Raw genomic sequence first — 54540 nt, 5'->3', positions numbered from 1 at the left:
ATAGGGAGTTGATTGAGTTAATGATTGATAGAGCCACGTATAAGCACTCCCTGGCTAAGGTGGGTCACGCCACGAAGGCCCTCTCATCAATCTATAAGGATGCCGTAATGGCGATTAGATCAGCCACGATGAATAACGACATAATTAAGGCCCGAAGGAGCTTCCTAGCCAGGGTTAGGGATTTGCTCATGGATTTAAAGCCTGAGCTCGATTTCCTGAAGAACGCAGCGGCGAAGCTTGATAAGCTACCTAACATTGACCCGAACCTATTCACAATAGTCGTTGCCGGAATGCCTAATGTTGGGAAGAGTAGCTTCGTTAGGTGCGTGAGTAGTGGTAAGCCAAAGGTGGCTGAGTACCCATTCACGACGAAGGAGCTTCACGTTGGTCACTTCACGGTGCTAAACGACGTGAAGGTCCAGGTAATAGACACGCCAGGTCTCCTAGATAGACCGTTAAGCGAGCGTAACAAGATTGAACTTCAGGCGATACTGGCGCTTAAGTACCTGGCGAGGGTCATAGTCTTTATACTAGACCCAACAAACCATAGCGGCTACTCATTAACGGAGCAGTTAAACCTGCTGAGGGAGGTACGAAGTAACTTCAGCAATACACCACTGCTCCTGCTCGTGAATAAGATCGACATCGCCACAGAGGATGAGGTAAATACGGCGCTGAGCAGTGTGGCGGCTATCGATAAGTCAATACCCACGTTCAGGATATCCACTATTAATTGCAACGGTTGTAAGGAAGTGATTAATTACGTAATTGATAACCACATAATACCAATGCTCAGGGAATCATTAAATAGCCAATGAGGATTAAGCATTATAAGTACTTAATTCAGGGTGATAACGATGCAGATAGCCATAGCGGCTCATTCAAGCCCTGTGGACCCCAGGACCGAGGCCATGGCAAGGGAATTCCTAAGGGAGCTGCATTCACAGTGTCCGACGGCCACATTACTGCTTGGTGGTTATTGGGGATTCATGAAGACAATAGTTGATGAGGCGCTCAACCTTGGTTTTAGAATTGCCGTAATACTCCCCATTGAGAGGTATGACGTTGAGCTACCAAGTGGTGTTACTAGGATTGACAGTGGTTGTGAGTTTAGGTGTAGGTCCGTCATAATGGTTAGGTCAAGCGACGCACTTGTGGCCTTGGGAGGTGGTGCTGGGACGATTATTGAGGTACTCCTTGCCTACGCCATGGGTAAGCCCGCCTACGTACTCGTTGGAACTAACCTAAGTAGCGATTCACTACCTAAGGCATTCCCTGAGTATGTTGATGATAGGAGAGTCATTAGGATTAGGTATTTTGACGACCCAGTTAAGCTTGCTAGGGAGGTTTGCCGTGAGAAGATCATGCCCATGAAAACAATGTTTGGCTAGCCACAAGTAAGGATTTAAAAACCCATTAATTACTCATGAAACGATGTCGTCATTACTAGATAAGATTAAGCCCATGAGTATTGGGCAGGAAAGATTCCTGAATGCACTTAAGGACTCGAGAAACGAGATAGTGGGTGTCTTCGGACCAACGGGAACTGGCAAGAGCCTAATATCATGCGTTTACGGCATATCCTCCGTACTATCCGGGACGTATAAACGATTCATAATCGCCAGGCCCGTGGTCGACGTAAGCACGGGCAAATCACTAACGCCTGAGGAACTTGGCGACTTGTACTACAAGATTGCCTCTGCATACCTTGAGGACATCCTCGAGGGGTTTATGGATAGGGAGGAAATAACGAAGCTTCTCCAGGAGGGTAAGGTAATGGTCACCGACGTATCATATCTAAGAGGCAGAACCTTCGACGACTCGTTAATATTTCTCGATGATGCCCAAAGCACGCAGCCCGAGAATGCCGCTGAAATACTCATGAGGATTGGCAGGAACTCAAGGCTAATAATCGCTGGCGATCCAGTGCTCCAGAGACCGCTTGGTGTTGAGAAGGATGGTGCAACACTCCTTAGGGAGGTCCTGCTGAATGAGGAGAATGCCGTTGTCGTGGACCTGGGCCTTAAGGATATTGTTAGGCCTGGTGCTAAGAGGGGTGTTAAGGTGTCTTTCGAGTTAAGGATGAGGAAGAGGGAGTTGAGCAATACGGAGAGGCAGATCCTCGACTTGATAAGGGTCCATGCACCAGATGCCGACGTAGTTACGGTGATTGAGTTCAAGCAGGAGAAGGAGAACCTGGGCGTCAAGAGTGAGAACGTGCCTGACGCATTAATAATCGCCAAGGAGGGGCACCTGGGCAGGGTTGTTGGTAAGGGTGGTGAGAGGATTAAGGCGATTGAGGGCGAGAGCAACCTGAGGGTTAGGACAGTGGAGATGAACCTAAACTTCAAGGAGTGGATTAGGGCGCTCCACCCAGTTGGTTGGATTGGTAAGCACATCGTTGATGTGGACTTCGCAGGGCCTGAACTCATGGTGACGGTAAAGAAGAACGCCTTCGGCGCATTCGTAGGTCAAAAGGGCATCTACGTGAGGCTGATTGATAGGGTGTTTAGGCGCCTCATAAATGTTGGTATTAGGGCTATGGAGAGTGAGGAGTGAGTCTAGGGCACCTCAATATTCGCATGCCTACTCCTAATCTCATCCTCCGTCTTCCTAAGCCTATGCATTAACTCCGCAATTACCGCATCAAGGAGTACCATCGCCGTATCCTCAAACAAAGTCCCCAACGGCGCCAATGGCTCATGAAGACCAAGTATCTGCCTAGCGAAGTAATCATCCATCTTAGCCACCTTAGTCCTACCAGGTACCTGAACCACTAAGTCGGCGTAATTAGCCAACGGCGAGTCCTTATAACTCGTTATCGCAACCACCCTAGCCCTCATCTTCTTAGCCGCCTCGGCAGCCGCCACGACCATGGTCGTAGTGCCACTACCCGAGATAGCAACCACGAGGTCACCCTCACCGACACTGGGCGTTATTGTCTCACCAAGCACATAGGACCTAAAGCCAAGGTGCATAAGCCTCATTGCAAACGCTCTACCCACAAGCCCCGACCTACCCGCACCAACGACTAGGACCTTCTTATCACTCCTATAAACATCTATTAAGGCATCCACGAATAGCTCAATCTCCTTCATATTAATGACATTAAGGGCATTTAAAATAAAATTTCCAATCTCAACATACGCACTCTTAAAATAATCAAGACCCTCCATTCAACAAAGAATTAAACTTGAAGTATTTAATACTTATCCCCCAACAATCAGGCCATGCATTTTATCACCTAAGATAATACCGCAGTTTTAAGGGGATATGTTTATATAGGGGTTGGGTACGCATTACTCAAAAAAAACGTTCAATATTGGGGAAGATGACGACCCAAACCCTAATAGAAATGGGGGGCAGGGAAAGGAACGCATTAGTGTATGGAGTACACGTGTATGGAAATCTATATGGATGCAACAAAGAATTACTTAAGGATGAGATGTACTTATTAAAAATCGTTAAAGAAGCAGCCGAAATAGCAGGTGCATTAGTGGTATCAACCTTCTACTACAAGTTTGGGGTCAATGGCGGAATATCCGTAGTCGCCATAGTTGCTGAAAGCCACATATCAATACACACCTGGCCCGAGCATGAGTACGCAACAGTCGATGTATACACCTGCGGTAGCCACACAAACCCAATGGCGGCCTTCCAACACATAGCCAAGAGTTTAAATGCAAAGAAGGTCGAGGTATTCGTGTCAGATCGATCATACTACGTAGATAATAATGCAAACATTGTTAAAGGCGACGGTGAGAATGTGAGTTGAATACTACCTTGTCGGTCTCTATCTTCAAAATTATCCATTATATTTCTCCGTCAATAGTTCCTTAGGAATAAGGAGCTGCGATAGTTTAATGGGCTTAGGTTCGCCCTGTCGTATTACTAATGCCCTAAACCGCCCACTTAATAGCCATGCCGCATCATTATCATCAATATTACCCACACTGGACATCACATGAGAGACATATTGGGAATTCCCTGACAGGATAATTGAAGTACCGATATTCCCAAGAACACCTTCATTAAGCACATCAAGTGGTGGTTGCATCAAGGCAAACAACGCCACACCGAACTTCCTCAACTCCCTAAACATCTTCTCTAATGGATCATCAAAACCGAGAACTTTATACTCGCTTGGCAGTTTAAGTACGTTATGCGCCTCATCGATAATGACCAGGTACCTCAATGGGCATGGAGGAACGCGGCATTCGGAAACAGCCTTCTTAGTTATAGAGAGTAGTATGAGCATTGTTAGATACCTCAGCAGCTCATTGCTAATTATTGACTTCATTATGAATATCGTATCGCCATCGAGTAGTTCATACACGTCGTATGACGTATCATTTGAACCACCGTAATAATTAATGATTGGCGCAAATACATTGTATAAATTATAATATGCCTCCCTTAGTATTAAATCATTAGACAATTCCCTAAGTCTTCTCATTAATTCATCAATACCTGAAATAGTGCCATTGTTAATGCTAGCCATACGTAATAACGCGCCCTCCGTACCAATTAAAAGGAGGGGGTTTGAGAATCGTATTGACTCGATCAATACTGAGACCTCTCTCGTCATTAACCTACTCTTACTTAAATCAACAACCCTAACATTATTAATTAACCTGTTAAGCATCGCCGTATGCCCATGTGGATCTATTATCACCAACTTAACCCTGTCCTTTAACCTGTGCTTAACCTGGTACGCAATGCTCATTGCCAATGTAGTCTTACCGGCGCCTGTCGGCCCTATTATTAGTACGTGAGGGCTTGACCCATTAAATGACCAATAAATCTCCCTATTGTTAACGTCCCTGCCTATCACGGCTATGCCACGTCTCTCACTAATTAATTGAAATGAGTAGGGTGTGAATGCAATGAGGTTTAATTCCATGGACCATGCACGGCCATAACCCGCATTGAGTATTTTTGATATTGGTATTGATGGTGTCCATCTCCATTTAAATGATGAGTCGAAACGAGTCGTACTCGCCAGGTATAGTGAGTATACATCCTCACCCTGCTGAATCCTCCTCAGCGTGATCTCAAAATCCTTGTAATTAAGGAAATACTTGATATGCCTGAGCATTAGGAATTTACCATACACCTACTTGCAGTGCCTTTAATCCAATCCCTCAACTCATCATTACTTGAAACCATTAAAAGGATACTCGCACCTGCATTAATAATTCGGCTCCTAAGGCTCATAACCTCAGCCCTAGTCATTGTATTATCCACAGTCATGAAAGCCCCTAGATCACGCACAACCTCGTTATTAAATCCCGCATTAATTACAAACCTTCGTTTAGAGAAGTCGCTGGTGGAGTAAACTATGTATAACGTAGGGAATACGAGCAGTACATACGCTGAAGCAGCAATGAACATGGGAATTAACAATAATAGCAATGGAATTTTGCTTAATGACCTACGTCTTACACGCACTCTCAAGGCATTGGCTAGTTCAAAGCCGTTAATTCTAACGATATTTATGTTCAATTGCTCAAGCTCAGCAGTTAACTCCCTATAAGCACTCCTATTAACGGCGATGACATAACCATTATTAGGCGAGATTAGCACAATGGCCTTATACTTCGAGAGCAATCGAATAAGTGCACGGGCCTAGCCAGTGCCTCCTCAAACGCAGAGTCAAATGCGTAGGCGGTACTTAATACCTTAAGACCAACAATTTCCTCATCATCTATAGTAATTCCACTCAAGCCTATCCTAACCGACCTGACAGGGTCACCATCATTAATGAATAACCTAACCTGATCCCTCAAATCAATTAAATCCTTAGCCAGAATCAGGGGAACTAACGTGTTAATTACGATTAGGTAAATCCTATGATCAACGAAGTACGTAATCACAGCTAAGACAAAGGCAATTACCAACCTACTCCTCACCAATAATCACCCTCGAGAGGAGCCTAAGGTATTCAGGGTCCTTCCTAGCCGCCAATTGAATTATTGACCTAACGTCATAACCCAGCCTACCACCCAACTCAATAACCTGGGGAACCAGGACAGGATTTAATGCACGCCCAAACCTCTTAATCACCGCATTTACGTAATCCCTATCATTAACTCTCTCAAGTAGTTTGCGGTAAATCATTTCCGAGGTGGTTAGATAGTTGCCCACAGGTCCATTCATTATGTATGCCCTAACCGTGACATCACCATTATGGTAAAGGAACTCAAGGGGCCTCAACCTAATAACCTCATCCCTATCAACGCCGAGTAGGTCCGAAGCCTCAATCGCGGACCTACCATTCAATTTAAAGATGGCGTAATGACCAACTATGTCGAGCACATTACGCTTGATATCGAGTGGGTCCTGGGTCACGAGGATTAGCACCGTGTTACCATGCCTACCCTCCCTAATCAACCTCTCAATAATCGACTCACCAATCACATACCTATTAAGGATCCTATGCGCCTCATCAATAACAATGAGAGAATTATTGAGAGAGCCCTCGAGAACCTCAAGAAACGCCAGGATAAACAGAACGGCAGCCACCTGGGAAGCGAAATAGAGAGGCGCCATGTTAATAACCAATAACCTAGACCTAGCAGCGCTTGAGCTGATTGCATTTCTCATCAGCGCCATTATCATTAACTTCCTCAATCGACGCCTAACGGCCGAGATGGCATTCAAGTAATCAGTCCTCCTCAACTCCTGCTCGAGATCGTTCAGTACCAGGTAAAGGTCCCTCAACGTATTCCTATCACCAAGCCTCTCAAGGGCCTTCTCAAGGACTTCTAACTGGATGAATGAGAAACCACTATTGTCGCTTTCACCATACATGAGGGCAGCTGCCTGAATAGCCATTGACAATAATTCGCTTGCCCTATGTCGCGGCAGTGTCAATGGATTGATCGCGATGTCGATGCCTGGCACGGCAATGTAGGCGCGCCCTGCCAGGAATAGGGAGTATTCGCCGGTTGGGTCAAAGACCACGATCTTATTGAACAAGTCTCTCTGCATTGCGTTGAGTATTAATGACTTGACCAGCGTAGATTTACCCGAGCCCGTGGCTCCAAGCACTATCAGGTGCCTGGTTAAATCGACATCAATTAAATAATAACGCGTCATAAACATGCTCCCTGGCCTTGGTGATGGCCTAAGTGCCAGGTCGATACTACTCATTAATTGCCTTAGTGATGCTTTATTGCTACATGTGAGTGGATTTACCTTGCCGTGAGGACTTCCCCTGAGGAGTAGGGAGTACCTGACCAATTCGTTGTTTAGTTTGCATATAGTGATTATGACCGGCGTGGATTCCTCAACACTAGGTATTACGTCACCCCTGACCCCGGTGTAGTTTGTCTGTGCATTATCGATTAGGCTCAGCGTTATTCCTGAGGGTAATGGTTCGACGTAGTCGGCCCACGCATTAAGTATTTGCCTTATCCTGCCTCTGTGTATGCCAGTGAATAGTGGTATGTGTGTCGGCGTGTGTAGTATGATGAAGCCGATCTCGTCCCTCACCACGGTAATCCTTAAACCATTCATGGCTTGGACCAGGTCCCACGCGTTGAACCTCTTCCTTACGCGGAGACCGATGATTAGTTTGTTACCTGCCTTGATCAATCCCGAGCTCAAGCTCGACATCGGTATCAACCTCCTCTAGGTATTGCATTGATTGTCTTAACCTGGCAGTTATTGTACGTCTTCCCCTATCCTTACTGGCGATGCTTAGCAGTAGTAATTGGGTTAGGACCTTAAGACCCATGAATTAATGGTTCCCGCACCTGGTTTATTTCTGTGGTTATCCGTGGTTTTGCCAATGCACCGGCCTTGGTGTTGACAGGTTCACCTTATGAGCGTGTGTAGTTTGGCTATACATCTTTCGCAGAAGCCTGGGCCTTTCCTGTCTGTATCGGTGATCGTGTTGCTGAAGTACATGACGCATCTAGGGTTTGGACAGTGGTCTAGGCCGAAGGAGTGGCCGAGTTCGTGGAGTACCTCCTTGAGTATCCTGGTGTGGTATAGGGTTTGTTCTCCACGTAGTCTCTTTGTGAATACTAAGGCGAGCGACCCACCTATTTTTGCGACGCCGAATACGAAGTTTAGCCCCTGAACGTAGCCATCATCATCAATCACCAGTACTATCTTGTCAAAGCCCTCGTAATTCCTCACCCTGGGCTCTAGGTAATCGAGTAATTCATCGGCCTTTATCTGGCCTCTCCTGACGTCCCTGAATTGTGACTTTAATCCCTCGAAATTCGTCTTCCTGACCTCTACCGTGACTAGGTTGTCTAGATAATGCTCGACCTGCCCAGGGAAGTCGCTTGGTAGTTCCACCTCGGTTAGTACTAGGATTCTTTTCATTGTTAAGCTACCTTATGGGTTTGCCACGCTTTAATGCATAACCTTAACCTGATCAGTATGGGCGCAAGTTCGTCATTGTCCGCCACGCTCGTGCCTCATCACCGGTGATTCTCCACGACAACCCCTTAAATATTTAATTCGAAGTTTATTCCTGCGGCCCTCATCGCCTTTAGCCCCTCACGTACGACATCCCCAACAACGATTACCGAGGGATTCTCCGCAGTGACCTGTCCAGAGGCTAGTTTGCCCACTGTTGTTATTGTGACCTTGCTATTCTCCATGTATGCCCTGGTTATTATTGCCACGTAGGTGCCCGGATCCACACCGCCCTCAATTAATTCCCCGGCTATCTCGCCTATCCTTGATGCGCCCATTAGTATTACTATCGTGTTCACAGCCCTCGCCAACTCCCTGAAGTTCACGAATGTCCTGCCCTTCCTAGGGTCCTCCGTGCCCGTCACTATGGCTACGGAGCTGGAGACCCCACGGAGAACCGGCGGTATTAAGTATGCCTCTGGTGCTGCTATTGCCGAGGTCACGCCTGGAATCACCTCACAGGGTATACCTGCGTTCAACACGGCCATGCACTCCTCGAAGCCCCTGCCGAATAGGAATGCGTCACCACCGTGGAGCCTAACCACGGTCTTCCCATTATTGGCCTCACTTATCATGACTCTTATTATCTCGTCCTCCTCCATCACGTGCCTACCCGGTTCCTTGCCTGCATAGATTAGTTGGGCGCCCTGGCGTACATACTTGAGGGCTTGTCTCGGTATTAACCTGTCGTAAATAACCACGTCAGCCATCCTCAAGGCTTCCACACACTTAAGCGTCATTAATTCCTCATCACCTGGTCCTCCACCTGCTATTATGACCCTCCCAACCATCCCACACTTAATGGGTAATGCATTTTTATACCTGCCACCACCAATGCTGTGGTTGAAGTTACCTGCCTAACCATGAACTTCATGTTCTCAGGAGCCCATAGGGTTAGGTTCAGCGATGTTTATGGCAGTGTCCATGGGCATAATTACAACGTATCAATAAGGCTTTGTGTGAGGGATAGAGGATGCTCGTGATGGATATTGATAGGGTTAGGCGTGAGATTCAAGGCATTGTTAACGCCTTTGACGGTAAGTACATTAAGTCCAGCGCCGAGGGTGTTCAGGGACTTGCGCCCACGGAGTTCATCGAGATACCCTGCATACCAGAGGGCGCCACTGGCGAGTGTCTTGCCTGGTACTTAATGGATAGGGTCACGGATGTCCTGAGGGGGTTGGGCATTAATGATGTTGCTGAGGTTCAAATAATTGTTTGCGATTCACCAATTAATTGTTTCGAAGCTAAATCCTCCTAATTGTGTGGGACAGGCTCTCGCTCGTTAATTCCTGTATCTTTATTGTATCCACATTCTCCTCAATAACGCTATTCTCACCACCAATTAATAGCACCTTTACCGACCTAAATACGGACCTGGCCTTGTTGAATACGGTTGGATCGATGTTGTCATCCTCCCCGTCCGTTATCACGACCAACTTGTAATCCTAAGTGACGACTTGTCCAGGGCGTCCTGTATCGCAGCTCTCACGGCATTTGTTATGTCGGTGCCACCCAACGGTATTAGTGAGAGGAGCATCTTCACTATGTCATTCTTATTAGTTAGTATTGGGTATACCTGCTGGTCGAAGAACCTCACGGCTAAGTTGCCACCCTTCATTGCGAGTATCACAGCTAGTGCCGTGGCCCAGGTTATCTTGCTTATGGCCCCAACCTCGAATATGTTTATGTTAACTGTGTAGAACATCGACCCGCTCTTATCAATGAGCATGTAGATCTTGGGCTTCTTAACAGCCCTCCTCTCCCTAACTAGTACATTACCCATGGCCAGTTTATAGGCGAAGACAGGCTTTGCGAATTTCATTAGCATTCTCTCGCTTGGTATCATGTCCTTTAGCTCCGAGGCCTTTGTCATCCGTTTAACCCCGCCGATCGTGCCGACGCGCTCGGCGTCCCTGTCCTCGACCACATCCACCGTGTACCTGGTATCCACTATTAACCTAATTAATGAATTGAGCATGGATATTAACCTAAGCCTGTATGGGTCGATGTCCGTGCTAAGTAGTATGTCGGCTATTTCATGGCCCACTGACTCGCCGAAGAGCATCTTAACCTTATTAACGGTCTCGCTGACCTTCTTCATACTACCGACATAGAAGTTAATTAGTGACCTAACCTCCCGCTCAAGGTTCATCCTACTCTCCCTGGAGGATGAGCTGTTTTGATCCATTGCTGACTCAACCATCTGCCTGAAGGCCTCGTTTCTATCCATCTTACTGAGGATACTGTTATAGACCTTGAGGAGCTTTATCGCCATTACCCTGGAGAGCCTACCGTTCAACTTCGTTATCCTCGATACGTCATTATAGGCCTCACTCCTAATGTATGTGGAGACCACAAACCTCCATAGGCTGTCTCCATGTCCTCATTCTCAGTGGGCATCCTAAGTATTGGCTGCCTGTAATGTACGTAGAAGGAGTCCGCAAGCACCTCCTGCTTCATCTTATCTATATAGCTTATTGACCGCCTACGCGCCTCAATAAGTACCTCCCTTATCCTATACTTGGTGAGTGGCTCCTCGTAATCAACATTGGCCAGGATGCCAGGCACTGACTTAATATGTGGTTAGGTCATTAATAAAGCTTATTTACTAACTCATTAGTATGCCCACCTATATATTGTATATATTTAGCATTAACTGCTCAAGCAATCCGCGCACCGTACTGAAGGCAACCTCATAACCCATGTCAAGCAGTAGGTAAGCCACGCCATTAAGCATTATTAGGGAGTAAATCGAGGAGAACCAATTAAGCAACTTAATACCTCTTGCCAGTATTTGAAGGCTTAGTAACTTCCTGCCTCGGTAGGTTACCTTAGCCACTATATCGGTCTCACCCGAGTGATAGGCCACCCTGGATGAGGATAAGTCCCTGAAGACCGTGCTTAATTCATCATGCGTGAGACCTATGGATAGGAATGACCAGTTGCGGGAGAAGCCAATCTCTAGACGTGGCATTAATGGTAATGAGTCTATAATGCCCAAGTCCCTCATTGCCAGCAGTTTTCCCATCATGATTAGTTGATAGTCCCTATTAACCATATACTCAATACCACTCAACGAATCCCTTAACGTGAATCCCCTGCCAATGAACCAATTACTCCCTGCAGCCCCTATTGAGGGTTTGATTACGTCATAGTCCGTGGATACGCAAGTCCCAGACTCTACATTACTATTAATTGGCAGGTACTTAAGAACATCACCATCTATGGCGGTTGGCGAGCTCGTAACTGCGCGCCCACCAAGGTCCGCCGTCAGCATTAATAACTCAGTATTCTTACCTGCGTCAAAGCCGTTAATTACATAGTCCCCTGATGATAAGGTAACCTTATAGGCACTCACGCAATTACTGGATTCCCTCGGTAGCGCCTCAGAACCAACTATAACCCTATCGTATTTACCCCCAACATCCTGGTCATCGGCCTTACCCATTATTAACACTTTATCGCCATTTATCGTTACGGCACTCAACTTCACGTTTAATATGTTAATACCTAATACGTCTTCGAGGTATTTTCTGGTGAATAACTTGGTCAATTCCTTATTAACGATGCCCAACAAGGCATGTGGTAATAAGTCCATGATTATGGCGTCACCCCGGCTCTCCGTGAGTATTGTGATCTCGTGCCCATCCTTAGCAAGGTACTGCGCGTAAATTGCCGTTCCCGGGTTTAACCCTATGACTGCTATCTTCATCCTACATCGAATAAAGCATTAATTTAATTACTTAAATTCATCCTTCGAATGCGTAGGCTAAGTATTAAATCCTCGATGGCGCTGGTTGGTGAGGATCTGGAGCCCGTTAAGGATGTCATTATTGATATCTCGGATGGTGAGATAATAGGCATTGGTAGGGTGCCTGGTAGTAATAATGTTGTTGATTTAGGGAATACATTAATAATGCCTCAATTAACCAACGCTCACATCCACGTCCTTGACTACTTCCTAATGGGTGTATTCAATAAGTATTACATTGACGATGTTGTTGGTGCGCCATACGGCATTAAGTACTATTACTTACGCAGGGCAAGGCCCAAGTCATTAAGAAGTGGTTTGGCGATGGTGTTTCGTAGGGTTAGGAATTACGGCGTTGGATGCTTACTGGCGGTAATAGAGTATGGCAGGTCATTTGCTGATGTCGTTATTGAGGAGGCCAGGAAGGCTGGCCTGTGCATTGTGCCGTTGGCCGAACCGAGTACCTTCAGGGTTTATGTCAGGTCTGATGAGGAGGAGGATGTTGATGAGGTGTTTGAGGATGAGGTGAGGTACTTCGTTGATAGGGGGTTCGGCATATCCCTAATATCACCACTCAATTACTCATTGGCCGAGTTGAGGTTGGTCTCTAGGTTGGGTGGTTCACGTGGATTGCCCATTAGTACTCACGTGTCTGAGACTGAGGATACGTACCTTGATGGCGATTTGAATAGGGCGTTGGCTACGTTGGTGACCGGTAATACCGTATTCGTACACCTAACGCAGTTGAGTGATGATGATATTTCGAGGATACCCACGTTACCCATAGTCACGTGTCCTAGGTCTAACATTGAATTTGTTGGTAGGTTGGCGAGGGTTGGTGCCATGGTGAGGAGGGGCTTGAGGCCATTGATTGGTACTGACAATGTTGCGTTGATAGAGCTAATCCTTGGGAGGAGGTTAGGGTATTAAGGCTGTTGATGGGTGAGGAGTTGAGCTCACGGACGGTGCTTAAGATGGTTACTTCATGGGCTTGGTCGTGGGGGTTTGGTTACGTATTGAAGGAGGGCGAGCCATGAGGGGTATTGCGCTGCGTATGGATTATGAAGGCGTCAGTGCGGATTATATCCATGATTATGTAACGATGCGCACATCTAGTAGAGACATCATGTATATAATTAATGGTTCAAGCATACTCAGCGTTTCTTAGCTTCACGTATTATTTTAATGGGCTTCCTAATCTGTGTCCTTGTTCTTGGGGTTAATAATGATACCGTTAAATTACTTAAACCGTTAATCCTCATGGTCTCCGACGAACCTAATCGAACCTTAATGCTATATTCTACGTATGTCTCTGGGGTTTCAATACCAATAACTAGGTTTGCGTCTTTGACCCAGCCATTGCTTATGGTGATTTCTAATTGATCATTGCCTTGATTAATCCTCAACCCCAATGAATTAAGTGCATTCTCAACCTTGCTTACTACGGAGTAGGACCACTCACCAACGTGACTCACGTTTACGAACTCAGCCCAGTAATAATCACTGTCCAACGTCATTGCCAGGGACATCCTTAACTCCTCATCCTCCCCAAAGACCTCCTCGTAAATCCTCCACTTATTGACCGCGACCTGTGCCATTGACCAGAGCCTTGACTGTATATCCGCCCTCTCACTAATCCACTTGGTGGGTGAGCCTAGCCACGACGTGGTTGGTATCTCCTTAATCTCCTCATGGAACTCCTTAATAATTGATGGCCTAATGGGCATTATATAGCCATCAGCTTTAGCCTGGGATAGGTACATCATTATTTTCTCAAGGAGGAGGGCAGCGTATGGGTTTGGTGTTGGTAGTATCATCCAATTCTCCCCATCCAGAGCCATCGTGATTACGCCATCCTTGGTATAATTAATTCTCATCATCAATTCCATAATTAATCTCCGGGCATTTACATCAGCCTCCTGGGCATTACCTGCCTTATTTAATTGAAAGCTCAGCAAATCACTAAGTGCCGTGTCCCTAAACAATACTGTTAGGCAGTCGTGCCTGTAAACCCTGTACATTGAACTCCTATCCCTAATGGCCTCCCCAAGGTGATATACGCCATCGAGTATTACGAACTTTATACCTTCATCGCAGAGTATATCCCTCAACTTCTCAGAGTAGTAAAGCTCAGGTAACCACATACCTACCACATCCACACCCAGCACCTTCCTGGTGACCTCCTTACCCCTGCTTAACTCCCACCGTAATAGGTCATGCACCTCAAACCTTTCAATTACATAACCAGCAATGGGGTGGGCTAGGAAGCTCGTAAGCACCTCTATAACTCCTTCGTTGGCGAGTCTCGAATATGTATTAATAGCTTCCCTAATTAATCCCGTCCGTGGATCCCAGGGGCCAATATACTCAATGTGGTCTTCGCTCTCGATGAAAGCGCCATTATTTAATATGTCGTCCCACTGCCATAGTAGACTTGGGCTTAGGTTATACGTTATTGAGACCCTGTACTTATTCACGAGCCTTGCGTGCAGGAGATATGGACCAACATCATAGATTGGGTAGAATTCCTGGGACCACGTGTGGTGGAATGCCCAGGGACCATGGTAAATACCGCTTGGGTACTTATGTATTGGTTGATGATTGTGAAAGGCTAGCACGAACCTTAACGGTGTCTCAGGCTTATCAATAACCATTACCGGGACCCTAGCCTCCGAGCCGCAGCATTTGGCGCTTAATTCGTAAACGCCCTTGTCAGTTAGCTTGACGTAATCCATCACCTCCAACTCAGGTGGTATTACCTGCAGTGTGCGTCTCATGACTTCCTGGGAATCCCTCGTTATTACTAATTCAACGTCCTCCCTACTCATTAATCCTTTAATCACTACATTAATTGCCACGTCCTCACCAGGTTCGTAAAGCACCTTGTTCGTTACTAACTCTATAGACACTACCTTCATTGCGAGTTAATAATTATATAAGTGCTTTTTGTCGTTTCAATTACTAATTCATGATTAAGGATGGAGAAGCTTATTAAGAAGTAAATTGAATAACAGTACTTTGTGGAGATGATCCATGAGTCGAAGATTAGGACTGTGATGCAGGCCCTGCATTCGCTGGCTGCGATTGACAGAGAACGGGCTGTTAAGCTTGAGGACTTGGCGAGGATTGTTGGTTTGAGGGTTGAGGAGGTAAGGAGTATTGTTGATAAGCTTAAGGTGCTTGGTTACGTGAATACGATAAATGATTCCGTACACCTAACATCCACTGCAATAATTAAATTAAGCAGTATTTACTGTTGATTCTGTGGTTAAGGTTCTGCACATATCCACGGAGTACCCACCACATAGGGTCGTTGGATCACTGGCATTCCAAGTCAGGGACTTGGTTACGCAATTATCGAGCAAGCATGATGTTTACCTGATGCACCCGGCTAACTTTGATGGTAGTTACATGGATGGCAATATACGTGTGTTCACGGTTAGCGATAGATGGTTCAGTGATGTTGTTGCCTATACGCACTTCCTACTTGTGGAGGTCCTTTCCAGGGCGCCTACGTAATACCCAGGGATATAGACCTCATACATGCACATGAGTGGATAGCCGCAGTAATCGCCAAGGTACTTTCACAGAGGCTTAAGGTTCCATACATAGTCAGTGCATACTCGACCGAGCCCATTAGGTCAGGTAACAGTATGAGCCTACTAAGCCTAACAATAAGGGATTGGGAGAAGTACGTCTTCTCCTCAGCATTCTACGTCATTGCGCATAACAAGCCAACCTATGAATCCCTCAGGAATCACTATGGGATAAATGCCGTGGAGTTGAGGTCAGTAAACGATGTCGAGTTGGTATATGATGAGGTCAGCCACCAACGCGATCATCAGTAGTTCAGTCCGTCGTCAGTTCATCACACTCAGTATAAAGGGAACCTCACTATAATATAAGTTCTTCATCACCAATCAGGACTAATACTTATAACGCGGGCCGAGTAATAGTAAGAGTAAGTATATGAGTGAGAAGCAGTGTAATATTGAGGATATAAAGAAGGCCGCTGACGTATTGATTAATGCAAAGCATGCAATAGCCTTCACGGGCGCTGGTATATCCACGGAGTCAGGGATTCCTGACTTTAGGGGTCCCCAGGGATTATGGAAACAGTACAGCCCTGAAATAGCTACCATAGATTACTTCCTAAATCACCCAAAGGACTTCTGGCTATTCTACAGGATGAGGATGAGCACATTATTCGCGGCTAAGCCTAACAGGGCGCACTATGCCGTGGCGGAACTCGAGAGGTTGGGTATCATAAAGGCTGTGATTACGCAGAACGTTGATGGATTACATCAGGCAGCCGGTTCTAAGAACGTAATTGAGCTTCACGGAACAATGAAGAGGGCTGTATGCATTGCCTGCGGTCGTACATACCCGATGGAAGTTGTTATTAAAAAGATTGATAGTGGTCAAATACCACCACTCTGCGATGAGTGTGGTGGTATTCTCAAGCCTGATACCGTGTTATTTGGCGAGCCCGTTAAGGATTTTGAGAGGGCTAGAGAGCTTGCATTAATGAGTGATGCGGTACTCGTGATTGGTTCTTCGCTTTCTGTTTATCCTGCCGCTTACATACCTATCTTTGTTAAGGAGATGGGTGGTAAGGTCATTATCATAAACATGGAGCCCACGGAGCTTGATTACATCGCTGATGTAATAATACAGTGTAAGGCTGGCGAGGCAATGACACTGCTGCTCAGGGAGGTTAAGGAGAGGTTGGGAATACAACAATAATACCATAGTAATACTCTAGTTATTTATGCGCATACGTAATGTTTACGTATACGTAATACACTAATATTATAATGGTAATATTTCAGACCATACACCATTAGTTATTAGGTGGTCTAGGGAATCCCTGAAGTGTCTCTCAAGTCCGTTATTGAACTCATCAATGTCGTGATTGCTGAGCTTCAATTCCATGTAGCTCATGGACTCAGCCACCTGTATTGGTCTGCGCAGGTAATCACTTATTAAGTACTTGAGGTAGTTTAGTCGCTTGCTTAAATAGTACTCATCCTTAAATAAATCATTAATGCTTAACAATGCATTAACTAATTCCTCCTTAACAATATCGATACTTTCCTCATTAACGGCTGACACCACTAGCTGGTAGTAGTAGGTACCTGGTAGGTAATCCCTATCCATGTCTATTGTGTATGTCAAGCCCTTATTCCTGAACCTGGACATTAAGTATGAACTAAGCCCATTCACCAGGTGGAACTCAAGCAGTGATGATTTAATTGAGAGTAGGAATGAATCCTCGTTAATCACGTTGTATTGCCAGGAATACGATAGGTAGGCCGATTCAATGGGTCTCCTGATGACTATGGGCCCTCCCTTACCCATTGTTGGGATCTTCTTACGGCTTGACTTACCATCCCACCCGTTAAATAATCCTATTATTTCATTGATTGGCATGTTTATGGGGCCCACAATACTCACCACCATGTTATCTGGTGTGTAGTATGACTCGAGGAAATTCTCGAGATCCTTGGTAGCCATTGAGGAGATGCTCTCTTCGGTACCGATGATTGGGGCACCGTAATCGCTATCTCCAAATAATGCCCTGGGCCCTAGGTCATATATTAGTGTTCCTGGATCGTCATTCCTCATTTTAATCTCAGAAAGTATGACCCTCCTCTCCCTCTCAAAATCCTCATTATCAACCCTCCTATTACTGAACATTTTATAAATAAGCCTCAGTAAATTCCTTAACTCGCTTGGTATCACCTCGAATAGGTACATCGTGAGTGTTCGCTCGGTATACGCATCAGATACACCGCCAAGCCCCTCTATTTCCAGGTCAATGTTTGGGTACGCCCTGTAAATAATGTGCTCGGCGAAGTGGCTTATGCCCCGTAGATCCCTGTCCTCGTATATCGAGCCAATGCCGACGCCGACAGCTATTCCCACCGTTGGTGATTCAAACCTACTTATCAATAGCCTAAGTCCATTATCTAAGACGTAGTACTCTATATTCACCGTTACCGTTTTTAAACAGGGAGTTTAAAGCAATTCACCTTTAGCAAACCCTCTTACCTATTTGCTCATCCTGTGGCTTATCAATCGTTATTATTGTTGGGTTCTTCTCATCGCATGAGGCCAGTATCATTCCCTGACTCTCATAGCCAAATATCTTCCTACTCTCCAAATTAGCGACTACAATCACGTACTTATTAATCAAGTCCTCGGGCTTGTAAAACTCCGCAAGCCCAGTGATTATTTGCCTCCTCTCGTCGCCAATATCGACAATGAGCCTTAATAATTTCTTCGAGCCCTGAACCCTCTCTGCATGTATCACCTTGCCAACCTTAAGTACTACCTTTTCAAACTCGGCTCTCGTTATTGTCTCCGTAGACACATTAATAAAATGCAAAATACCTGCTATTAAATATTGAGTTACGTACTAAATACTTATTAATGAGCCCTGCAAATAATTGCTGTGTTAAGAGGTACTTCCTGAGCAATAAGGATATTAAGGAGTTGAGCAACGCCGTGGGCGAGCTGGGACCAATATTCAGGAGTGCCAAGAAGGTTGAGGTCTATGAACTCAATGAGACAACGACGGTATACCTAATTGATGATAAGCCATTGGTGGCGAAGCTAATGGTAAAGATCGACTCAAGCCAGAGGGAGTACGTAGTGCCGCTATTGACATACTTCTACCTAAATCCACCCTACATGCCCAATTACCCATCAGTGACCGTGGATGATGGCGCAGTACCGCACATAGTCAATGGGGCGGATGTGATGAGACCGGGTATTAAGGATATAAGTGGTAATTTCGGTGTTGGCGACGTATTGTTGATTAAGGACCTTAAGGGTAGGTACATAGCCATTGGCGCATCCCTAATGGCCGCTGATGAGATGAGGAGTGCGAGTAAGGGTAAGGTCATAAAGGTTATTCACCACCTCGGGGATAAACTATGGAACCTGGCCCAGGAATTACTCAAGTCCAAGTAACCTCATTACTTGTATGAAGTCATCATCACTCCTCGTATTTTTATACCTCCTAATGGCACTACGTAGCTCATCGAAATTAAGGCTCACGCCTATAACAGCCCTAACACGATCCTGAATAAAGCCCCTACCCAATACCAACGCATTCAGTATTTGGGCGACATTACTGACCCTACTATTAAGGCTGGCGCTTTCGAAGTCTATTATGAAGGCTTTACCGCCGCTAATGATTACGTGGTCCTGAGGCTTGCTCAACTCATTATGTGCTAGGCCTATAGAGTCCAATCTACGGCATTGCCAAAGCAAGTCCTTAAGTACCGCCTTCAGTTCCGTTGAGCTTGACGTAATTACGTACTTCTGAATGGGCACGCCATTTATTAACTCCATAATCAATACATCACTTGCATACCCAATTAACCTCGGCCCTACGTTAACGGAATTCGCAAGTCTCAGGTAATTATCCTCATTAATTAGGCTCGGTCTCGATGAGTCAAAGCGCCTGATTTTGCAGGCATAATACTCACCATCAACACGGCACTTAAACACAAAACTATTCTGACCCTTACCCAACAACCTAATCCCCATAAACTCAACGGCACCATCACTAAGAACCTCAACTACACCCAACCTCAATAACTCACCCAATATCAAGCCTACGTAACTCCTCGGGCAGTTAATGCGTTCGCATAACCTAATGAATACTTCGTAATTACCCATCGGAATTAATTTAATTAATGCACTAAATATTAAGTAGAACCTGATTGATGAGAGGAACAGGCCTCTGAGGTCAGTAATGATGAGGAACTCGGGTATACCTGACGGGCTCCACTTTAATAGTGCGTCATTAATTTATGGCTGTGTGGCGTATGGACTTGATAATCTACGTGCCGAGGATTGAGCTTCAATGCCCATTTTAAGGAACATGCTGATGATGGTCGTTAAGCGTTATAAGGCGTTATCACTACCATTACCACGGGAATTCTGTAGATTAGCCGTACTAAACCCCAGGGAGGCCATTGAGCTGCTCATGAGGTTTGGGAATTCATTCGTTAGGCTTTGGGGGTGGGTGCCAGGTTTCCTAAGGGATGTCATGGTGTTTGAGCCGTCAGCATCTATTGAGTGTTACGATAGTATGGATAGGTTGAGGAGGTCCATTGACTTTGGCGTTGATCTTGCTGGGTTAATTATTAGGTATAGACTTAGTGGTAGGGTTGATTATGATGATTGGCTAAGGCTTTTCAGTAGGGAGGTGGCTACGGCTTCCTTAACCCTACCTGACCAACCCGTGGTTGTGGTTGATGATTACGTGCAATTCATGGAACATGTCGCAAGGTCCAGCGGCGTTGTCCTATTGGGCCCATTGGTGCCTACACCCATTGATTTGATGGTGCTAATATCAAGTGGTAAATTGGGCATTGATTACCTGGCTAAGGTCGTGGATTATGTCATTAATTACATAGGGGATTACGTGGTCATGGGCAGGGACTTAACCGATGCGTTTATACGGCTCATTAGTGACCGTGAGTACGTGAATTTCGTCAGGTCCACGGGCCTCCCAATAATTACCTAGTACTGAATTGGTGTTACCCTGATTGCGGAGTATGGGCAGTTGTTCTGGCAGGAGAAGCACCCTGAGCATAGTGATTCATTCAATACGTAGGCTTTATCCCTCAATTTCCCTGTCAATACGCCCTTTGGGCACACCGTCCAACATATCCCACAACCAACGCAATTGCTCAATACTTCAACCCTTAATCTGAAATTCATTAATTCTACGGTAATCAAGGCGCTTAAATAGTTGATGCTAATTATTTAATTGCAGGGACACAATATTTTTAAGGCCCAATCTATCCACAGCCGAGGGACCTTTATTGCCAAGCTACAACTCATCAAGCCCGGAGAGAAGAGGCCCAGGGAGAAGTGGAGGAACTTCACCGAGTGGTTTAACTGGGTTATAATGGAGACCGGGGTCTACGACTATAGATATCCAGTGAAAGGTGCATATGTTTGGAGACCCTATGGTATGAAGATCAGGAGACTGGTTGAGTCCTACGTGAGGCTTGTTCATGACGAGACTGGGCATCAGGAGGTCTTGTTCCCAGTGTTCATACCCTATGAGTTCTTCTCAAAGGAGAGCGAGCACATTAGGGGTTTTGAGAATGAGGTCTTCTGGGTGAGTAAGGGTGGTGCCGGCGAGGAGAGGCTGATCCTAAGGCCGACCAGCGAGACCGCGATGATGCCAATGTTTAAGCTCTGGATTAAGGACCACACGGACCTGCCCTTTAGGGTATATCAAATAGTGAGTGTGTTTAGGGCCGAGACCAAGGCCACTAGGCCCATGATTAGGCTTAGGGAGATATCAATGTTTAAGGAGGCACACACGGCCCATGCAAATAGGGAGGATGCGGAGAGGCAGGTTAGGGAGGCCGTGGAGATTTATAAGAAGATATTTGATTACCTGGGAATACCATACCTAATTAGCCAAAGGCTGAGTGGGATAAATTCGCTGGGGCGGTTTACACGATAGCCTTCGACACGGTGATGCCTGATGGGAAGACCATGCAGATAGGCACCGTGCACTACCTGGGCACGAACTTCGCGAAGGTCTTTGATGTTAAGTACCTAACGCCAAGTGGTGATTGGGAGTACGTACACACAACAAGTTATGGAATTTCCGAGAGGGTTATCGCAGCGATGATTGCGGTGCACGGTGATGATAAGGGACTTGTGCTGCCACCTAACGTGGCGCCGATACAGGTTGTGATAGTTCCAATTATGTATAAGGGTACGGAGGAGGCAATAATGAGGGAGGTTAAGTCAATAACCGAGGAGTTAACCAGCGCGGGTATTAGAGTTTACGTTGATGATAGGACTGATAGGACGCCAGGTTGGAAGTATAATTATTGGGAGATGATGGGTGTTCCGCTTAGGATTGAGATCGGCCCTAAGGATGTTGAGAATAGGCAGGTGGTACTTGCCAGGAGGGATACACTTGAGAAGTATGTTGCTCCGCGCGAAAGTGTGGTGGATACCGTTAGGGAAATGCTGAACGAGATAAATACTAACCTTAGGAATATGGCGTGGGAGTTCCTTAGGTCCATGGTTGCTAGGGCGACCACGGTGGATGAGGCTAGGAAGCGGCTTGATAGTGGTGGCGTTGTTGAGGTTCCCTGGAGTGGTGATAATGATTGTGGAATGGCGATTCAGCAATTACTCGATGCCGATGCGTTGGGCGTGCCCATGGATGAGGATGCCGGTAGGGACATTGGTGGCTTAAGGGACTTGGCATGTGGTGATAAGCAGGCGAATTATTGGTTGAGGATTTCGAGGAGGTATTAAGGTAAAAACCTTTTAATAACTCAGGTTTTAAGTGGGATTGATGAAAACGGCATTATTAATTGCCGCAGTACTTATTGCGGTAGTAATTGCCGGCGCCGTTGCATACCTTGCAATGACAATAAACGGAGGCCCTGAGTCAGCACTCCTAAATGCCAGGGAATTGTTTATGAAGAATGTTACAATGACTTATAAGTTCGCCATCAGTTCTACGTTTATGATCGGTAATAACGAGTTTCCAGGTATGCCCAGCATTCCGTTTCAAATGGGTCCGCTGATGGGTGTTGCCGCAATATCCAGGACACCCATAGATGATGCAACCGTGATAAACGGCACATTCTCATTTAGGCACTTCATGGGGACCGGCATTAATTTTGATATAGCACTTTGGAGATATGATGATGAGCTTTGCTATGCAACGGTATTTAACTTCATGGGTCAGCAAACCGCGACTCACTGCGCACCTTACGTAAACTTCACTAAGTACGTAATACTTGCATTGAATGAGAGTAAGTACGTGGGGAAGGGTACCTGGGATGGGAGAACAACCTACTGCTTCACGGCAATGCTAACGTTAGCACCAACCCAAGGTGAGTTTCAGGGATTACCAATGATCATGAACATAACAGAACTATGCTTACTAAGTAATGGCGTGCCAACGAACATAACGATATACCTATATCCCGCACATCAAGGAGGGCTTGGTAGTATGTTCGTGAACATAAACATGACTCTCATAAGTTACTCATTCACCTTCAATCAAGCTGAATTTACGCAAATAACAAGAGGATTAATTCCATAAACCATTACGTCTTACGCCTAGATCTCAAGTAATCACTGCACCAGTCCAGGGACTTTTTTGATTTTCACTAGGGCATCCTTCAGCTCGGAGTATTGATACGCCATTATAAATAGGAAGTATTCCTCAGCGCCCTGGCTAATCCTGATTATGAATATGCCAGGTCCATAGGTATACGGAACTATGGTTGGAGGTGGGGGTGGCATTGGAGGAGGTGGCGAAGGTGGAGGTGACGCTTGTGCTGGAGGTATGTACTCAATGATGCATGGATTAAAGTCCTCAATACTCATCCTATGTTCATCGCCATTGCGTGTTAGGAATACCACGTAGTCATTATATATCGTGAGTTCCATAATCGAGTATCTACTCCATTTAATTATTCTCATGGACCTGCGTAGATTACCTATGAGGATTGCTAGGAAGAGTAATTGAAAGATTAGGATGATCATGAACCAACCAACCTGACTTAATAACATGCCTAGTAAGGTTCTTGGTACTAACGCGAACGTCATTACGTCGAATAAAACCCAGGCTAAGGCTATAATGAGTGGGTTTATCATGTAACCGATGAGGTTTATGGGTGCAGATCTTACTTTGAGTATTGGTTCACTCATGCAATACCACTAAATTAAGTCCTAATTATAAAAATGAGTGTGCCTGCACTATGGCGATGGATTATTCTGGTTAAACCTACTACTTATGGCCTTGAGTATCTTTGTCGTGCTGCAGAGTGGGCAGTCTACGTAATCATTAAACCTAGTAACCTCAATATTGCCCAATCCCCTCCTCCTCAACTCTTCCCTTAACCAATCCTCATTAAATGGTTGGTTTGGCCCGAGCAGGATTATATTCGGTCTCTCCTCCTCAACAACCCTAAACATGTCGTTCTCATACCCGAGCCTTGCCTTATGGACATAGACAATGTTGCTTATGACCTCAAGTCTCTGGTTCTCGGGTATTATCACGTCCCTACCCTTAATCTTCCTTACCGTGGAATCCCTGGCAATCACAGCAACCACGCGACCCAGTGTCCAGGCGTGCCTTAGGTAGGCGATGTGGCCTGGGTGTATTATCTCGAATGTGCCCGCAACAAATACCTTATTCTGGGCCCTCCTGATCAGGTCATCCGTCCTACTCCAATTGAAATGGGCCATTCCAAGTAGTCTTAATGCATCGAGTAGGCCCTCGGCATAGGCTATTGTTGCCAATGCTGTGAATTGATCACCCCTTGACAGGTAATAAATTGAGTCCTTTAGGTACGCCTTGGCAATCTCAACTACCTCATTTCGAACGCCCTCCCTCTCTATTTGATCGAGTGTGTTCGCCACATTTCTAATGTATGCATCAATCCTTACCCCAGGGTTTACCGTCTCCATGATGCCACGTGAATGCGTAATCCTAGGTTAATAAACCTTCCAGTGTAATAATAATTGATGATATTTAATAATTAATGATTTAAGCAATGCCTAATTCCCAACTATGTACTACTCCCTGAGTGTTTCCAGGGATATGAAGGTCTTAGTGTCCTCAATACCCTCCATCATACTTAGCACACGTAGTATGTCATTAACATTGACCTCCCTAGTTATCAGTATCAAGTCATAATCACCAGACACCCTATACGCCTTCTCAATGGGCAGCTCCTTAACCTTCTCATAAATGATCGTCCTATACCTTGGCTGAACCTTAACGAGTATTATCGCCTCATTGGAACTCATCCTCAACACCTTAAGCGCCTTATCAGTCACATCAACGAATTCACGACCAGTCCTTATCAGCCCAAAGTCCTTAAGTTTCTTAAGGTGAACACTAAGCGCCTGCCTAGTCATTCCAAGCTCCCTAGCCAGCTCATCCTGGTCTGCATATACCGTGTAGACCTTAAGCGGGACAGCCTTTTTAAGTAGGTACTGAAGGACCTGAAGTTGTCTCTCCGTCAATTGCCTCTCAATTTCGGCAGGTGTTGTCTCTCCACTTGATGTGGTTATTGAAGACATAGTAATCTACCAAAATATGCCTGATAGCACTAGTATAAAAAAGGTTATTCCTAAATATTATATATGACCCGTCATATAATCCACCGTAAAAAATAAAGGCTATTAATTACATATTAAATAATGATTTATTTAATCATTATATCGAAGAATTCCACTAAATGAATAACGATATAAGAAATGCTCTAAGAATTAAAAGGGCTAAAGTAATTACTAAGGCAATAATTACCGAGACATCAAATAACTTAATAGCTAGTCTTAATTTATTCACATCTGGACCTGGCGCATCATCATTAATTTTATAGGCGCCAACCTTCTCAAGCATAACCCCTAACGCACCTGCGAAGGATGCCATGGGCCACCCAGAATTAACACTCCCTACGTTACAATGCTCATGAAAAGCCACCAAAATACTTTCCTTCCAATTTAACCCCATTAATCCAGATGCCATTGAAATGATGATTGAGGATAGCCTAGCGGGTATGTAATTCAGTACTGTGTCAACCCTGGCCGAAAACCAACCAACATCCTCATACGGCCACCCCCTATAACCAACCATCGAATCCATGGTATTGGAAAGCCTCTGGAGTAGGGCTCCAGGTAATCCAAATAATGCGAAGTAGAACAGTGGCGATAGAAAACCATCTACAAAGGATTCGGCAAGACTTTCGATAACTGCAGATATTAAATGAGCCGTGTCTAAATCCCAGACATTTCTCCTAACAATTTCCTGGGTTAACATACGAGCATTATATAAATCACCCGATTCAATGCCCTTCAATATCCTCTTGGCATAATCCCTCATTAACCTTATTGAAAACGTTAATTTCAGGAAATAGGCATAAACAACAATACCAACTACAACATTAATAATCATTAGAATGCGCGGTACCAGGTAATAAATAATCATTATTGGGATTACGGAAATAAACCACAAAAATATTCCAAAAAAATTTACCATCTGGTCTAAATAATTTAAATGCAATATTACCAGTAACGACCACAGGATGCATTCTTATGAATATACCCCGGGGCTCACCGAGTACTAAGTCGAGGATTACCGAGGTTATTAAAATCACTATGTAATACAGCAATACCTCAATCATAATGCCCACACTACCTAATGCGTCTGGTATTTTGCACTAACCACGTCAATGAACCTCTAAAATACGTTATGAATTCCTGCAACTCAAAGAGGGGCCTTAAAACTTCGGCATTGGGGCATGAATCCCTAACCATAGCTAGAATCTCCTTATAAATCACGCCCTGGGTAAGGACTACTGGAATCACCCTATCTGGGCAGTGGTTAGTTAGGTAATTCCTGAGCGTGGGCTCGATTTTAAGGAAAACCACATCATGAAGACCCAACCTATTTATATCATCAATGAGTCTCTGGTCATTCTCCCCATGAAATACATATAGCCAGGGCCAAGACTTAGGAGGAAATCCCCTACATGCGGCCACCTAAGTAATGGTGGCGCTTCAAAACCCGTTATGGATACTGCCCGTTCATAGTCCTTACCATACCCAACGAACAGCGGTATGTATATGTCACCAGCAACGTCATTTATTGATGGTTTAGAGTACGAAATAAATGCGTAACTAATGCCAACACCCTCTGCGAAGCGCTTTACGCTATTGATATAATCGGGGTCCCGTGATCCATGAAGTACTATGACAATCCTCACGTGGCTCCATTGACCACATAATGTAATGCATATTAAAAACCTTAATATACATGGGTCAGCAATGGCGATTAAAGTTAGAGCGTCAGCTCTCGTGCTTTATTACCCAGCCGTGTTAATAATCGCGGCAATAAGCTCCTTAGTCGCAGTATTAGTACCGAGTTATTACGCCCTACTCCCTGAGTTCGTATTATCCATATTCTTCATTTACGTATTAGCTAAATTGCATAGGGGCCTGGGTATTGGGTATTCCTACATAGCCGTGATAACGTTAATAGTGTTAATTAGTTATGCATCGGTCTTCCTAATAAGGCCAGGACTGATTTTGAGTAGGGCGCTTATTGAGATGAGACAGAGTGTGGTTAGGGGCTTGATCTACGTCATTATTTACCTATTCGCATCATTACTACCTGACAGCGCCACTGACCTGGCAGGTACATTGCCCATCTTCATTTTTGTAACTGCCATTGCCGTACTAGAGCTTAGGCTGAGGTACTACTTATTGGCGGGCATTCTAACGGTGTAATCGGTATTGGGGTTTCCACGATAATTCTATCCCTAATGTACAATAGGGTCATTATGACCTATGGGTTATCGGCAATGACCATGGGGCTAATGGGTGCGGTCCTAATGTCCTCGTTAATAAATACCGTTAGGGGGCCCGTCAGACCCGTGCATGCGTTCAATTTCCTAATAATACTATACACCGTTTATGAATCGTTATGGCTATTAATACCGATACCGCCCGTGCTCGTGTAGATGGTGTTGGTATTAATAGGCTTGGCCACTTCATAAGCTTTGTCGCCGGGATCATTATTGCAATATTTATAACCTAAGGGGTAGTGGCTTTGCTCGATGAGTAAGTCGCAGAGGGTTGGGGCGTGGCACATGCTCTATGGGATAAGCCTATTCTTATACTTAGTCAATGTAAGCATACTTATTTACCTTCAATATGAGTATTACGTGAGTCCAAGTTTCATAGAATCAATGATGCTGGCATTACCATCAATATACACGTCCCAAATAAGTAATGTTCTTCAGGAGGGTTATATCGGGATAATGGGTACCATATCAGTAATGCTAATATTAATAATGATTTATATAGTAATAAACACGTTGCAGGGTCAGGCGCGCCAAGTGGGTGGGTTGATAAGGATCGCATTACTGATTTTACTGTTGGTTCAGGTAGTCCTGGGAAATACTGGGCTCCTTCTTGTATTGATAACTGGCTTGGTTAGTATAGCGTTGATGAGGTGATTGTAAATGAAGGTGCTAGTGACCGGTGGTGCTGGTTTCATAGGCTCATCCTAACGGAGAGACTTGTGGAGATGGGCTTTAACGTGGTCGTCATTGATAATCTAAGTTCAGGGGATCTAGATAGGCTTAGGAATGTTATTGATAGGGTTAAGTTCGTCAAGGATGATTTGAAAAGCCCAAGTAATCCTGATGTATTCCAGGGTGTTGATGCGGTATTTCATTTAGCGGCGAATCCCGAGGTTAGGGTGTCGGTAACTGAACCTAGAATTCACTTTGATGAGAACGTCCTAGCCACATTTAACGTCCTTGAGCTAGCCCGTAAGTACGGCGTTAGGAGTGTAGTGTATGCATCATCAAGTACAGTGTATGGTGATGCCAGGGTAGTACCAACACCTGAGGATCACCCAATACAGCCAATAAGTGTTTACGGAGCCGCTAAGGCGGCTGGTGAGGTCATGTGCGGAACCTACGCAAGGTTATATGGAATTAACTGCGTAGCCCTCCGTTATGCGAATATTGTAGGGCCTAGGCTTAGGCATGGGGTAATTCATGACCTACTAATGAAGCTCAGGAAGAATCCTAGCGAACTAGAGGTTCTCGGTGATGGAACCCAGGAGAAGTCGTACCTTTACATAACGGATGCTGTGAATGCCACGTTGATGGCTTGGGAGTATGCCGTGAAAAATGGTGGCGTCTATATATACAATGTCGGTAATTGGGACTCAATAAGTGTCAAGGACATAGTGAGCATAGTAATTAAGGTCACAGGGCTAAACCCAAGGATAACCTATAAACAGCAACCCCAGATGGTAGGGGTTGGCTGGGCGACGTGAAGAGGATGTTACTTTCCATTGATAGGATTGTGAGGGAGGTTGGTTGGAAGCCCACCCTGAGTAGTAGGGATGCTATTGAACTCACGGTAAGGTCACTGGCCCAGGAACTTGGTGTTGTTAAATGACGAAGATCTTAATCCTCAGGCTTCAGGAAAGATCAAGCCGATATCCTTAAGTGGTTTTGACATAATTCAAATACCCGTTATTAACGTGATACCTAACGAGGAACTGATTAATAAGGTATCATTAAACGATGCTAATTACGTAATTATAATGAGTTCGGTCGTTGTGAGGTATCTTAGTGAGAAATTGAAGCAATTAGGCAGTAGTACTTTGGTCATTGGTGTTGGTCCGAGGACATGCGACGAGGTTCAAAAACTAGGCCTTCGATGCGAGGTGCCCAGGGAATTCTCGAGTCATGGCATTGTTGAACTAATGAGTAAGTTGCCCCGCGGTAAGGTCGTGGTGCTGAGGTCATCGAGGGGTAGTGATTATATTCGTAATGAGCTTGGGAGAATCGGTCATGAGGTGATTGAGTACGGTATTTACGACCTAAGGCCCGACCCTATAAATGTTGGCGTTGCATGTAGATTAATTAATTATGTTGATTATGTGGTGTTCATGAGTCCCATGACGTATGAGGCAGTGAGGGAATGCGCCAGGGAGACGCTTAAAGGTAGGGCAGTGGTGGCCATAGGTAGGGTGACGGCAGATCGCCTAAGGGAGGATGGCATAAACCCATTAATGCCGAGTGAGTACACACTCAATGGTGTCTTGAGGGTATTGATCGAATCACTTAATGATTATTAGGGAATCGCCTGATTGGATTATGAAGTCATTAACTGGATTAAGAATGACCTCATTGCCCCTAACCACTCCAATAGCCAGGTAGTTCAGCTTCATTTTGAGTGTCTGGACTACGTCCATGAACCTCCTCCCAATATACTCATCAGCACTAATTAGGTCCAGGTTACCACTGTTGATTATGCTTATCAGGCTGATGAGAGGCCGTGGTTAAATACTTCATTGGCCATGAGTACGGTGGTGAAGGAGCCCAGTGAGATTACGGAATTAGCGCCAGCCCTTAAGGCGTACTCCCTGTCGGACTCGTTAAGGACCTCAGCAATTATGTAGGTGTTGGAATTCAACTTCCTAATACTCATGATCAATAGAACAACCTTCGCATCAGCCGCCTTAGCATCGGCATCATTAAATGGGAGCACCACCACCGTAGATGCCCTATCAACACCAGCCCTGAGCAGGTCCTTGGTATTAAATGGGTCACCACGTATGAACTCAACATCGGTAGGTAATGACGGCGGTCTCTCACCACTACCTATGTAGAGGATGTCGATAATTTTGCCCCTCGCTCTCATCAACTCAATAATTACATTAATAACCCTCAACGCCCTATCAACATCACCAATAATAATAACATGCCCACCCTTCGAGGTCATGTGATGACCCATGCTTCTAGTTATCGCTATATTTGTTAATTCCGTGGCTATTGACGCAGTTAACAAGCTTATTACGGCAATTCCCACGGGCATTATCACCATGTCGGCCAACTTACCCAAGTACGTATTAGGCACTATATCGCCGTAACCAACCGTGGTTATCGTCTCCACCACAAACCAAACAGCATTAAAGTAATTATTAAACCCAGGGTTCTTACCATGTTCTATCAAGTACATGATTAGGGCACCAACGAATAAAACGACTAGGAATAGGATTAATGAGTAGAATATGAGACTTCGGGCAATCCTACGAACCCTCCTCAGAATCCTTAAAACGGTAATTGGTATGACCATCTGGCGGATTTAATCATTGATATCTTTTAATAAACTTACCTAACGATAACCGTGGAGGATATATTTAGTGAGGTTGGTTATGAGGGCTCAATGAGTTTTAAGAGGATAAATGGCTTAGGCATGGCATTAGGTGAATCATTACTGGGGACAGCTAGACGTGTATGTCGTTACATAGAACCCACTTGGTGATGACGTGCTTGGCCCAGCAGTTCCGACATTTATTACCTGGAACTGCATATTCGGTGGTGATGGGTAGAACATGAACCACTGAACATCATATACAACCGACTCATAACTACATGAGGAACCACTACCGCTATAAAGCACGGCCTGAACACCGGCGGGCACGTTAATCTGGGTCGTCAGGAATGGGTAAACAATCATAGGCCCAAGGATCTCAGTACCCAATTGATTCTGCTGGACAGCGGCTGTTGGGTTTGTTGGTGCTAGTACCCAGGTCTCATTATAGGCACCGCCGCCATCAGGCGTATTGGTGTATTGAGGAGCCGTTAGGTTTATCTCAATCGGCGGATCGTTAATCGTGTAACCCTCCGTAATCGCATTGCCAAACTGTCCGGTGGGTCCAGTAGCTGAGAAGCCAATGGCAATACTTATTTGATAGCTCACACTAGTTGACGTTGACGGGCTTATTGGACCAGGGTTGGCGCCGGCCCAGGAGAACCAACCAACTGGGGTATTCCTGTATGAGCATGTAAATACATCAGGTTCCATAACACCCTGTGAGCACATATACGATGCGTATTGATCAACAAACGATAATAAACTATTAACATACACGCCGGACGCAGGTGATGATGCGATGAAGTTCCATTCATACCCAGGGATATAAGTATATCCATTCTCTTCACCAGCAATATTTTGGCCAATTTCAATGCAGAAATCAGTAATTTCAGAGCCATAACTATCGCTATAAATCTGCTGACCATACCAGAAGAAGTAACCATTGCTCACATTGGTTGTTTGTTGAGTCGATGCTGAGAAGGAGCTAGCCACTGCGTAGCAAGGATCGTCCGGGTCTACTTGGTTCTGCACGGTGGGAATTACGCCGTATAACAGCTTTAATACTGTAATGAGTTTCTCATTAAGGCTTATGGTATTTGCGGGTCCGATCATTAATGCCCTATGGCCTATCGGTACAGCCAATACGTACATCATATCGCCAACGCCATACCTCGGCACGGGCACAGCAACGGCACTCGCGTTATATGCCTTGGCCCATGCCTTGGCCAGTATTAATTCCGTAGTAATTAATTGACTCACATTACTCACGCCGATTATAACGATATCCCTATTAATAAATAAGTGCTTCAGTATCCTAATGGTAATTGTCATGTTACTGCTGGTGTAATTAAATAGATATGTCCAGTCAATGGCTATGATTGATCGAGGTGGCGTATTGATTACATTAGAGACGCTTATGGGCGTAATAATGCCCTGTGGAACACCAGCATTAACAAGACCCTGGATGAATCCTGGTGAACCAATGGCAAAGACTTCAACACCGCTGGGTATGGGTATGAGCTCAATTTCCTGCGAAACCTTTAGGTAACCACGTGTAGGACCTCCTACATGTTTTATTCCAATGAGCGCCCTATGGATTGGTAGGACCGTTATTGAGATCACAGCTATGGTTGTTAGGATCAATACGGTGAATAGCCATTTATTGAACTTAACCCCCATAACCATCAGCTAGATGTCGCATAACGGACTTTTTTTACTCCGGCTGTTCAGTAAAAGTGATTCGAGCGAGTTTGAATTTGTTTACGGGCATGTATCTTGAGTGGAGGGTGACGTTAATGCAGTCGTGGAGCGTCTAATATTAGGATGCCTTGGTGGGCCCGCCGGGACTTGAACCCGGGATCTCCCGCGCGTCAGGCTTGTACGGGGCACATGCCCCTGGGCATCCTACCAGGCTAGACTACGGGCCCCGATTATTGGTAGTTTCATGCTGAATTTAAGCTTTTTCGCCCAATCTATGCTTTAGTGTACTCAACAAATATGGCATCCCTCAATATGGTGTGGGCTTAAAACCGCGGGCAAGCATCATGTAGAAGGTTAATAACGTAATATCTCAAAGCGGTGAATTACGGTGTGGGCTGCATAGGAATTTGCGAACTTAACCCTCACAACTGAGGCTGTTACCTGAATTTTGATAATAACTTGTTGCATTTATTATGAATCCAAGGGCGGGTATTCCAAGGATCCTTAAATTAATTAATGATAGATACCAACTGGTTTTATTTAAATTGTTTATACGGGCCATAATTACGAACTTGATATACATTAATGACGTGTATGCAGGAGAAGGTTCCATTGTATTAAGGGTTGATAGAGCATTAATACCCACAGCATCAAGTAATGCGTAGGGTTGTGCAGGGCCGATGTAGTAGGCCGTGGTCATGTTCTGTAGGGTTATTAGCCAGTAGTATGCTGTTCCGGCGGGGTAGGCTCTTAGTGTTCCGCATCCTGGTCCTTGTGTTCCGTTTTTCCAGCTTGCGTATGTTATGATCGTTAATTTACTTAGGGCCGGATATCTAAACTCCTGCTCTGCGAGTGGTATTAAGGTGTTGTATATGTAGCTGACTGGCCCATTACCATAGTCAAGGTTACCTATTAATGAATTTGATGAGGATGCGTTCAACACCTCGGAAATCGCGGTACTACCCGCATAGACATAACTCACATGATCCACGTAGTAATACTCCGTATAATTAATCAGCGCTAAAGAACCATTATAAGCAAAGTAGAAACTACCAGGTTGGGCCAAATAGCTATTATAGCCAAAACCAAGATCCACCGTCACTATAGGCACATTCCAACTCATGTAAGCGCTATAGGAGGTACCTATTGTGGAGAGCATGCCATTCTCGTAACTAACCGCGTCCCAATCAAATACTCCTAAATACATAATATTGAGTGCAAGTTCAATACCGTAATCCTCGTATTCACGCACAATGCCCTTACTCCATGTGATCCATATCAATGGTATTGGTCCTATGAAGCCGTAGCAGTAAAGTACTGGCTTGTACATTTGAGGCCCATTGCCTAATTCCGCCACTATTGGGCCTTGCTCGAGGCAGTTATACTCCGTGTATGCAGAGTCTGCTCTCAATGAATTTGTTAATTGATTCGTTGATAATCGCTTGATTGGGATTAATCTAAAGGGCTTGGCGCTTAGGTTCACGTATGCCGTCAATACTATGTACCTAATGTCTCCCCTACCCATCACCCAATTTACACTATACGGTACTGAAAAGGCCACTAACCAACTCTCATTTCTCGTGAAGTCTATGTATGTTATGAAGATAAGCAGTGACGTATTATACTTATTCACGTCTGAGTTAAACGACACCCACCTGCTTATTATGAACCTCCAGTTAGCATTGCTAAATGGTACGTAGATGACGGGACCGAAGCCGTAGGTAATGGGTACGACGTGCCTGGTGTTAATCCGTAGACGGTAATGAAGGTAGGTATTGGATAGACTCTAGAGCCGTTGATGGTGTAAACCCTGATGATCAAACCAGGGGATGCTGAGGGTAGTACGGATGCGTAATAGGAGGCCATGCCATTACTAATCTTAATACTTTCGATGGGACCTGGCTGGGCATTAACGGCTATAAAGATGGTCATGATGACCGATAACACGGCGATTAGTAATACTGCAGTTAGAGCTTCGTGGGTGAATTCTGCTCTCTTCATTATAGTTAAATTCTATCATGGGCCTTCTTACCCTTTGCTTTACCCTGGAATGCCGATGGTTATTTTAGCCGTCGTGGATCTATCTTATGATTAAAGGATGCCACGTCCTGTTCTTATTCTAATGCGTAGAGTAATTCCTTAAATATGTTGGTAAGGTTACCTTATTCTCAATGCCTGAGGTTGTGGCGTTGGGTGAGCCCCTTGTTCAGTTCAATGCTGTTACTGACGGACCTCTCCGGCATGTTACTTACTTCGAGAAGCATGCCACAGGTAGTGAGGCTAATGTGTGCGTTGCCTTGGTTAGGCTTGGGGTTAGTTGTGGGTTGATAACGAGGCTTGGGGCTGATGAGTTTGGCTTATTCATATATAACTGGCTTAGGGGTGAGGGTGTCGATGTTAGCCACATAAGGTTTGATCCTGATAGGCCCACGGGTATTTACTTCGTGCAGAGGAACTACCCAATATCGGGCGTTAGCGATGTGTTATATTACAGGAAGGGCTCAGCAGCCTCAGCCCTGAGTTCCGATGACGTTGACTCAGACTACGTGGGTAGTGCCAGGGTTTTCCACACCACGGTATAACCATGGCCATTAGCGATACTGCTAGGTCAGCCGCACTTAGGGGCTTGGAGATTGCACGGAGTAGGGGCGTTGCCACGTCATTTGATGTTAATTTCAGGAGGAAGTTATGGACCAACGTTGAGGATGCGGTCAATGCCTTAACTAGGGCTCTTAGTCTCGTCGATATAGTATTCCTTGATGAGGATGAGGCTAACCTACTACTTGGCGTATCTGCGATCGATGATGTATTTAGGGAGTTGCGTTCGAGGTTTGGGGTTAATAAGGCCGTGCTTAAGCTCGGCTTGAGGGGCTCGGTGGCGTATTGGGAAGGTAGGGTTGCCAAGGTGGATGCCTTTAGGGTCCCTGTTAAGGATCCGATAGGCGCTGGTGATGCTTATGCCGGCGTATTCCTGGCGTCAATACTCAGGGGCTACGACGTGGAGAGTGCGATGAGGAGGGCTTCCGCGGCTGCGGCTATGGTGGTTATGGTTAGGGGTGATGAGGAGAACCTGCCCAGAGAGGAGGATTTGAGGAGGTTCCTTGAGGGTTATGGTAGGCAGGTTGACCTTAGGTGAACTGGTTTTTAAACACGGCATTGTCTACTGCATGTGCGTAAGGCATTGCTTGTTGGAGTGAATGATATTAGTGTGATGGTTGCCAGGTTATTAGTTAGTAATGGTTATGACGTTAAGATAATTGCGAGGAACGAGGATGAAGCAGGGCTTAGCAAGGGCGTACCTGCCTATGTCTATGTGGGTGACCCAAGGGATGAAGCCCTTCTGAAAAAAGCAGGTATTGACGAGAGTGAGGTTGTGATGCTCTTCATGGATGATGAAACGAATCTTAATGTGGCTAGAATAGCGAAGTCCAGAGGCGTGCCCACGATAATATCGCTGGTCAGCGATAAGGAGAGGTACCTGGACTCATTAATCGAGTTGGGCGTCTATGCAATACCGATTGTGGATGCGGTTCTATCAAAGATAGCACATTACCTAAGGCTTCCATTTAAGCAAATGCTTTATTCCGACGATAAGGTGCAGGCGTACTATGTAGTGATTAGTTCTGAGTCGCCATACATAAATCAGGAGGTTATGGATGTGGCGAGGAGGTGCAGTGTGGCGATACCACTGGTCATAAGGGGTGATGACGTGATAATCAGCCATGAGGGGCTCAAAATCGAGGCTGGCGATAAATTGCTCATTGTTGGCGCCTCGGACTCTGTTGTTAAGTGTGTCGAGAAGATTTACTGAGTAGGTACAGTAGGATGCCTATCAATAACCATGACAGCACCACTAATACATATATTGACTTAAACAGGGCTATGAGGATTATGGAGAACGCGTACACAATAATGCCAATGATCGACACAATGGGCACTTCCACCCGCCTTATGGTGATGCTCCGTGTCTTGAAGTAACGCATTAGGTATGGTTCCTTATTTCTAAACATTATTAGTGCAATCATGGTCATTAGGTACACAATTGTTGACGCTATTGCGTAGGAATCCGCAATAAGCTCAACACTGCCTGGTATTACGAATAGCATCGCTATTAATGATGAGGTTATTATCGCAAGATACGGCGTCCTATACCTACCATGAATGCTACTCAACCTACTCGGTAGTAACCCATCCTCACCCATTACGTAGATGCTCCTTGAAAAATCAACAATACCTGCATTAACCGATATGAGTAATACTATTGCTATTGATACTGAGATATAGCGGATACATACATGTTGTTGTGAAGTAAGTATTTCGCCAAAGCGCCTATGGGATCTCCAACATTATTGGATACTATCGTTAACGCCCCAGACAATATCATCAATAATGACAGTAACAATGCGACCACGGTTGATAATGCGGAAACACTGATTATGGCCCTTGGAACGGATATGAAGGGCGCCATGGTCTCCCCCGTTGATTGCGCTATTACGTCAATGCCCGTATAACCCCTTAATGAATATGCCAATCCACGGGTTAAATAGTTGGGATTAAATGATAGCCTGGGCATAATGGCTCCGTGGCTAATTACTACGTAGCAACCAAGCACTAATAGTGTCATTATCCCAAGCAGGTCAATCATTAGTAGGGATAGGTTAAATCGCGCGGAGCCTTTATGCCGAGTATGTTTATGATCATTACAATCACTATGATTAATACCGATAATACGGAGTTCATGGGCCATCGTGAGGCAGGGGGAAATACTACGCTGAGGTAATTAACAGTGCCCAGCGCGCCGTAGGCTATCATCAATATTTGGTCAAAGCTTAACAACCAACCTGCGATGAAGCCCAGGGTATTACCAAGCTCCCGCCTAATGTAGTAATAAGCACCGCCTGTCCTGGGTATCGCACTACCAAACTCTGCATATGCCAGCCCAACTAGCCATAACGATAAAGACCCCAGGAGCATAGTTACTGGTAACAAAGGTCCTGAGTTGAGGGCAACAATGCCTAGTGTGAAGTAGTAGGTTGATGATACGTCTGAATAACCAAGAGCCAGTAACTCCGGTGTGCTTAGATCCCTCTTTAGCCAAGTGGCTTTCTCGCTCATTAAGGGTATACTCACTTAGTTTCAAGTGGTTTAAAAGTAATGGACGAAGCCTTCCACGGGCATTTCACGGCCGTTTCCTCAATATACCTTTTATTAAATCATGAAATCGCAAACATCGGTGATCTAGGTGAGGGGTTGGGTCATAGGCCTAGTACTGGTTATAGTGGTAATAATAGGAGTGGTTGCCTACCTAATGCTTAGTGGGCATGGCATAGGCGGCATAAGCATGACTAGCGCACCAACAAGCCAGGTATATGTTTACTTAAGCGATAAGCCTGTGAAGGTTGATCACCTATACGTAACGATAAGTAAAATAGCCCTCCACAGGGAGGGCGGCGGTAACAATACCTGGGTAACCTGCAGCCTAACCCAAACAACCTTTGACCTGGCTCAGCTTGTCAATACCAGTCAACTTGCTGCTCAATGCTCGCTAACTAATGGCACATACAACATAATACGCCTATACGTCACCAGCGTTCAAGCAATTGTTAATGGGCAAACCTATAATTGCACGTTACCAAGTGGTAAGTTTGAGGTACCCCTTGGGCCAAATCCCATTGTTGTTAATGGCACGAGTTACGACGTAAATGTGGACTTCGGCGCGGTAAATAACGTGGTCGTTACCGGCAATGGTAAGTGCATAGTAGTGCCGGTCATACACGCATCGGTTAGGAAGCACTCGTAAAAACGCCTAATTAATCAAAAATCAACTCAAAATCACAATCACTTTTGCGGCATTTTTCCAGAGTGTTGCGATAAGGTTGCCGTTTAGTTGCCTGTGCGCCTTTACGATATGGTTAAAGACTGTTGCAGAGACTATACCCCTTGATGTACAGGAAGAAGCCGAGGACCAGGGTTGAGATTTACGCCGATATAATGTTGTCCCTGGATAAAATGGGTAGTTGCGATAGGTTGAGTAGGCTTGCAATGATGGTTGGCGTGCCCTATGATAGGTTGATACGCTACTTAAATGAGCTTAAGAACCTGGGCTTAGTTAGGTGGGAGCCATACTCAGGGGTTTACCTGACTAAGAAGGGTCTCGAGACATTGATTAACGCCCAAAGCAATAGGGATAACCTAGTCCTTATTCTTACCGAGCTTGTCCAGGGTGTTAAAACCGTTACGTAAAATCAAGACATTAGTAACGCCAGCCCTCCTTCTCTCAATAACCCCCTTAGCCTCAAGTCTCTTCACAAGCCTGGAAACCTGGTACTTACTAAGCCCCAACTCACGCCCTAGCTCCGCCTGTGTCATCATGCCACCCCTCTTACGTATTACCTGCAACGCTCTCCTCTCTAGGTTTGAGAGTGCGATAGTACTTATGGCATTAACGCCATTGTCATGATCATTGACGGTATTCACGATTAAATTACCCTGATAGGAATTATGCACATTATTATACTTACTACTGCTCATTATTGAGGAGTAAATGAGTATTGATGCTAGGGATGATAAAACAGCCGTTAATATCATGCTGAGTATGATGTCATATGCAAGGACAGGGCTTGTAAATGGTATCGACCCAATGATCCTCAGCACGCCGTCAGGTTCAACGGCGACTATAGGCACCCTAAGGCTTAGGAATAGGTTGTCGTAGAGCTTAATGATTAGATATATGGATAACGCCATTAGAGCCATGCCAACCCACAACCTATAATTCCTCATAGTCGTCCACTCGGTCATGCGATTATCACTTAATAATTGTTTGTGCTAAAGTACTTAAATTTTCTTCCTTAGGTAAGGTAAGGTTTATTGCCTAATCATCCATGGCGCCTTTAATGAATGTATTCATGGCATCAACAATGAGCGATTCAGGAAAGACCGCTATAACCGGCGCATTACTAAGGATCCTCAGCACCAGGGGCTTTAACGCAGCACCATTTAAGGCGCAGAACATGTCCCTCAACAGTTACCCATCTATTGAGGGCGGTGAGATAGCCCTGGCCCAGGCAATGCAGGCCTACGCAGCAGGTATACTGCCCAGTATTTATCATAACCCAATCCTGATAAAGCCCATGACGAATGATAAGGCCGAGTACGTAATACTCGGTAAACCCAGGGCCCAGCTATCCTTCAACGAATACCTTAGCAATAATTCCATTCGTCGTCTCGCAGTTAATGCCGTTAAAACCAGTATACGTAAATTAACTGAGGAATACGATATAGTAGTTGGTGAGGGTGCGGGATCCGCCTATGAACCAAACCTCGCCAGTAAGGACCTGGCCAATTTTAGGTCCGCCGAGTGGCTTAATGCCAACGTCTTCGTGATCCTTGACATAGATAGAGGCGGCTCATTCATCCAGGGTCTTGGCCTAATGCAGTCATTACCACCAAGGTGGAGAAAATTGGTTAAGGGCTTCATAATCAATAAGTTTAGAGGTGATGAGAGACTACTTAACGCTGCTATAAAGTGGCTTGAGGAGAAGACGGGTAAGCCTGTCCTTGGGGTTTTACCCTATGTTGATGATCTATGGCTATGGCCCGAGGATTCCATGGACCTTAGGCCGATTGGTAATGGACCACTGGACATAGCGTTAATTGCCTACCCATATATCTCCAATTTTAACGATATATACCCACTAATACTTGAGGATGACGTCACAGTAAGGATAGTTAAGAGCCCGAGGGAGCTTGGTGAGCCTCACCTCGTTATATTGCCTGGTTCTAAGAATGTAGTTGCAAGCCTCGAGTGGATGAGGAGGGTTAGCTTGGATAAGGCGTTAATGAGGATTAAGGGTTCAGCCGTTATTTTAGGCATATGCGGTGGCTTCCAGGCCATGGGTAGGGTATTGAGTGACCCATACGGTATCGAGGCTGGCGCACCAGGTAGTTACGATGGGCTTGGCCTTATTGATGTTAACACGGTCTATGGCGTTGATAAGGTCGTATCGCTATCAAGGGCTATTGGGTTGAGGGGTGGGTTGGAGGGTGTTGAGGTTAGGGGTTATGAGATACATAGGGGTGTTCCGCAGTACGTGGGTGATGAGCCGCTGGTGGTGATTAGGGAGAGGAATGGGAGGCCTGTGGAGCAGGTGGATGGGGTGTTTAGGGAGAGGGACTTGGTAATTGGGATTACATTGCACGATTCATTGGGTGATCCTAACTTTAGGAATTTCGTGCTAAACCTGGCTAGGGAAGTCGCTGGACTGCCCAAGCGTGCTTCATCCAGTCTTTCGAGCATTGATTTATTGATTAAGCAAATTGACAAATTCTCTTCAATAATCAAGGATAAGTTAGACATTGATTTCATGATTAATAATAAGTAATACGTTATTATTATCACGAACTTTGTTGTTATTTTTTTAAGGCATATTTAAAAGGGCAATTAACCCTGAAACTAACGTATGGATAAGTGGCCTGAGAGGAAGGAGCCCTACTTCCACCCTGCAGTTCTAGAGTTTGAGAAGATGGTTAGCGACCAGGGTAAGTATCTTGAGTTTCTCAGGGAGTGGCTTGCGCACTCATGGAGGTGGGCTAGGGAGGAAAAGTATAAGCTTGTCTTTAAGGTCCAGGCCGAAATAATAGATGCCCTTAGGGACTTCCTTAACTCGAGGGGCTTTGCCGAGGTTCTAGCGCCAATAATCGGGCCTGTGACTGATCCAGGGATTAGGGGTGCTAAGCAGGCTACGGTGGACTTCTACGGCATGGAGTACAAGGTCATGTCAAGTGCCATACTCTATAAGCAGTACATGGCAGCGTCACTCGGCAAGATATACTTCCTAAGCCCCAACATTAGGTTCGAACCAAATGACAGCGTCTTCACCGGTAGGCACCTCGTGGAGTTTTATCAACTCGATCTTGAGGTTTACGGAGCAACGTACGATGACGTGATGAATTTGGCGGAGGACATGATAATATACGTGATCAAGAGGGTTAAGGATAACTACGGTAAGGAACTTGAGACGAAGCTCAATAGACAGTTACCGGATATCAGGAAGCCCTTTAGGAGGTACACGCATAGGGAGGCTGTGGAGCTCGTTAATGAGCTTGGCTGTAAGAATCCACCGAACACGGAGATTAGGTGGGAGTGCGAGAAGCTCTTATCGGCCTATCACGAGAATCCACTCTTCATAATTGACTACCCAAAGGGCGCCAGGGGATTCTATGATAGAGAGGATCCGCAAAGGCCGGGCATACTAAGGGACTTTGACATGTTATACCCAGAGGGCTTTGGTGAGGCGATTAGTGGTGCTGAGCGTGAGTACGAGCCGGTCAAGGTCATTGCTAGGATGAGGGAGGGTGGTGAGGACCCGAATAAGTATAGGTGGTACCTCGAGATGCTTAAGGAGTTCTACCCACTTAAGACTGCGGGCTTTGGCATAGGCGTGGAGAGACTTACGAGGTATGTGTGCGGGTTGAGGGCTGTTTGGGAGGCTAGGCCATACCCAAAGGTTGCTGGTATTGGGCCTGCGCCGTAGGTATTACTTTTTCAATAGTAATATAGGTTCCTAAAATAATTAGAGCGGTCCCATAGGTTCTGGCGTAATACTTTATAAACTAAGTAATCCGCATTATGGTAATGCAGGAGCTAACCTTCACAACATCCGTGGTTGGTAGCTTCCCAAGGCCAAAGTGGCTTGTCGAGGCCTTTGATAGGTACAATAAGGGTGAGATAAGTAGGGAGGAGCTTGATGAGTACCTTGACGATGCCGTAAAACTAACCGTCAAGGAGGAGGAGCTCGCAGGCTTAGACGTCATTACTGACGGTGAGCAGAGGAGGACTAGCTTCGTGGCCTTTGTCGGCCAGAAGATACCTGGGTTTAAGCTTATCTACGTGACTGATATAAACCCAAGGGCAATAGAAATAATGAAGCAATACAAGGCCCAGTTAACCTACTGGAGGGCTGTGGCCGTTGAGCAGATTAGGGACTCCGTAATAGCCCTTGATGAATTCAAGTTCACCAGGTCAGTCACGGATAGGAGGGTTAAGGTCACGCTACCAAGCCCATACCTAATCATGTGGGAGACCTGGGACGCTAAGTACTCAAAGCAGGTGTACCCACAGCCCGAGGACCTTGCCCAGGACTACATAAAGGTGCTTAGGCAGGAAATAATTAGGCTTAGGGATGCGGGTGTGGACTTCATACAACTTGATGAACCAATGCTTGGCGATTTAGTGGAGGCTAAGGAGAATGAGCCAGATAGGTATAGGAAGGTCATTGAGGCAATACATGGGCAGAAGTACAGGGGCTTCAAGAACGAGCTCTACCTAGCCAGGGACCTAATAAACGAGACAATAAAGGGGATTGACGGGGTCAGGATTGGGATGCACATGGATAGGTGGCCAAACCCAGACTCGCCACTCTACGGCATTGGTTTCGAGAGGTTGGCACCTGAGGTTTATGACATAAAGGTTAGGCAGTACGTCCTTGAGTACGCAAGCCCAGGCAGTGGTGACCCAGCAGTATTCGCCAAGGACTTACCGAGCGATAAGGAGCTCGGCCTCGGCGTGATTGACGTCAGGAATCCGCAGGTTGAGGATCCGCAAACCGTTGTGCAGAGGGTTGAGAGGGTTCTTAAGGTTCTTGATCCTAAAAGGGTGTGGCTTAACCCAGACTGCGGCTTCGCACCTGGCATGTATAGGAAGTTCGAGAGGAGGATAGCCTTCGCCAAGGTACGTGCAATGGTTGAGGCAGCAAAGATTTTAAGGAGTAAGTACGGCGAGAAGTGAGGACCTTAAAGTGATGAGTACGGACCGGCTCGATCAAAATGAAGAACACCATCCTTACTGATTAGTCGATTCCCGAATCAGATAGGATACCCATCGTCACTGCTCAGTTCCCAATTCATCATCACTAATTACTAAATGCCGCAAGGACTATAAGTAGGTTTTTACGCATTAAATTTGTATTGGCGATCGGTGAGCCCCTTGCCCCCCACTGAGCATAGTGATGATAATACTCAGGGAGTTAGTGAAAGATTTTAAGCTAATAGGCGTTTTATTTGCCGTGCCTGGAGCCTAGTGAATATTCTCAGCATGACTGGGCAGTTGATAGCCATTCTCAACCCAATAGGTGCAATACCAACACTCTCCATCTACATAATCAACATGGAGCAGGAGCAGTTGAGGAGGGTTTATAGGCTGGTCGGTATTAGCGTGCCGCTGCTAATGGTAATATTCGCTGTAGGTGGTAGGTACATACTGCAGGCCTTTGGCGTTAACCTCGATGCCTTCAGGATAGCGGGTGGAGTGCTGCTGATGGGTGTGGCCATGGAGACGCTCATGGCCGGTGGTCCCAGGGCTGTTGGTACTGTTAAGGAGCCTGAGGAGTTTGTCCTCGTGCCTATAGTTACGCCGTTACTCGTGGGTCCAGGGACCATTACCGAGTTAATACTATTCTCGGCGCTATACCCAATCTACGAGGTGTTAATAGCCGCGTTATTAAGCTCGGCATTTACATACGTTGTGATTAGGTTCTCCCAACCACTACTTAGGAAGCTTGGTAGTAACACGCTTAAGGTCCTTGGTAGGTTCATGAGCTTGATAATTGCGGCCCTCGCCATAGGGATGATACTAACTGGGGTAACCAACTACATAGAGTCACTACACATTGCCTAATGCCCATAAACACTTGGCTGAGTGGTCTCATCACTGCTGTTGTTTCTTCTTCCCATACAGCTTATAGGCCTTATGATGCTGGCCACTTGGAAGACCTTGAAGGCTATTTCCGAGTTATCCTGCCACCACCAGCGCTTGGCAATCTCAATAACCCTCTCTAACTCCTCAATACTCATTTGCTCGGGGTCCTTGGAGAACACGGATTTAATGAAGTCAAGCTCCTCCTTACTAATTGGGTTAGCCCTAACCATGCTAATAACCCTACTAACCTCATTACTTAAAACCCTAACCTCATCCTGCGTGAAGAGGCCCTTAAGGCCCATGTACTCTATCAACAACGTATTAATGTTAACAACCGCCGACTTAAGGCCATCCCCTAATTCGATCATTCTATTCTCCAGGCTATTCATCCTATTCTCTAAGTTTATCATCCTATTCTCCAGGTTGTTCATTCGATTCTCTAGGTTAATCATTCTATTTTCCAGATTATTCATTCTGTTCTCTAAATTATTCATCCTATTCTCCAACTTATCCATTCTATTCTCCAAGTCATTCATCCTGCTCTCTAGGCTACTCATTCTACTCTCCAAACTACCTACCCTACTTTCTAAGTTACTCATTCTATTCTCTAAATTACTCACCCTACCCTCCAGCTTGGCCTCCACTTCCTTAATTCTATTGCTCAATCTCTCCTCTAGAACTTGAAACCTCCAATCAATACTCTCGAGTCTCCTGCCCAGCCAATACGTAAATGTTGCCAGGTAAGCCACTATCGTGACTAGCAAGCCAATTATGTATATGAATTCATCCACAGTAATAATAACCGAGTCCCATTAATAAACTTATGGTTATTCAGTCGGTCTAATGCTTTTGAACCAAGCCACTAACCCATTAATAATGAGTGAGCCAGTGCCGATACATGCCGAGGGGATATTCATAATGGGTATTGATGGTGGTGTTTGGGAAGACCTAATCTTCGAGTACCTGGACAGGGACCATTACTACAGGGGTTTAATGAGGAGTAGGGAGACCCTGCTCAACGAGTTGAGGACGGTCATGAGTAACATGCAGGGTTTTCTCGATGAGGAGACCATAAAGATAAACGGCGAGGTCGTCAGGGCTAGGGTTGTCGATATTAGCCTCGGCTTTAGGGCTCATTCGATAGGCCATACCTAGAGTTCTACATTTACTTCAAGGGCAACCTTAAGCGTGGTGTTAATAAGTATGAGGATTACTATGAGGAGGAGGTGGCTGAGTATGATTATGAGATTGTTTGGCTATTCCCGCCTGGCTTCAAAATACTTGATTATGAGTTTGCCGGTGAGGGATCAATAATGGGTAATGGAAACATACTGAGACTAATGGTCAAGAAGGGCCTCAGGGTTGGCAATTATGAAAGCATTACGTTTGAGGTCCCCTAGGTCTAATACGATTATTCGTTCTCATTACTGTAACGGTTATAACAGGGGTTTCTCCGGCATCGTCCACCAACATTAACCCTCCTAATCACCCCTTCATTGACAGCCTTCCTGAATACTTCTCTCAACTTCCCAAAGGTACCGTCATCATAAATCACTATGCCGTAATCCAACGCATCGTACAATGCAATGGAGCCCCTATTCATTAACCTCCTAACTTCATCAATAGTATATGGGAAGACCTCGAGGGCAATTTCCGAGTTCCAACAGATTGTGAAATCACGAACCCGCTCAAGGAAGCCCCTTTCGGACCTCGGGATTATGATCAGCAAATCAACATCACTATCAATTAACCAGTCACCCCTTGCCCGTGAGCCGAAAAGTACGACTGAGTTAATCCTACGACCATGCTCAACTAGGCATTGAATGTACCTCCTTAACTCATTAATAACCTCCTCACCCATTCAATCACCCTAGATGCAGACTCTACACAATGCTCGGCCTCCCTCCTTGAGTAAACCTCACTGGGCACGCCATTGGCAGCATCTGGGTAACGGGCAACTAGGTAGTGCGGGTTTAGATCCCTAAGGTCATCAAGCACGTCATTAATCGCAATACCACCATTTCTCAATTTCTCAGCCAGTTCCAGTAGGTTATGGGTCTTTGGCGGTAACATTCTAAGCCTTGCTATTACTAACGCCCTCAATGCCTTCTCGACAGCTTGATGTGAGTGAAATGCTGCATAATTTAGGTAGCCTATTTCAAGTAGGTGCCGTGCTAATTCGAGCTCCTTGATTGCCTCCTTGAACACTGCTCCGCCTCCTCACGCATTCCTTAATTTATTTAGCATAAGACCCTTTATAACTGTATAACTGTTGGTTTAGTAAGGATTTATAATACCAGGTACCTACTTAATTCCTGATTACTACCTATTATACTCTTCAACTGCTCATAACTCCTTATCGGCCTTGACGCAATTATCCTATTCAGCACGTCCCTGCTCATGCTTGGTACGTACTTGAGTAATCGCTTTGGCGCCTCATTGACGCTGACTGGGTAGGGCACGCCAATCACCGACCTAAAGCCATGCTCAGAAACGACCACGTCAATCCACCTACCAAGCTCGAGCCTGGCGGGTATGTAGATGAGTAGTGGGTATGAACCTACCTGCCTGGCGTACGTGCCGTTACCGTAATGAGTCTCCGTGTATACCTTCCTTAACACCGTGCCTTTGGGTACGATCCTCCTCAGCACCTCATGGTCGAAGTACCTCCTGACCCAGTACTTGAAGGCCAGGAAGTACTTCCTATGGTCTAAGTAACTGCCTAATGTCATCCGCCTGGCTCCATAGGGGCGTTGGTTGTAGTACAAGTACCTGCCTAATATTGACCCTCCTAACCCAAACATCATCATTGAGTAATCTCTTGAGGAATTCAATGTTCAACCTAAAGGTCTCCCTAGTCTCGCCGGGTAGCCCAATGACGAAGTTAATGCCCGGCAGCAACTCCGGCATACCATTCCAGCCCCTAGCCCTACCTAACTCACTGATTGTCCTAATCGCGAAGTACGCCTCGTCAGGCATTACCTTGAGGTTGTTCAACTTAACAACCCTTGGGTCTGCGGTTTCAACACCCATGGCCGCCACGTCACCCGGCGTGTGGTACTTCATAAGTATCTTCGTAACTTCAATACTCTCTCTGGGCCAGTGGTAGATAGTGCCTGGATTTACATTATCAATGTGGAGGGTCTCCAATTCCGGCGCCACATTCCTTATACCGGCGAGTAGGTTCTTTATAGCTCAGGGTTTGGCCTTGGATACTCTAGCTTGCCCGTGTCATGGGCCATATACGTGTAGAAATCGGCTTGTCTGCCAAGCCTGAAGTGCCTAACCCCGAGGTTGTACAAAGCCCTGACCTCCTCGATGATTGCCCTGGCATCCCTATACTTAACTGGGCCGTATCTAACGGTGGCGCAGAAGGAGCAGCCGCTGGTTATGTACCTTGGGCAGGACTTGTACGTCTCGAGTTCAATTATTAAGTTCTTACCGTAATTCGGGTGCTGGGTGACTATGCCCGCACCTAATACCGCGAATTGGTTAATCAATGAGTAATCAATGTGTACCAGAGCTGGCGAGACCTTTGATGATTGGTAGTTATTTCTCAACAACTCATAAACCACCAGATCAACATCGCCAGTGACCACTAGGTCATAATACCTCTGGAATCTGCTCCTCGGTATTGCCACCGTGCCCCCCGCGGAGCCATAGCCGAACCTAGCCACTGGGCCACCAAGGATCTTAATTGGCTGTGTGACTACGTTTGCGACCTTCTCTATCTCCTCGAGCTTTATCGGCTCGCCACCAAGGTACTTACCGGGCGTTACAATGCCGGCTATGACCACAAGTAATCTAGCCTCGTTAGTCACTTTGACGAAATCCGCCCAATTAGCCCTGGCCTGATCGATTGTGAAGTACTTAACGTCTATGGACCTATCGACACTCCATACTGCACCAGCCACGTAGCGTGGATAAACATCTAGGTACGGTGGTACTCCAAGCCCAGCTGGCTCATCCGTGTAGCCATCGAGTATTACTACCCTATCCATGTACTCATGAGGTTAGATTATTGGGCATTCTTAATGCTTTTTATGGCGTTATCAATAACCTCTATGTACTCTGAGTCGCTGAATATGTTTGTCTGCTCCTCAATCACTTGCCTCATGTAATCATCAAAGGTGTGGCTCATGTACTCATAAACCCTCTCAACCTTCTCCCTAAACCTCTCATTACTAATTGGGTACACCCTAAGGCCAACCCTACCAAGGGCGCTGCGTACTATCATCCAATGGGCAATGACCTCCCTACTGTATAGTTTAGAAACCTCGTCCCAACCGAGGAACTTACCATGTAGCCAATAAATCTCTCTGGCGAAATTCTTCGTTATCACGGCCAGGAACTTATCCTCTCTCCTCCTTATGAACTCCCTACAGGCATTACCATCGCTCAAGTACTTACGTAACTCATTATATGCCTCATCACGATTACTATACACGGTTATGTTCATTATCGCCATTGTGAATTCCCTATCCCTGAGGAAGGCATCGCAATCCTCATTCACATAAAGCCACAGCGCAGTCGCCACACTATCAAGGACTCCCCTGAAGAACCTCTCCTCAAGCTCATCCAGATCACCCTCAAACCTATTGCTTGAATACTCACCATCAAGTAAGACCTTAAGTCTCTTAAAATCGACGACGCCAGCAAATACTAACTCGCCATTAATGAATATGCTCGGCACAGACCTAACGCCTCTCTCCATTGCGGTGTAGGGGTCCTTAGACGTGTCAATTATCCTAACCCTGTCTAGGTAGCCCCACTGTCTCAGTAGTCTAATTAACGTATGGCATGTACTGCATGTTGGGTGCACGAATATTTCAATATTAGGTGCGCTCACGGTATCGTGATTAGCAATTATTCCCTTTTTAAATTAATAGCGATTCACAATAAATTCTTCATCCTGTCTCATTAATACCTAGCGACTTGAGCAATGTCGTTGCGTTACTACTTAGGTAAACACCATCTTGAACACTAATTGCCTGTAATGACTGGGTTATGTTTATGGGTGCTGAGTATCCACTAATGCTCAATATCGTAAACACGCTTAACCTTATCAGAAGTGGTACTCCATCCTGCGTCATGCAGACCTCGCTTGTTACATTTACAGGTACTGAGCCGAGACCTGCCTGGATAGCGCTTGGCATCACATTACCTAGCATTGTGGTGTTCCTCGATATGTAACAGTAGCGTTATAGCCAAGTATTTTCTGCGTACTGATTAATGTGAATGATGATGAATTAACTATGGGGAGCGCCAAGTATACTAGGTTAAATGTTTGGTTCGTGGGTGTACAACCAGCGTATAGTGGCTCAGCTATGCATTGAATCATGGTTCCATTACTTAACTGCGTGGTCACTATGTACAGGCTCATTTGTGGAGCACTGGTTGTGGTGACTACTATGTACTATCCGCAACCCCCCTCTGGCTGTATGTGAAGGTGTAATCCTCAGTACTTACCTGCCCAGCTATGTTTGAATAGATATAGTAATTGTAATTAGCTGTGTATGTGTTAGTATTCGTGTATGTAAATAATTCATTAAAGCTTGGTCCGGATGGCTTATAAATCAAGTGCCACGCAAAGACCACGCCTATTATTACCACGACTACTATAACCACGGCGATTATTACGTATCTTAAATTCATAACCCATTACCGGGCATTAAACACAAGCCCTATTAATAAATGTTTACCTAAACATCACTAAAACTAACGCTGAACCCAGTAGTATATGGGTAAACAAAAACTATTATAACGATGATTCATTAATGATTCAGTGGCCGACATATTTTATGACATTTACTATAAGCGTTTAATGGAGTTAAATAGTGATCATAGATTGAGAAGGGTCAACACGATGCATGGTATATTAAGTAAAATAATAGATGCAAGTGATGCGAAGGATCTTTGGAGACCACCCTCTACACCTCATAAATTTAACGGTGTTAAGGCTGTTGCCGTTGATGGTGGTGTCAGGGAGCTTGAGCTTAGGGATGGTAGTGCTATAGTTATTGCGAGGGCGATTGCCGTCAATAATATTGGTGAGCAACCGGTTAGAGACGTTATTGTTAACTGGGTACCTGTGTTCACGCCGACCATCAAGTGGGTATTATTATCGTACATAGAGAGCGAAGTTGCATTAAGGGCCGTAGAAAGTGGTAAGTATAACTTCCTGCTGCTTGATGGTAGCTTATACGCTAAGGTTACTGCATTGATCCACGAATTGATCCTAACGAAGGGGTTCCTCGACCTATACTACATACCTGAGGTGATAAGGGCCTTGGAAAGCCTATACAACGTGATCGATAAGGCTAGAGACTTAGGTGTGAACGTGATCTTTGTGACTAAGGACTCTAAATTAAAGATTTTTAAGGACTACATATTGTTTAAGGCCCTTAAGGAGATCATACTCAGTGATGCGCCGTTCATAAATGTTAGTAAGGAGTTGCTTGACATACTTAATAGGGGTATTGACTGGTATAGTATTGTGTGGATTAGGAATTATAGGAATAAGTTGATATCACTAGCTAAGAACTATAATGGGGCTCACAGGGACTTGATAAGGTTCGGCATTAGGATGGTGCTCAGTCAGTCAATATCTGATGTAACGCTTCTGGAGGAATTGGCTAGGATGAGGGGTGTTAGGGTTGGTATGACCAGGAAGTTATTAGTCGGCGCCATGGACGCGTACCTCAACCATAAGTCACTAACGCAGATAGACAACCTCCTGAGATTCATTAAGGATAGGATTGAGGATAGCGAGGGATTAAGGACTGTTGATGACTATGGTATCCTAAACGTTGATGAGGAATTGAATAGGGTTAGGAAAGTGTTGATGAACTTCCCAAGGGTAATAATGATGTACGTTAAATTCCACGAGAGCGACACCCCAATAGCAGTGGAGATACCATACTACGACTGGCCAATGTTTAACCAGGGAGTTCCCTGGAAACTATTTTATGACAAAATCGACATCAGCGATCACCTGAACCTGCTCATAAACATGTACAGGGACCCCATACACTACAATAAGCTGCTTTGGCTCGCTCATGAATATGCCAATTTCGGTGAGGACCAATTCCTTGAATATGCCATGGCCGCCGTGAATAAACTGAGGATACAGACGAAGAGGAGGTTCGGCATGGCATTCGGTCTCGACTTAAATCCCCAGGCTGAGGATTTTCAGGATTAGGATTTAGAAGTGTATGAGGTACCTTACCACGCCCTTATAACCTGCGAGCCTAATGATATCGACCTCCACATAACTCACGTACTTAAACGCGACAATCTTGAGGAAGTTCTCAATACCATTTATGTGGATATAGGCTGAGTAAAATACATTACTCCTCCCCTCTGTCGACGACCCATCAACCTCATTATTAAGTAGGTCCGGCAGCTCAAGTTCACTGTACTTCCAGGGCTCTACATCAAGCCTTATTGCGTATAATTTCTCAATCGTCTTCCTACCGAGCTTCAGCTCATTTATCTTATTCACCAAGACCTTCTCATCCACATTCAGGGGTAAGGTTAAGTAAGTGAGTTCCTCATTGACGAAGAACTTGTGCGGAGGAACCTTGAATGAATTAACCTCAACCCCATTAACCACCTCCTTAACCTTAACCGACTGTCTCAAGTATTCAGGAATTGAAGAAGACATTGCCTTCAAAGGGAAGGGCTGGTTAGGTGGGTTAAAAAGCTATCCTCATCATGGACCCTCCGTAAACAACGGCCTAATTAACGCGACCTCGACCTCATCACCCTCATCAAACCCCTCCCTATTCTCAGGAACCACTAAGATACCATTACCCCTAACCAACGTACTAAGTACCCCACTACCCGTCAATGCCAGAGGCTCAATATAAACCCTACCATCCCTACCTAAATAGGCCCTAACCCTAACGAAGGACCTGGTATTAACTGGTGTCGAAACCCTCCTAATCAATACACCCCTAATGACTGATTTAGGATCATCAGCGGCGCCCATCATGTAAAGGAGCACTGGTCTAACAAGGACGTCAAATCCTGTCGCGGCGGCCACAGGGAAGCCGCTAAGCATGAATACGGGCTTGCCATTAACAACGGCAATGCTATTCGGCCTACCTGGCCTAATTGATAATCCGTGGTTCAAGTACTCAGGGTTCAACCTAGACACAGCCCTTATGGTGTAGTCGACCTTGCCCACCGACACGCCGCCAGTCGTGATCACGGCATCGTGATCCCTAAGCGCGTCGCCGACGACCTTCGCAATCCTATCCTCATCATCACCCACAATGCCTAGGTAATTCGGTTCACAACCAAGGGACTTAAGCAATCCTTCAATGACGAACCTCGAGCTATTAATGACCCTGCCAGGCGGTGGTCCGCTGGCTGGCGTGTCTGTGACCTCGACGAGTTCATTACCCGTACTTATTATCGCCACCCTTGGTGAGAACACCTTAACCCTGTAAACACCCATCGACGCCAGTACGCCTAAATCCCAGGGAAGTATCTTCATGCCCCTCCTATACATGACCTCATTCGCCTTGACATCCTCGCCCCTCCTCGACACATTACCCATTGGTGGTACAGGCTTTAGTATTTCAACGTAGTCACCAGATCTACGAGTATCCTCGTACATGACCACCGCATCGGCATTGAGCGGCAATGGCGCACCCGTGCTTATCTCAACTGCCTCACCTGGATTTAATGAGTACTTACTTGGGTCGTCACCAACAGCCATGAAGCCCACGACCCTAAGCATTATTGGGTTTGTTGGTGAGGCACCAAACGTGTCAATACTCCTCACGGCGTATCCATCAACAGCAGACCTATTGAAACCAGGCACGTCAAACCTAGCCGTTACGTCCTCGGCAAGGTACTTATTGAGAGCCTCACTTATTGTTACCTCAACTACCCTAGGTACATGCCTAGTGTACTTAATGACCTCATTGAGTACCTGGTCGACGGTCTTCGTCTCCTTAAACCCCATGTAAGATTCGGTATTACCTAGCCAATTTAATTTTTAATCAGGTTATTAAAATGACTTAAAAAAAAGAGCCAGTGAGTTAATCACGTGAGTTCCACCTACCTAAAAACACCGCCCAGGATCAAGGTGCTAGAGGCACTTGGTGCACTTGCTGATGGTAGGGTTGAGGTAATTAATGATAAGGAGGCGGTGGTTAGGTCCTCGGATGGTACGAGGATGTATAAGGTCTATGTGGATGTTTCCAGGAGGGAGGTTGATAGTACTGATAATGGTACCGTGCATAGGGGCTACGTTGGTTATCCAATAATCTCATTCCTAATGATCAAGAAGTTATTACCGGTCAATGAGAGACTAATGCAGTCATTGAAGGGCGTGCCCTGGAGAAAATTGAATGAGGAGTATAAGAGCTATGCTAGGGTCATGGAGGTGATTATTAGGGATAGAGGATTGAATGAGGATGAGGTAAATAAATACATAGACCAGGTACTATCCATGTTAAGGCGCATGGGCTTGAAAAGAACGCAGAGGTATAACGAGGTTGTTGAGGGTAGGCACGTTCAAATTAAGGATTAATCGCATTGGGGTTAGGGTTGTAGGCCCTGAACGGGCACCTATCATTAAACTCACACACCGCGCACTTACCAATTGACGGCATCGCCTTAGGCTCCCTATGCATTAGCCAATAATCCAGGGCCCACTTTAAATGAACCTCTATTGACTTATCGAATTCACTAATGTATATTACGAAATCCCTAAACCTAACCCTGGCAGGTAACTCCGCAATGCTTGTTAAGTATTTAATGGCCGTTGAAAACATGTTCCTGCGCAACTTATCCGTAATGCCCACGTCACGCTTCACCTTTATTACCATGACGAGTGGGTTAACGCCCAAGCCCAACCTGCTTATTAAGTACGCATATAGCTGTGCCTGGACATGCTCACTATCGAATAACCTATCTAACCATTTATTGCTCGTCTTTAACTCAATGACCGCTCTAGCAACACCCCCCATGAATACTACCGCGTCGGGTATGCCAATTATATTAACGCCACCTATACTGGCTACTAGTGGCAGCGTTGCAATAACAACCTCATTACTCCTAATGGCGTTAATGAACTCCTCCTCATTAACCCTCCTCCCTCTAAACACCTCATCATGTATTATTATCCCCATCTCCATGGCAGGTGTCTGAATCCTACCCTCAATCACAGACAGGTGCAGCTTATATTCGCAAAATAATTGCTGGGCTATTTCCGATACGGTCACGTAAC

Annotated in this window: 73 protein-coding genes, 1 tRNA gene and 3 pseudogenes (2 of these 77 running past the window's edge); 33 read left to right on the top strand and 44 right to left on the bottom strand. The window is 45.5% G+C overall.

The features are described 5' to 3' along the window. The 3 genes in view from JCM14467_RS00610 to JCM14467_RS00600 are tightly spaced (at most 43 nt apart) and all read left to right on the top strand, a layout consistent with a single transcriptional unit that may run on beyond the window. Nucleotides 1-818, top strand: partial view of an NOG1 family protein gene (locus JCM14467_RS00610; protein ID WP_054848755.1) — the 3' portion only. 226 nt of this gene lie to the left of the window's left edge; only the last 818 of its 1044 coding nucleotides appear in the window; the start codon falls outside the window, past its left edge; the stop codon is at nucleotides 816-818. Between the two features lie 39 nt (nucleotides 819-857). Beyond that, nucleotides 858-1391: an SLOG cluster 4 domain-containing protein gene (locus JCM14467_RS00605; protein WP_054848916.1), complete on the top strand. Its 534-nt coding sequence runs from the start codon at nucleotides 858-860 to the stop codon at nucleotides 1389-1391. Between the two features lie 43 nt (nucleotides 1392-1434). Continuing rightward, a complete protein-coding gene (locus JCM14467_RS00600) occupies nucleotides 1435-2559 on the top strand; it encodes a PhoH family protein (RefSeq protein ID WP_054848754.1) in 1125 nt (374 codons plus the stop codon). 2 nt (nucleotides 2560-2561) lie between these two features. On the opposite strand, the gene hxlB is transcribed toward JCM14467_RS00600, so the two are convergent. Continuing rightward, nucleotides 2562-3176, bottom strand: a complete 615-nt coding sequence (hxlB, locus tag JCM14467_RS00595) for a 6-phospho-3-hexuloisomerase (protein WP_054848753.1) — start codon at nucleotides 3174-3176, stop codon at nucleotides 2562-2564. A 179-nt stretch (nucleotides 3177-3355) separates the two neighbouring features. Here hxlB and speD point away from each other — a divergent pair, with 179 nt between their 5' ends. Further along, nucleotides 3356-3775 carry an adenosylmethionine decarboxylase gene (gene speD / locus JCM14467_RS00590; RefSeq protein WP_054848915.1) on the top strand — a complete coding sequence of 140 codons (420 nt, stop codon included), beginning with the start codon at nucleotides 3356-3358 and terminating at the stop codon, nucleotides 3773-3775. A gap of 30 nt (nucleotides 3776-3805) precedes the next feature. Here the strand turns inward: speD and JCM14467_RS14525 are convergent, their stop codons facing one another. From JCM14467_RS14525 to cobA, 7 genes are all read right to left on the bottom strand, one after another. Further along, entirely contained in the window at nucleotides 3806-5116 is a 1311-nt protein-coding gene (locus JCM14467_RS14525) for an ATP-binding protein (RefSeq protein WP_252900255.1), read from the bottom strand. Then, nucleotides 5098-5586 carry a hypothetical protein gene (locus JCM14467_RS14520; protein ID WP_252900254.1) on the bottom strand — a complete coding sequence of 163 codons (489 nt, stop codon included), beginning with the start codon at nucleotides 5584-5586 and terminating at the stop codon, nucleotides 5098-5100. Before JCM14467_RS14520 ends, JCM14467_RS14525 begins: the two co-directional genes overlap by 19 nt. Then, nucleotides 5580-5912 carry a hypothetical protein gene (locus JCM14467_RS14515; protein WP_252900253.1) on the bottom strand — a complete coding sequence of 111 codons (333 nt, stop codon included), beginning with the start codon at nucleotides 5910-5912 and terminating at the stop codon, nucleotides 5580-5582. The genes JCM14467_RS14520 and JCM14467_RS14515 overlap by 7 nt, the downstream gene beginning before the upstream one ends. Next, nucleotides 5902-7620 carry an ATP-binding protein gene (locus tag JCM14467_RS00580; RefSeq protein ID WP_054848752.1) on the bottom strand — a complete coding sequence of 573 codons (1719 nt, stop codon included), beginning with the start codon at nucleotides 7618-7620 and terminating at the stop codon, nucleotides 5902-5904. Before JCM14467_RS00580 ends, JCM14467_RS14515 begins: the two co-directional genes overlap by 11 nt. Further along, nucleotides 7583-7741 (bottom strand): hypothetical protein, encoded by a 159-nt coding sequence (locus JCM14467_RS14510; protein ID WP_252900252.1) that lies wholly within the window; start codon nucleotides 7739-7741, stop codon nucleotides 7583-7585. The genes JCM14467_RS00580 and JCM14467_RS14510 overlap by 38 nt, the downstream gene beginning before the upstream one ends. An 80-nt stretch (nucleotides 7742-7821) precedes the next feature. Further along, a complete protein-coding gene (locus JCM14467_RS00575) occupies nucleotides 7822-8340 on the bottom strand; it encodes an archaemetzincin family Zn-dependent metalloprotease (protein WP_054848751.1) in 519 nt (172 codons plus the stop codon). Nucleotides 8341-8465: 125 nt separating this feature from the next. Then, nucleotides 8466-9227 carry a uroporphyrinogen-III C-methyltransferase gene (gene cobA / locus JCM14467_RS00570; RefSeq protein ID WP_054848750.1) on the bottom strand — a complete coding sequence of 254 codons (762 nt, stop codon included), beginning with the start codon at nucleotides 9225-9227 and terminating at the stop codon, nucleotides 8466-8468. Nucleotides 9228-9275: 48 nt separating this feature from the next. On the opposite strand from cobA, the gene JCM14467_RS14505 reads away from it, so the two are divergent. After that, entirely contained in the window at nucleotides 9276-9419 is a 144-nt protein-coding gene (locus tag JCM14467_RS14505; RefSeq protein ID WP_252900251.1) for a hypothetical protein, read from the top strand. Then, nucleotides 9410-9697, top strand: a complete 288-nt coding sequence (locus tag JCM14467_RS00565; RefSeq protein WP_054848749.1) for a hypothetical protein — start codon at nucleotides 9410-9412, stop codon at nucleotides 9695-9697. Before JCM14467_RS14505 ends, JCM14467_RS00565 begins: the two co-directional genes overlap by 10 nt. Here the strand turns inward: JCM14467_RS00565 and JCM14467_RS14500 are convergent. From JCM14467_RS14500 to JCM14467_RS00555, 4 genes are all read right to left on the bottom strand, one after another. Further along, a complete protein-coding gene (locus JCM14467_RS14500; protein WP_252900250.1) occupies nucleotides 9684-9869 on the bottom strand; it encodes a hypothetical protein in 186 nt (61 codons plus the stop codon). The two genes, JCM14467_RS00565 and JCM14467_RS14500, sit on opposite strands and share 14 nt — an antisense overlap. Next, nucleotides 9866-10795: a vWA domain-containing protein gene (locus JCM14467_RS00560; protein WP_252900249.1), complete on the bottom strand. Its 930-nt coding sequence runs from the start codon at nucleotides 10793-10795 to the stop codon at nucleotides 9866-9868. Before JCM14467_RS00560 ends, JCM14467_RS14500 begins: the two co-directional genes overlap by 4 nt. Beyond that, nucleotides 10744-11007 (bottom strand): hypothetical protein, encoded by a 264-nt coding sequence (locus JCM14467_RS14495; RefSeq protein WP_252900248.1) that lies wholly within the window; start codon nucleotides 11005-11007, stop codon nucleotides 10744-10746. The genes JCM14467_RS00560 and JCM14467_RS14495 overlap by 52 nt, the downstream gene beginning before the upstream one ends. 61 nt (nucleotides 11008-11068) lie before the next feature. Then, on the bottom strand, nucleotides 11069-12151 hold the full coding sequence (locus tag JCM14467_RS00555) for a hypothetical protein (protein ID WP_054848748.1): 1083 nt from the start codon (nucleotides 12149-12151) through the stop codon (nucleotides 11069-11071). Between the two features lie 48 nt (nucleotides 12152-12199). Here JCM14467_RS00555 and JCM14467_RS00550 point away from each other — a divergent pair, with 48 nt between their 5' ends. Continuing rightward, nucleotides 12200-13120 (top strand): amidohydrolase family protein, encoded by a 921-nt coding sequence (locus JCM14467_RS00550; RefSeq protein WP_054848747.1) that lies wholly within the window; start codon nucleotides 12200-12202, stop codon nucleotides 13118-13120. A 224-nt stretch (nucleotides 13121-13344) separates the two neighbouring features. On the opposite strand, the gene JCM14467_RS00545 is transcribed toward JCM14467_RS00550, so the two are convergent. Further along, nucleotides 13345-15108 carry a glycoside hydrolase gene (locus JCM14467_RS00545; protein WP_054848746.1) on the bottom strand — a complete coding sequence of 588 codons (1764 nt, stop codon included), beginning with the start codon at nucleotides 15106-15108 and terminating at the stop codon, nucleotides 13345-13347. Between the two features lie 108 nt (nucleotides 15109-15216). On the opposite strand from JCM14467_RS00545, the gene JCM14467_RS00540 reads away from it, so the two are divergent. From JCM14467_RS00540 to cobB, 4 genes are all read left to right on the top strand, one after another. Then, on the top strand, nucleotides 15217-15450 hold the full coding sequence (locus JCM14467_RS00540; RefSeq protein WP_252900411.1) for a hypothetical protein: 234 nt from the start codon (nucleotides 15217-15219) through the stop codon (nucleotides 15448-15450). Nucleotides 15451-15454: 4 nt separating this feature from the next. Continuing rightward, entirely contained in the window at nucleotides 15455-15709 is a 255-nt protein-coding gene (locus tag JCM14467_RS00535; RefSeq protein WP_054848744.1) for a hypothetical protein, read from the top strand. Continuing rightward, a complete protein-coding gene (locus tag JCM14467_RS00530; RefSeq protein WP_342765431.1) occupies nucleotides 15709-16038 on the top strand; it encodes a glycosyltransferase in 330 nt (109 codons plus the stop codon). The genes JCM14467_RS00535 and JCM14467_RS00530 overlap by 1 nt, the downstream gene beginning before the upstream one ends. A gap of 121 nt (nucleotides 16039-16159) precedes the next feature. Beyond that, complete coding sequence (gene cobB / locus JCM14467_RS00525; protein WP_054848742.1) at nucleotides 16160-16936, top strand: NAD-dependent protein deacetylase; 777 nt, start codon at nucleotides 16160-16162, stop codon at nucleotides 16934-16936. Between the two features lie 66 nt (nucleotides 16937-17002). On the opposite strand, the gene JCM14467_RS00520 is transcribed toward cobB, so the two are convergent. After that, nucleotides 17003-18187, bottom strand: a complete 1185-nt coding sequence (locus JCM14467_RS00520; RefSeq protein WP_054848741.1) for a M16 family metallopeptidase — start codon at nucleotides 18185-18187, stop codon at nucleotides 17003-17005. 40 nt (nucleotides 18188-18227) lie between these two features. Then, entirely contained in the window at nucleotides 18228-18566 is a 339-nt protein-coding gene (gene metG, locus JCM14467_RS00515) for a methionine--tRNA ligase subunit beta (protein ID WP_054848740.1), read from the bottom strand. A gap of 59 nt (nucleotides 18567-18625) precedes the next feature. On the opposite strand from metG, the gene JCM14467_RS00510 reads away from it, so the two are divergent. Beyond that, nucleotides 18626-19168 (top strand): DUF1947 domain-containing protein, encoded by a 543-nt coding sequence (locus tag JCM14467_RS00510; protein WP_054848739.1) that lies wholly within the window; start codon nucleotides 18626-18628, stop codon nucleotides 19166-19168. Here JCM14467_RS00510 and JCM14467_RS00505 read toward each other — a convergent pair. Beyond that, nucleotides 19151-19882 (bottom strand): RIO1 family regulatory kinase/ATPase domain-containing protein, encoded by a 732-nt coding sequence (locus JCM14467_RS00505; protein ID WP_054848738.1) that lies wholly within the window; start codon nucleotides 19880-19882, stop codon nucleotides 19151-19153. The two genes, JCM14467_RS00510 and JCM14467_RS00505, sit on opposite strands and share 18 nt — an antisense overlap. A gap of 187 nt (nucleotides 19883-20069) precedes the next feature. Between JCM14467_RS00505 and JCM14467_RS00500 the strand changes: the two genes are divergently transcribed. After that, complete coding sequence (locus tag JCM14467_RS00500; RefSeq protein WP_252900247.1) at nucleotides 20070-20735, top strand: hypothetical protein; 666 nt, start codon at nucleotides 20070-20072, stop codon at nucleotides 20733-20735. On the opposite strand, the gene JCM14467_RS14490 is transcribed toward JCM14467_RS00500, so the two are convergent. After that, on the bottom strand, nucleotides 20732-20905 hold the full coding sequence (locus JCM14467_RS14490) for an ATP-binding protein (protein WP_252900246.1): 174 nt from the start codon (nucleotides 20903-20905) through the stop codon (nucleotides 20732-20734). The two genes, JCM14467_RS00500 and JCM14467_RS14490, sit on opposite strands and share 4 nt — an antisense overlap. A gap of 130 nt (nucleotides 20906-21035) precedes the next feature. Between JCM14467_RS14490 and proS the strand changes: the two are divergent. Together proS and JCM14467_RS00490 are read left to right on the top strand one after the other, a co-directional pair. Further along, nucleotides 21036-22504: pseudogene (proS, locus tag JCM14467_RS00495) on the top strand (proline--tRNA ligase). Nucleotides 22505-22544: 40 nt separating this feature from the next. Then, entirely contained in the window at nucleotides 22545-23303 is a 759-nt protein-coding gene (locus JCM14467_RS00490; RefSeq protein WP_054848737.1) for a hypothetical protein, read from the top strand. A gap of 32 nt (nucleotides 23304-23335) precedes the next feature. Here JCM14467_RS00490 and JCM14467_RS00485 read toward each other — a convergent pair whose 3' ends face one another. The 6 genes from JCM14467_RS00485 to JCM14467_RS14480 all read right to left on the bottom strand — a co-directional run bounded on the left by JCM14467_RS00485 (nucleotide 23336) and on the right by JCM14467_RS14480 (nucleotide 26979). Further along, nucleotides 23336-23914 carry a hypothetical protein gene (locus tag JCM14467_RS00485; RefSeq protein WP_054848736.1) on the bottom strand — a complete coding sequence of 193 codons (579 nt, stop codon included), beginning with the start codon at nucleotides 23912-23914 and terminating at the stop codon, nucleotides 23336-23338. A gap of 48 nt (nucleotides 23915-23962) precedes the next feature. Beyond that, nucleotides 23963-24676, bottom strand: a complete 714-nt coding sequence (locus JCM14467_RS00480) for a DUF357 domain-containing protein (protein ID WP_054848735.1) — start codon at nucleotides 24674-24676, stop codon at nucleotides 23963-23965. A 108-nt stretch (nucleotides 24677-24784) separates the two neighbouring features. Beyond that, complete coding sequence (locus JCM14467_RS00475) at nucleotides 24785-25294, bottom strand: Lrp/AsnC ligand binding domain-containing protein (protein ID WP_054848734.1); 510 nt, start codon at nucleotides 25292-25294, stop codon at nucleotides 24785-24787. 154 nt (nucleotides 25295-25448) lie between these two features. Further along, the gene (locus JCM14467_RS00470) at nucleotides 25449-26252 is read right to left on the bottom strand and encodes a cobalamin biosynthesis protein (protein WP_252900245.1); all 804 of its coding nucleotides are present in this window, start codon (nucleotides 26250-26252) and stop codon (nucleotides 25449-25451) included. A 155-nt stretch (nucleotides 26253-26407) separates the two neighbouring features. Then, the gene (locus tag JCM14467_RS14485) at nucleotides 26408-26659 is read right to left on the bottom strand and encodes a hypothetical protein (RefSeq protein ID WP_252900244.1); all 252 of its coding nucleotides are present in this window, start codon (nucleotides 26657-26659) and stop codon (nucleotides 26408-26410) included. Between the two features lie 5 nt (nucleotides 26660-26664). Further along, entirely contained in the window at nucleotides 26665-26979 is a 315-nt protein-coding gene (locus tag JCM14467_RS14480) for a hypothetical protein (protein WP_252900243.1), read from the bottom strand. 61 nt (nucleotides 26980-27040) lie between these two features. Here JCM14467_RS14480 and JCM14467_RS14475 point away from each other — a divergent pair, with 61 nt between their 5' ends. The 5 genes and pseudogenes from JCM14467_RS14475 to JCM14467_RS00445 all read left to right on the top strand — a co-directional run bounded on the left by JCM14467_RS14475 (nucleotide 27041) and on the right by JCM14467_RS00445 (nucleotide 29876). Next, nucleotides 27041-27502: a hypothetical protein gene (locus JCM14467_RS14475; RefSeq protein ID WP_252900242.1), complete on the top strand. Its 462-nt coding sequence runs from the start codon at nucleotides 27041-27043 to the stop codon at nucleotides 27500-27502. 35 nt (nucleotides 27503-27537) lie between these two features. After that, the gene (locus tag JCM14467_RS14470) at nucleotides 27538-27735 is read left to right on the top strand and encodes a hypothetical protein (RefSeq protein WP_252900241.1); all 198 of its coding nucleotides are present in this window, start codon (nucleotides 27538-27540) and stop codon (nucleotides 27733-27735) included. Between the two features lie 96 nt (nucleotides 27736-27831). Further along, nucleotides 27832-28233, top strand: a complete 402-nt coding sequence (locus JCM14467_RS00455) for a hypothetical protein (protein WP_054848733.1) — start codon at nucleotides 27832-27834, stop codon at nucleotides 28231-28233. A 6-nt stretch (nucleotides 28234-28239) separates the two neighbouring features. After that, nucleotides 28240-29191: pseudogene (locus JCM14467_RS00450) on the top strand (NAD-dependent epimerase/dehydratase family protein). After that, nucleotides 29178-29876: a uroporphyrinogen-III synthase gene (locus JCM14467_RS00445; protein ID WP_252900240.1), complete on the top strand. Its 699-nt coding sequence runs from the start codon at nucleotides 29178-29180 to the stop codon at nucleotides 29874-29876. The pseudogene JCM14467_RS00450 and the gene JCM14467_RS00445 overlap by 14 nt, the downstream one beginning before the upstream one ends. On the opposite strand, the gene JCM14467_RS19250 is transcribed toward JCM14467_RS00445, so the two are convergent. The 6 genes from JCM14467_RS19250 to JCM14467_RS00425 form a co-directional block, all read right to left on the bottom strand. Beyond that, complete coding sequence (locus JCM14467_RS19250; RefSeq protein ID WP_256359180.1) at nucleotides 29859-29993, bottom strand: hypothetical protein; 135 nt, start codon at nucleotides 29991-29993, stop codon at nucleotides 29859-29861. The two genes, JCM14467_RS00445 and JCM14467_RS19250, sit on opposite strands and share 18 nt — an antisense overlap. A gap of 65 nt (nucleotides 29994-30058) precedes the next feature. Beyond that, the gene (locus JCM14467_RS00440) at nucleotides 30059-30877 is read right to left on the bottom strand and encodes an ion channel (protein WP_252900239.1); all 819 of its coding nucleotides are present in this window, start codon (nucleotides 30875-30877) and stop codon (nucleotides 30059-30061) included. Between the two features lie 138 nt (nucleotides 30878-31015). Further along, nucleotides 31016-32584 carry a hypothetical protein gene (locus JCM14467_RS00435; RefSeq protein WP_054848731.1) on the bottom strand — a complete coding sequence of 523 codons (1569 nt, stop codon included), beginning with the start codon at nucleotides 32582-32584 and terminating at the stop codon, nucleotides 31016-31018. Between the two features lie 144 nt (nucleotides 32585-32728). After that, nucleotides 32729-32826, bottom strand: a tRNA-Val gene (locus JCM14467_RS14465). 188 nt (nucleotides 32827-33014) lie between these two features. After that, nucleotides 33015-34250 (bottom strand): hypothetical protein, encoded by a 1236-nt coding sequence (locus JCM14467_RS00430; RefSeq protein WP_252900238.1) that lies wholly within the window; start codon nucleotides 34248-34250, stop codon nucleotides 33015-33017. Between the two features lie 11 nt (nucleotides 34251-34261). After that, nucleotides 34262-34600 carry a hypothetical protein gene (locus JCM14467_RS00425; protein WP_054848729.1) on the bottom strand — a complete coding sequence of 113 codons (339 nt, stop codon included), beginning with the start codon at nucleotides 34598-34600 and terminating at the stop codon, nucleotides 34262-34264. 170 nt (nucleotides 34601-34770) lie between these two features. On the opposite strand from JCM14467_RS00425, the gene JCM14467_RS14460 reads away from it, so the two are divergent. The 3 genes from JCM14467_RS14460 to JCM14467_RS00415 are packed head-to-tail and all read left to right on the top strand — an operon-like array spanning nucleotide 34771 to nucleotide 36410. Further along, nucleotides 34771-35181 carry a PfkB family carbohydrate kinase gene (locus tag JCM14467_RS14460; protein ID WP_252900237.1) on the top strand — a complete coding sequence of 137 codons (411 nt, stop codon included), beginning with the start codon at nucleotides 34771-34773 and terminating at the stop codon, nucleotides 35179-35181. A 2-nt stretch (nucleotides 35182-35183) separates the two neighbouring features. After that, nucleotides 35184-35735, top strand: a complete 552-nt coding sequence (locus JCM14467_RS14455) for a PfkB family carbohydrate kinase (protein WP_252900236.1) — start codon at nucleotides 35184-35186, stop codon at nucleotides 35733-35735. 45 nt (nucleotides 35736-35780) lie between these two features. Then, nucleotides 35781-36410 (top strand): potassium channel family protein, encoded by a 630-nt coding sequence (locus JCM14467_RS00415; RefSeq protein ID WP_252900235.1) that lies wholly within the window; start codon nucleotides 35781-35783, stop codon nucleotides 36408-36410. Here the strand turns inward: JCM14467_RS00415 and JCM14467_RS14450 are convergent. From JCM14467_RS14450 to JCM14467_RS14440, 3 genes are read right to left on the bottom strand one after another with little or no spacing between them, the layout of a single operon-like run. Further along, nucleotides 36385-36849: an amino acid permease gene (locus tag JCM14467_RS14450; protein WP_252900408.1), complete on the bottom strand. Its 465-nt coding sequence runs from the start codon at nucleotides 36847-36849 to the stop codon at nucleotides 36385-36387. The two genes, JCM14467_RS00415 and JCM14467_RS14450, sit on opposite strands and share 26 nt — an antisense overlap. A 14-nt stretch (nucleotides 36850-36863) precedes the next feature. Beyond that, entirely contained in the window at nucleotides 36864-37223 is a 360-nt protein-coding gene (locus tag JCM14467_RS14445) for a hypothetical protein (RefSeq protein ID WP_252900234.1), read from the bottom strand. A gap of 20 nt (nucleotides 37224-37243) precedes the next feature. Then, a complete protein-coding gene (locus JCM14467_RS14440) occupies nucleotides 37244-37714 on the bottom strand; it encodes an APC family permease (RefSeq protein WP_252900233.1) in 471 nt (156 codons plus the stop codon). A 127-nt stretch (nucleotides 37715-37841) separates the two neighbouring features. Between JCM14467_RS14440 and JCM14467_RS00405 the strand changes: the two genes are divergently transcribed. Together JCM14467_RS00405 and JCM14467_RS00400 are read left to right on the top strand one after the other, a co-directional pair. After that, nucleotides 37842-38399, top strand: a complete 558-nt coding sequence (locus JCM14467_RS00405) for a DUF4382 domain-containing protein (protein ID WP_054848727.1) — start codon at nucleotides 37842-37844, stop codon at nucleotides 38397-38399. 143 nt (nucleotides 38400-38542) lie between these two features. Beyond that, complete coding sequence (locus JCM14467_RS00400; protein WP_054848726.1) at nucleotides 38543-38842, top strand: winged helix-turn-helix domain-containing protein; 300 nt, start codon at nucleotides 38543-38545, stop codon at nucleotides 38840-38842. Here the strand turns inward: JCM14467_RS00400 and JCM14467_RS00395 are convergent. Then, nucleotides 38792-39397 carry a helix-turn-helix transcriptional regulator gene (locus JCM14467_RS00395; RefSeq protein ID WP_252900232.1) on the bottom strand — a complete coding sequence of 202 codons (606 nt, stop codon included), beginning with the start codon at nucleotides 39395-39397 and terminating at the stop codon, nucleotides 38792-38794. The two genes, JCM14467_RS00400 and JCM14467_RS00395, sit on opposite strands and share 51 nt — an antisense overlap. 95 nt (nucleotides 39398-39492) lie before the next feature. On the opposite strand from JCM14467_RS00395, the gene JCM14467_RS00390 reads away from it, so the two are divergent. The 4 genes from JCM14467_RS00390 to JCM14467_RS00375 all read left to right on the top strand — a co-directional run bounded on the left by JCM14467_RS00390 (nucleotide 39493) and on the right by JCM14467_RS00375 (nucleotide 44273). After that, nucleotides 39493-40980, top strand: a complete 1488-nt coding sequence (locus tag JCM14467_RS00390; RefSeq protein ID WP_054848724.1) for a cobyric acid synthase — start codon at nucleotides 39493-39495, stop codon at nucleotides 40978-40980. A 78-nt stretch (nucleotides 40981-41058) separates the two neighbouring features. Further along, nucleotides 41059-42132, top strand: a complete 1074-nt coding sequence (locus JCM14467_RS00385; RefSeq protein ID WP_054848723.1) for an asparagine synthetase A — start codon at nucleotides 41059-41061, stop codon at nucleotides 42130-42132. A 101-nt stretch (nucleotides 42133-42233) separates the two neighbouring features. Next, nucleotides 42234-43385, top strand: a complete 1152-nt coding sequence (locus JCM14467_RS00380) for a cobalamin-independent methionine synthase II family protein (RefSeq protein WP_054848722.1) — start codon at nucleotides 42234-42236, stop codon at nucleotides 43383-43385. A 291-nt stretch (nucleotides 43386-43676) separates the two neighbouring features. After that, a complete protein-coding gene (locus JCM14467_RS00375; protein ID WP_252900231.1) occupies nucleotides 43677-44273 on the top strand; it encodes a MarC family protein in 597 nt (198 codons plus the stop codon). On the opposite strand, the gene JCM14467_RS00370 is transcribed toward JCM14467_RS00375, so the two are convergent. Then, on the bottom strand, nucleotides 44270-45085 hold the full coding sequence (locus JCM14467_RS00370; protein WP_054848720.1) for a hypothetical protein: 816 nt from the start codon (nucleotides 45083-45085) through the stop codon (nucleotides 44270-44272). The two genes, JCM14467_RS00375 and JCM14467_RS00370, sit on opposite strands and share 4 nt — an antisense overlap. Before the next feature lie 85 nt (nucleotides 45086-45170). Here JCM14467_RS00370 and JCM14467_RS14435 point away from each other — a divergent pair, with 85 nt between their 5' ends. Continuing rightward, the gene (locus JCM14467_RS14435) at nucleotides 45171-45449 is read left to right on the top strand and encodes a hypothetical protein (protein WP_252900230.1); all 279 of its coding nucleotides are present in this window, start codon (nucleotides 45171-45173) and stop codon (nucleotides 45447-45449) included. Nucleotides 45450-45520: 71 nt separating this feature from the next. Next, on the top strand, nucleotides 45521-45694 hold the full coding sequence (locus JCM14467_RS14430) for a hypothetical protein (protein ID WP_252900229.1): 174 nt from the start codon (nucleotides 45521-45523) through the stop codon (nucleotides 45692-45694). Between the two features lie 11 nt (nucleotides 45695-45705). On the opposite strand, the gene JCM14467_RS00360 is transcribed toward JCM14467_RS14430, so the two are convergent. The 7 genes and pseudogenes from JCM14467_RS00360 to JCM14467_RS14415 all read right to left on the bottom strand — a co-directional run bounded on the left by JCM14467_RS00360 (nucleotide 45706) and on the right by JCM14467_RS14415 (nucleotide 49922). Further along, the gene (locus tag JCM14467_RS00360) at nucleotides 45706-46155 is read right to left on the bottom strand and encodes a nucleotidyltransferase domain-containing protein (protein ID WP_054848719.1); all 450 of its coding nucleotides are present in this window, start codon (nucleotides 46153-46155) and stop codon (nucleotides 45706-45708) included. Further along, nucleotides 46128-46502 carry a HEPN domain-containing protein gene (locus JCM14467_RS00355; protein ID WP_252900228.1) on the bottom strand — a complete coding sequence of 125 codons (375 nt, stop codon included), beginning with the start codon at nucleotides 46500-46502 and terminating at the stop codon, nucleotides 46128-46130. The genes JCM14467_RS00360 and JCM14467_RS00355 overlap by 28 nt, the downstream gene beginning before the upstream one ends. 80 nt (nucleotides 46503-46582) lie before the next feature. After that, nucleotides 46583-48295: pseudogene (locus JCM14467_RS00350) on the bottom strand (radical SAM protein). 17 nt (nucleotides 48296-48312) lie between these two features. Beyond that, nucleotides 48313-49143 (bottom strand): thioredoxin family protein, encoded by an 831-nt coding sequence (locus JCM14467_RS00345; protein WP_252900227.1) that lies wholly within the window; start codon nucleotides 49141-49143, stop codon nucleotides 48313-48315. A gap of 58 nt (nucleotides 49144-49201) precedes the next feature. Then, nucleotides 49202-49465 (bottom strand): hypothetical protein, encoded by a 264-nt coding sequence (locus JCM14467_RS14425; protein WP_252900226.1) that lies wholly within the window; start codon nucleotides 49463-49465, stop codon nucleotides 49202-49204. Then, nucleotides 49459-49677 carry a hypothetical protein gene (locus JCM14467_RS14420; protein ID WP_252900225.1) on the bottom strand — a complete coding sequence of 73 codons (219 nt, stop codon included), beginning with the start codon at nucleotides 49675-49677 and terminating at the stop codon, nucleotides 49459-49461. The genes JCM14467_RS14425 and JCM14467_RS14420 overlap by 7 nt, the downstream gene beginning before the upstream one ends. 26 nt (nucleotides 49678-49703) lie before the next feature. Further along, nucleotides 49704-49922, bottom strand: coding sequence for a hypothetical protein (locus tag JCM14467_RS14415; RefSeq protein WP_252900224.1), 219 nt, complete (start codon nucleotides 49920-49922; stop codon nucleotides 49704-49706). Between the two features lie 157 nt (nucleotides 49923-50079). On the opposite strand from JCM14467_RS14415, the gene JCM14467_RS00335 reads away from it, so the two are divergent. Then, complete coding sequence (locus JCM14467_RS00335) at nucleotides 50080-51495, top strand: DNA double-strand break repair nuclease NurA (protein ID WP_054848717.1); 1416 nt, start codon at nucleotides 50080-50082, stop codon at nucleotides 51493-51495. 3 nt (nucleotides 51496-51498) lie between these two features. Here JCM14467_RS00335 and JCM14467_RS00330 read toward each other — a convergent pair whose 3' ends face one another. Together JCM14467_RS00330 and JCM14467_RS00325 are read right to left on the bottom strand one after the other, a co-directional pair. Then, nucleotides 51499-51960 carry a hypothetical protein gene (locus JCM14467_RS00330; protein WP_054848716.1) on the bottom strand — a complete coding sequence of 154 codons (462 nt, stop codon included), beginning with the start codon at nucleotides 51958-51960 and terminating at the stop codon, nucleotides 51499-51501. 48 nt (nucleotides 51961-52008) lie between these two features. Then, nucleotides 52009-53271 carry a molybdopterin molybdotransferase MoeA gene (locus tag JCM14467_RS00325; RefSeq protein WP_054848715.1) on the bottom strand — a complete coding sequence of 421 codons (1263 nt, stop codon included), beginning with the start codon at nucleotides 53269-53271 and terminating at the stop codon, nucleotides 52009-52011. Nucleotides 53272-53355: 84 nt separating this feature from the next. Here JCM14467_RS00325 and JCM14467_RS00320 point away from each other — a divergent pair, with 84 nt between their 5' ends. Beyond that, nucleotides 53356-53841 (top strand): hypothetical protein, encoded by a 486-nt coding sequence (locus JCM14467_RS00320; RefSeq protein ID WP_054848714.1) that lies wholly within the window; start codon nucleotides 53356-53358, stop codon nucleotides 53839-53841. Here JCM14467_RS00320 and JCM14467_RS00315 read toward each other — a convergent pair. Next, on the bottom strand, nucleotides 53831-54540 hold the 3' portion of the coding sequence (locus JCM14467_RS00315; protein ID WP_054848713.1) for a PD-(D/E)XK nuclease family protein. Its footprint extends 34 nt past the window's final position; only the last 710 of its 744 coding nucleotides appear in the window; its start codon lies beyond the right edge, outside the window; the stop codon is at nucleotides 53831-53833. The two genes, JCM14467_RS00320 and JCM14467_RS00315, sit on opposite strands and share 11 nt — an antisense overlap.

This window comes from Vulcanisaeta sp. JCM 14467 (genome assembly GCF_001316245.1).
Taxonomy (GTDB): domain Archaea; phylum Thermoproteota; class Thermoprotei; order Thermoproteales; family Thermocladiaceae; genus Vulcanisaeta.
Note: the sequence above shows the minus strand (reverse complement) of the source record. Positions and strands in the feature narration are given on the sequence as shown.

What these genes read in the sequence shown, in the direction of transcription:
- JCM14467_RS00475 (WP_054848734.1), bottom strand. Translation starts at nt 25,294, where the DNA reads ATGTCTTCAATAACCACATCAAGTGGAGAGACAACACCTGCCGAAATT.
- JCM14467_RS14425 (WP_252900226.1), bottom strand. Translation starts at nt 49,465, where the DNA reads ATGCTAGGTAATGTGATGCCAAGCGCTATCCAGGCAGGTCTCGGCTCA.
- JCM14467_RS00580 (WP_054848752.1), bottom strand. Translation starts at nt 7,620, where the DNA reads ATGTCGAGCTTGAGCTCGGGATTGATCAAGGCAGGTAACAAACTAATC.
- JCM14467_RS14510 (WP_252900252.1), bottom strand. Translation starts at nt 7,741, where the DNA reads ATGGGTCTTAAGGTCCTAACCCAATTACTACTGCTAAGCATCGCCAGT.
- JCM14467_RS00505 (WP_054848738.1), bottom strand. Translation starts at nt 19,882, where the DNA reads ATGGGTAATTACGAAGTATTCATTAGGTTATGCGAACGCATTAACTGC.
- JCM14467_RS00330 (WP_054848716.1), bottom strand. Translation starts at nt 51,960, where the DNA reads ATGTCTTCTTCAATTCCTGAATACTTGAGACAGTCGGTTAAGGTTAAG.
- speD (WP_054848915.1), top strand. Translation starts at nt 3,356, where the DNA reads ATGGGGGGCAGGGAAAGGAACGCATTAGTGTATGGAGTACACGTGTAT.
- JCM14467_RS14445 (WP_252900234.1), bottom strand. Translation starts at nt 37,223, where the DNA reads ATGACACTATTAGTGCTTGGTTGCTACGTAGTAATTAGCCACGGAGCC.
- JCM14467_RS00605 (WP_054848916.1), top strand. Translation starts at nt 858, where the DNA reads ATGCAGATAGCCATAGCGGCTCATTCAAGCCCTGTGGACCCCAGGACC.
- JCM14467_RS14470 (WP_252900241.1), top strand. Translation starts at nt 27,538, where the DNA reads ATGTACAATAGGGTCATTATGACCTATGGGTTATCGGCAATGACCATG.
- JCM14467_RS00490 (WP_054848737.1), top strand. Translation starts at nt 22,545, where the DNA reads ATGAAAACGGCATTATTAATTGCCGCAGTACTTATTGCGGTAGTAATT.
- JCM14467_RS00395 (WP_252900232.1), bottom strand. Translation starts at nt 39,397, where the DNA reads ATGACCGAGTGGACGACTATGAGGAATTATAGGTTGTGGGTTGGCATG.
- JCM14467_RS00385 (WP_054848723.1), top strand. Translation starts at nt 41,059, where the DNA reads ATGGATAAGTGGCCTGAGAGGAAGGAGCCCTACTTCCACCCTGCAGTT.
- JCM14467_RS00600 (WP_054848754.1), top strand. Translation starts at nt 1,435, where the DNA reads ATGTCGTCATTACTAGATAAGATTAAGCCCATGAGTATTGGGCAGGAA.
- JCM14467_RS00360 (WP_054848719.1), bottom strand. Translation starts at nt 46,155, where the DNA reads ATGGGTGAGGAGGTTATTAATGAGTTAAGGAGGTACATTCAATGCCTA.
- JCM14467_RS14440 (WP_252900233.1), bottom strand. Translation starts at nt 37,714, where the DNA reads ATGAGCGAGAAAGCCACTTGGCTAAAGAGGGATCTAAGCACACCGGAG.
- JCM14467_RS00425 (WP_054848729.1), bottom strand. Translation starts at nt 34,600, where the DNA reads ATGAAGAGAGCAGAATTCACCCACGAAGCTCTAACTGCAGTATTACTA.
- JCM14467_RS14460 (WP_252900237.1), top strand. Translation starts at nt 34,771, where the DNA reads ATGCCTGAGGTTGTGGCGTTGGGTGAGCCCCTTGTTCAGTTCAATGCT.
- JCM14467_RS14475 (WP_252900242.1), top strand. Translation starts at nt 27,041, where the DNA reads ATGGCGATTAAAGTTAGAGCGTCAGCTCTCGTGCTTTATTACCCAGCC.
- JCM14467_RS14420 (WP_252900225.1), bottom strand. Translation starts at nt 49,677, where the DNA reads ATGAGCCTGTACATAGTGACCACGCAGTTAAGTAATGGAACCATGATT.
- cobA (WP_054848750.1), bottom strand. Translation starts at nt 9,227, where the DNA reads ATGGTTGGGAGGGTCATAATAGCAGGTGGAGGACCAGGTGATGAGGAA.
- JCM14467_RS14435 (WP_252900230.1), top strand. Translation starts at nt 45,171, where the DNA reads ATGAGTGAGCCAGTGCCGATACATGCCGAGGGGATATTCATAATGGGT.
- JCM14467_RS00440 (WP_252900239.1), bottom strand. Translation starts at nt 30,877, where the DNA reads ATGGTCATACCAATTACCGTTTTAAGGATTCTGAGGAGGGTTCGTAGG.
- JCM14467_RS00470 (WP_252900245.1), bottom strand. Translation starts at nt 26,252, where the DNA reads ATGGTAAATTTTTTTGGAATATTTTTGTGGTTTATTTCCGTAATCCCA.
- JCM14467_RS19250 (WP_256359180.1), bottom strand. Translation starts at nt 29,993, where the DNA reads ATGGACGTAGTCCAGACACTCAAAATGAAGCTGAACTACCTGGCTATT.
- JCM14467_RS00575 (WP_054848751.1), bottom strand. Translation starts at nt 8,340, where the DNA reads ATGAAAAGAATCCTAGTACTAACCGAGGTGGAACTACCAAGCGACTTC.
- JCM14467_RS14455 (WP_252900236.1), top strand. Translation starts at nt 35,184, where the DNA reads ATGGCCATTAGCGATACTGCTAGGTCAGCCGCACTTAGGGGCTTGGAG.
- JCM14467_RS00480 (WP_054848735.1), bottom strand. Translation starts at nt 24,676, where the DNA reads ATGGAGACGGTAAACCCTGGGGTAAGGATTGATGCATACATTAGAAAT.
- JCM14467_RS00550 (WP_054848747.1), top strand. Translation starts at nt 12,200, where the DNA reads ATGCGTAGGCTAAGTATTAAATCCTCGATGGCGCTGGTTGGTGAGGAT.
- JCM14467_RS00510 (WP_054848739.1), top strand. Translation starts at nt 18,626, where the DNA reads ATGAGCCCTGCAAATAATTGCTGTGTTAAGAGGTACTTCCTGAGCAAT.
- hxlB (WP_054848753.1), bottom strand. Translation starts at nt 3,176, where the DNA reads ATGGAGGGTCTTGATTATTTTAAGAGTGCGTATGTTGAGATTGGAAAT.
- JCM14467_RS00555 (WP_054848748.1), bottom strand. Translation starts at nt 12,151, where the DNA reads ATGAAGATAGCAGTCATAGGGTTAAACCCGGGAACGGCAATTTACGCG.
- cobB (WP_054848742.1), top strand. Translation starts at nt 16,160, where the DNA reads ATGAGTGAGAAGCAGTGTAATATTGAGGATATAAAGAAGGCCGCTGAC.
- JCM14467_RS00455 (WP_054848733.1), top strand. Translation starts at nt 27,832, where the DNA reads ATGAGTAAGTCGCAGAGGGTTGGGGCGTGGCACATGCTCTATGGGATA.
- JCM14467_RS00540 (WP_252900411.1), top strand. Translation starts at nt 15,217, where the DNA reads ATGATCCATGAGTCGAAGATTAGGACTGTGATGCAGGCCCTGCATTCG.
- JCM14467_RS00500 (WP_252900247.1), top strand. Translation starts at nt 20,070, where the DNA reads ATGCCCATTTTAAGGAACATGCTGATGATGGTCGTTAAGCGTTATAAG.
- JCM14467_RS00565 (WP_054848749.1), top strand. Translation starts at nt 9,410, where the DNA reads ATGCTCGTGATGGATATTGATAGGGTTAGGCGTGAGATTCAAGGCATT.
- JCM14467_RS00485 (WP_054848736.1), bottom strand. Translation starts at nt 23,914, where the DNA reads ATGAGTGAACCAATACTCAAAGTAAGATCTGCACCCATAAACCTCATC.
- JCM14467_RS00390 (WP_054848724.1), top strand. Translation starts at nt 39,493, where the DNA reads ATGAATGTATTCATGGCATCAACAATGAGCGATTCAGGAAAGACCGCT.
- JCM14467_RS00545 (WP_054848746.1), bottom strand. Translation starts at nt 15,108, where the DNA reads ATGAAGGTAGTGTCTATAGAGTTAGTAACGAACAAGGTGCTTTACGAA.
- JCM14467_RS00380 (WP_054848722.1), top strand. Translation starts at nt 42,234, where the DNA reads ATGCAGGAGCTAACCTTCACAACATCCGTGGTTGGTAGCTTCCCAAGG.
- JCM14467_RS00435 (WP_054848731.1), bottom strand. Translation starts at nt 32,584, where the DNA reads ATGGTTATGGGGGTTAAGTTCAATAAATGGCTATTCACCGTATTGATC.
- JCM14467_RS00325 (WP_054848715.1), bottom strand. Translation starts at nt 53,271, where the DNA reads ATGGGGTTTAAGGAGACGAAGACCGTCGACCAGGTACTCAATGAGGTC.
- JCM14467_RS00400 (WP_054848726.1), top strand. Translation starts at nt 38,543, where the DNA reads ATGTACAGGAAGAAGCCGAGGACCAGGGTTGAGATTTACGCCGATATA.